Annotated in this window: 52 protein-coding genes and 1 pseudogene (2 of these 53 cut by a window edge); 34 read left to right on the top strand and 19 right to left on the bottom strand. The window is 74.0% G+C overall.

Translation table 11 applies throughout. The annotated features are described in order from the left end of the window. The 8 genes from ACPPVO_RS54965 to ACPPVO_RS54930 form a co-directional block, all read left to right on the top strand. Positions 1–1,356 carry the 3' portion of a TIGR03960 family B12-binding radical SAM protein gene (locus ACPPVO_RS54965; RefSeq protein ID WP_360385044.1) on the top strand. The gene continues 606 nt to the left of window position 1, outside the view, so the window shows 1,356 of its 1,962 coding nt (coding positions 607–1,962); its start codon lies beyond the left edge, outside the window; its stop codon occupies positions 1,354–1,356. A gap of 70 nt (positions 1,357–1,426) precedes the next feature. After that, positions 1,427–2,173 (top strand): TIGR03936 family radical SAM-associated protein, encoded by a 747-nt coding sequence (locus tag ACPPVO_RS54960; RefSeq protein WP_426514877.1) that lies wholly within the window; start codon positions 1,427–1,429, stop codon positions 2,171–2,173. 147 nt (positions 2,174–2,320) lie between these two features. Next, the gene (locus ACPPVO_RS54955; RefSeq protein ID WP_426507553.1) at positions 2,321–5,308 is read left to right on the top strand and encodes an Rne/Rng family ribonuclease; all 2,988 of its coding nucleotides are present in this window, start codon (positions 2,321–2,323) and stop codon (positions 5,306–5,308) included. A 128-nt stretch (positions 5,309–5,436) separates the two neighbouring features. Further along, positions 5,437–5,751, top strand: a complete 315-nt coding sequence (rplU, locus tag ACPPVO_RS54950) for a 50S ribosomal protein L21 (RefSeq protein ID WP_345136130.1) — start codon at positions 5,437–5,439, stop codon at positions 5,749–5,751. A gap of 10 nt (positions 5,752–5,761) precedes the next feature. Further along, a complete protein-coding gene (rpmA, locus tag ACPPVO_RS54945) occupies positions 5,762–6,019 on the top strand; it encodes a 50S ribosomal protein L27 (protein WP_360385040.1) in 258 nt (85 codons plus the stop codon). A 135-nt stretch (positions 6,020–6,154) separates the two neighbouring features. Next, positions 6,155–7,609: a GTPase ObgE gene (gene obgE, locus ACPPVO_RS54940; RefSeq protein WP_426507550.1), complete on the top strand. Its 1,455-nt coding sequence runs from the start codon at positions 6,155–6,157 to the stop codon at positions 7,607–7,609. 69 nt (positions 7,610–7,678) lie between these two features. Next, on the top strand, positions 7,679–8,140 hold the full coding sequence (locus ACPPVO_RS54935) for a GNAT family N-acetyltransferase (protein ID WP_426507548.1): 462 nt from the start codon (positions 7,679–7,681) through the stop codon (positions 8,138–8,140). A gap of 28 nt (positions 8,141–8,168) precedes the next feature. Next, a complete protein-coding gene (locus ACPPVO_RS54930) occupies positions 8,169–9,317 on the top strand; it encodes a hypothetical protein (RefSeq protein WP_426507546.1) in 1,149 nt (382 codons plus the stop codon). Here the strand turns inward: ACPPVO_RS54930 and trpS are convergent. Continuing rightward, on the bottom strand, positions 9,250–10,275 hold the full coding sequence (gene trpS, locus ACPPVO_RS54925) for a tryptophan--tRNA ligase (protein ID WP_426507544.1): 1,026 nt from the start codon (positions 10,273–10,275) through the stop codon (positions 9,250–9,252). The two genes, ACPPVO_RS54930 and trpS, sit on opposite strands and share 68 nt — an antisense overlap. A gap of 475 nt (positions 10,276–10,750) precedes the next feature. Here trpS and ACPPVO_RS54920 point away from each other — a divergent pair, with 475 nt between their 5' ends. After that, positions 10,751–11,305 carry a hypothetical protein gene (locus tag ACPPVO_RS54920; RefSeq protein ID WP_426507543.1) on the top strand — a complete coding sequence of 185 codons (555 nt, stop codon included), beginning with the start codon at positions 10,751–10,753 and terminating at the stop codon, positions 11,303–11,305. 148 nt (positions 11,306–11,453) lie between these two features. Here ACPPVO_RS54920 and ACPPVO_RS54915 read toward each other — a convergent pair whose 3' ends face one another. Continuing rightward, on the bottom strand, positions 11,454–11,666 hold the full coding sequence (locus ACPPVO_RS54915) for a DUF397 domain-containing protein (RefSeq protein ID WP_426514876.1): 213 nt from the start codon (positions 11,664–11,666) through the stop codon (positions 11,454–11,456). A gap of 100 nt (positions 11,667–11,766) precedes the next feature. On the opposite strand from ACPPVO_RS54915, the gene nadD reads away from it, so the two are divergent. The 10 genes from nadD (at position 11,767) to ACPPVO_RS54865 (ending at position 19,579) form a co-directional block, all read left to right on the top strand. Next, positions 11,767–12,345, top strand: a complete 579-nt coding sequence (nadD, locus tag ACPPVO_RS54910; protein ID WP_426514875.1) for a nicotinate-nucleotide adenylyltransferase — start codon at positions 11,767–11,769, stop codon at positions 12,343–12,345. An 80-nt stretch (positions 12,346–12,425) separates the two neighbouring features. Further along, complete coding sequence (rsfS, locus tag ACPPVO_RS54905) at positions 12,426–12,809, top strand: ribosome silencing factor (protein ID WP_426507542.1); 384 nt, start codon at positions 12,426–12,428, stop codon at positions 12,807–12,809. Continuing rightward, positions 12,806–13,405, top strand: coding sequence for a histidine phosphatase family protein (locus ACPPVO_RS54900; RefSeq protein ID WP_426507540.1), 600 nt, complete (start codon positions 12,806–12,808; stop codon positions 13,403–13,405). The genes rsfS and ACPPVO_RS54900 overlap by 4 nt, the downstream gene beginning before the upstream one ends. Positions 13,406–13,525: 120 nt before the next feature. Next, on the top strand, positions 13,526–13,906 hold the full coding sequence (locus ACPPVO_RS54895; RefSeq protein WP_426507538.1) for a hypothetical protein: 381 nt from the start codon (positions 13,526–13,528) through the stop codon (positions 13,904–13,906). Positions 13,907–13,946: 40 nt separating this feature from the next. Then, on the top strand, positions 13,947–14,816 hold the full coding sequence (locus tag ACPPVO_RS54890) for a DegV family protein (RefSeq protein WP_426507536.1): 870 nt from the start codon (positions 13,947–13,949) through the stop codon (positions 14,814–14,816). A gap of 52 nt (positions 14,817–14,868) precedes the next feature. Beyond that, positions 14,869–15,495: a helix-hairpin-helix domain-containing protein gene (locus ACPPVO_RS54885; RefSeq protein ID WP_426507534.1), complete on the top strand. Its 627-nt coding sequence runs from the start codon at positions 14,869–14,871 to the stop codon at positions 15,493–15,495. After that, positions 15,492–17,747, top strand: coding sequence for a ComEC/Rec2 family competence protein (locus tag ACPPVO_RS54880; RefSeq protein ID WP_426507532.1), 2,256 nt, complete (start codon positions 15,492–15,494; stop codon positions 17,745–17,747). Before ACPPVO_RS54885 ends, ACPPVO_RS54880 begins: the two co-directional genes overlap by 4 nt. Positions 17,748–17,898: 151 nt before the next feature. Further along, positions 17,899–18,876 (top strand): DNA polymerase III subunit delta, encoded by a 978-nt coding sequence (holA, locus tag ACPPVO_RS54875; RefSeq protein WP_426514874.1) that lies wholly within the window; start codon positions 17,899–17,901, stop codon positions 18,874–18,876. 150 nt (positions 18,877–19,026) lie between these two features. Beyond that, entirely contained in the window at positions 19,027–19,317 is a 291-nt protein-coding gene (locus tag ACPPVO_RS54870; protein ID WP_426507531.1) for a hypothetical protein, read from the top strand. A 121-nt stretch (positions 19,318–19,438) separates the two neighbouring features. Then, positions 19,439–19,579: a hypothetical protein gene (locus ACPPVO_RS54865; protein WP_426507529.1), complete on the top strand. Its 141-nt coding sequence runs from the start codon at positions 19,439–19,441 to the stop codon at positions 19,577–19,579. 557 nt (positions 19,580–20,136) lie between these two features. On the opposite strand, the gene rpsT is transcribed toward ACPPVO_RS54865, so the two are convergent. The 5 genes from rpsT to ACPPVO_RS54840 form a co-directional block, all read right to left on the bottom strand. After that, complete coding sequence (gene rpsT, locus ACPPVO_RS54860) at positions 20,137–20,406, bottom strand: 30S ribosomal protein S20 (protein ID WP_426507528.1); 270 nt, start codon at positions 20,404–20,406, stop codon at positions 20,137–20,139. 119 nt (positions 20,407–20,525) lie between these two features. Continuing rightward, the gene (locus ACPPVO_RS54855; RefSeq protein ID WP_426514951.1) at positions 20,526–20,651 is read right to left on the bottom strand and encodes a hypothetical protein; all 126 of its coding nucleotides are present in this window, start codon (positions 20,649–20,651) and stop codon (positions 20,526–20,528) included. Next, a complete protein-coding gene (locus tag ACPPVO_RS54850; protein ID WP_426507526.1) occupies positions 20,652–20,921 on the bottom strand; it encodes a sensor histidine kinase in 270 nt (89 codons plus the stop codon). Between the two features lie 357 nt (positions 20,922–21,278). After that, positions 21,279–22,043: an ABC transporter ATP-binding protein gene (locus ACPPVO_RS54845; RefSeq protein WP_426507524.1), complete on the bottom strand. Its 765-nt coding sequence runs from the start codon at positions 22,041–22,043 to the stop codon at positions 21,279–21,281. Between the two features lie 5 nt (positions 22,044–22,048). Then, a complete protein-coding gene (locus ACPPVO_RS54840; protein WP_426507522.1) occupies positions 22,049–24,796 on the bottom strand; it encodes an FtsX-like permease family protein in 2,748 nt (915 codons plus the stop codon). Positions 24,797–24,852: 56 nt separating this feature from the next. Here ACPPVO_RS54840 and ACPPVO_RS54835 point away from each other — a divergent pair, with 56 nt between their 5' ends. Continuing rightward, positions 24,853–25,440 carry a PadR family transcriptional regulator gene (locus ACPPVO_RS54835; protein ID WP_426507520.1) on the top strand — a complete coding sequence of 196 codons (588 nt, stop codon included), beginning with the start codon at positions 24,853–24,855 and terminating at the stop codon, positions 25,438–25,440. On the opposite strand, the gene ACPPVO_RS54830 is transcribed toward ACPPVO_RS54835, so the two are convergent. Then, on the bottom strand, positions 25,429–26,544 hold the full coding sequence (locus tag ACPPVO_RS54830; protein WP_426507518.1) for an NAD(P)/FAD-dependent oxidoreductase: 1,116 nt from the start codon (positions 26,542–26,544) through the stop codon (positions 25,429–25,431). The genes ACPPVO_RS54835 and ACPPVO_RS54830 overlap by 12 nt on opposite strands. Before the next feature lie 86 nt (positions 26,545–26,630). On the opposite strand from ACPPVO_RS54830, the gene ACPPVO_RS54825 reads away from it, so the two are divergent. Beyond that, the gene (locus tag ACPPVO_RS54825; protein WP_426507517.1) at positions 26,631–27,611 is read left to right on the top strand and encodes a bifunctional heptose 7-phosphate kinase/heptose 1-phosphate adenyltransferase; all 981 of its coding nucleotides are present in this window, start codon (positions 26,631–26,633) and stop codon (positions 27,609–27,611) included. A gap of 41 nt (positions 27,612–27,652) precedes the next feature. Here the strand turns inward: ACPPVO_RS54825 and ACPPVO_RS54820 are convergent, their stop codons facing one another. Further along, on the bottom strand, positions 27,653–28,042 hold the full coding sequence (locus tag ACPPVO_RS54820; RefSeq protein WP_426507515.1) for a hypothetical protein: 390 nt from the start codon (positions 28,040–28,042) through the stop codon (positions 27,653–27,655). A gap of 170 nt (positions 28,043–28,212) precedes the next feature. Between ACPPVO_RS54820 and ACPPVO_RS54815 the strand changes: the two genes are divergently transcribed. From ACPPVO_RS54815 to ACPPVO_RS54800, 4 genes are read left to right on the top strand one after another with little or no spacing between them, the layout of a single operon-like run. Continuing rightward, on the top strand, positions 28,213–30,726 hold the full coding sequence (locus ACPPVO_RS54815) for a sensor histidine kinase (RefSeq protein ID WP_426507513.1): 2,514 nt from the start codon (positions 28,213–28,215) through the stop codon (positions 30,724–30,726). Then, positions 30,727–31,149, top strand: coding sequence for a roadblock/LC7 domain-containing protein (locus tag ACPPVO_RS54810; RefSeq protein ID WP_426507511.1), 423 nt, complete (start codon positions 30,727–30,729; stop codon positions 31,147–31,149). Then, complete coding sequence (locus tag ACPPVO_RS54805; protein WP_426507509.1) at positions 31,136–31,531, top strand: DUF742 domain-containing protein; 396 nt, start codon at positions 31,136–31,138, stop codon at positions 31,529–31,531. Before ACPPVO_RS54810 ends, ACPPVO_RS54805 begins: the two co-directional genes overlap by 14 nt. Next, positions 31,512–32,090, top strand: a complete 579-nt coding sequence (locus ACPPVO_RS54800) for a GTP-binding protein (RefSeq protein WP_360385083.1) — start codon at positions 31,512–31,514, stop codon at positions 32,088–32,090. The genes ACPPVO_RS54805 and ACPPVO_RS54800 overlap by 20 nt, the downstream gene beginning before the upstream one ends. A gap of 648 nt (positions 32,091–32,738) precedes the next feature. On the opposite strand, the pseudogene ACPPVO_RS54795 reads toward ACPPVO_RS54800, so the two are convergent. Further along, a pseudogene (locus ACPPVO_RS54795) lies at positions 32,739–33,278 on the bottom strand (FAD/NAD(P)-binding protein); the annotation flags it as partial. A gap of 98 nt (positions 33,279–33,376) precedes the next feature. On the opposite strand from ACPPVO_RS54795, the gene ACPPVO_RS54790 reads away from it, so the two are divergent. Both ACPPVO_RS54790 and ACPPVO_RS54785 read left to right on the top strand, forming a co-directional pair. Continuing rightward, complete coding sequence (locus tag ACPPVO_RS54790) at positions 33,377–34,849, top strand: amino acid permease (protein ID WP_426507507.1); 1,473 nt, start codon at positions 33,377–33,379, stop codon at positions 34,847–34,849. Between the two features lie 9 nt (positions 34,850–34,858). Then, positions 34,859–35,305, top strand: coding sequence for a hypothetical protein (locus ACPPVO_RS54785; RefSeq protein ID WP_426507505.1), 447 nt, complete (start codon positions 34,859–34,861; stop codon positions 35,303–35,305). Here ACPPVO_RS54785 and ACPPVO_RS54780 read toward each other — a convergent pair. Beyond that, positions 35,302–35,967: a hemerythrin domain-containing protein gene (locus ACPPVO_RS54780; RefSeq protein ID WP_426507503.1), complete on the bottom strand. Its 666-nt coding sequence runs from the start codon at positions 35,965–35,967 to the stop codon at positions 35,302–35,304. The two genes, ACPPVO_RS54785 and ACPPVO_RS54780, sit on opposite strands and share 4 nt — an antisense overlap. A gap of 143 nt (positions 35,968–36,110) precedes the next feature. Here ACPPVO_RS54780 and ACPPVO_RS54775 point away from each other — a divergent pair, with 143 nt between their 5' ends. Then, entirely contained in the window at positions 36,111–39,404 is a 3,294-nt protein-coding gene (locus tag ACPPVO_RS54775) for a BTAD domain-containing putative transcriptional regulator (protein ID WP_426507502.1), read from the top strand. On the opposite strand, the gene ACPPVO_RS54770 is transcribed toward ACPPVO_RS54775, so the two are convergent. Further along, positions 39,343–40,299: a hypothetical protein gene (locus ACPPVO_RS54770; RefSeq protein WP_426507500.1), complete on the bottom strand. Its 957-nt coding sequence runs from the start codon at positions 40,297–40,299 to the stop codon at positions 39,343–39,345. The two genes, ACPPVO_RS54775 and ACPPVO_RS54770, sit on opposite strands and share 62 nt — an antisense overlap. A 129-nt stretch (positions 40,300–40,428) precedes the next feature. On the opposite strand from ACPPVO_RS54770, the gene ACPPVO_RS54765 reads away from it, so the two are divergent. Continuing rightward, positions 40,429–42,537, top strand: coding sequence for an MMPL family transporter (locus tag ACPPVO_RS54765; protein ID WP_426507499.1), 2,109 nt, complete (start codon positions 40,429–40,431; stop codon positions 42,535–42,537). On the opposite strand, the gene ACPPVO_RS54760 is transcribed toward ACPPVO_RS54765, so the two are convergent. From ACPPVO_RS54760 to ACPPVO_RS54745, 4 genes are all read right to left on the bottom strand, one after another. Next, on the bottom strand, positions 42,505–43,242 hold the full coding sequence (locus ACPPVO_RS54760; protein ID WP_426507498.1) for a hypothetical protein: 738 nt from the start codon (positions 43,240–43,242) through the stop codon (positions 42,505–42,507). The genes ACPPVO_RS54765 and ACPPVO_RS54760 overlap by 33 nt on opposite strands. 85 nt (positions 43,243–43,327) lie before the next feature. After that, on the bottom strand, positions 43,328–43,891 hold the full coding sequence (locus ACPPVO_RS54755; RefSeq protein WP_426507496.1) for an NADAR family protein: 564 nt from the start codon (positions 43,889–43,891) through the stop codon (positions 43,328–43,330). Positions 43,892–43,922: 31 nt separating this feature from the next. Beyond that, a complete protein-coding gene (locus ACPPVO_RS54750) occupies positions 43,923–45,056 on the bottom strand; it encodes a sensor histidine kinase (protein WP_426507494.1) in 1,134 nt (377 codons plus the stop codon). Continuing rightward, on the bottom strand, positions 45,053–45,709 hold the full coding sequence (locus tag ACPPVO_RS54745) for a response regulator transcription factor (RefSeq protein ID WP_426507493.1): 657 nt from the start codon (positions 45,707–45,709) through the stop codon (positions 45,053–45,055). The genes ACPPVO_RS54750 and ACPPVO_RS54745 overlap by 4 nt, the downstream gene beginning before the upstream one ends. Positions 45,710–45,828: 119 nt before the next feature. Here ACPPVO_RS54745 and ACPPVO_RS54740 point away from each other — a divergent pair, with 119 nt between their 5' ends. From ACPPVO_RS54740 to ACPPVO_RS54725, 4 genes are read left to right on the top strand one after another with little or no spacing between them, the layout of a single operon-like run. Then, positions 45,829–46,449, top strand: coding sequence for a hypothetical protein (locus ACPPVO_RS54740; protein WP_426507491.1), 621 nt, complete (start codon positions 45,829–45,831; stop codon positions 46,447–46,449). Further along, complete coding sequence (locus tag ACPPVO_RS54735; RefSeq protein WP_426507489.1) at positions 46,446–47,516, top strand: peptidoglycan-binding protein; 1,071 nt, start codon at positions 46,446–46,448, stop codon at positions 47,514–47,516. Before ACPPVO_RS54740 ends, ACPPVO_RS54735 begins: the two co-directional genes overlap by 4 nt. Further along, complete coding sequence (locus tag ACPPVO_RS54730; protein ID WP_360384973.1) at positions 47,513–48,214, top strand: ABC transporter ATP-binding protein; 702 nt, start codon at positions 47,513–47,515, stop codon at positions 48,212–48,214. Before ACPPVO_RS54735 ends, ACPPVO_RS54730 begins: the two co-directional genes overlap by 4 nt. Next, the gene (locus ACPPVO_RS54725; protein WP_426507486.1) at positions 48,174–49,376 is read left to right on the top strand and encodes an ABC transporter permease; all 1,203 of its coding nucleotides are present in this window, start codon (positions 48,174–48,176) and stop codon (positions 49,374–49,376) included. The genes ACPPVO_RS54730 and ACPPVO_RS54725 overlap by 41 nt, the downstream gene beginning before the upstream one ends. Positions 49,377–49,387: 11 nt before the next feature. On the opposite strand, the gene ACPPVO_RS54720 is transcribed toward ACPPVO_RS54725, so the two are convergent. Next, on the bottom strand, positions 49,388–50,623 hold the full coding sequence (locus ACPPVO_RS54720; protein WP_426507484.1) for a glycosyltransferase: 1,236 nt from the start codon (positions 50,621–50,623) through the stop codon (positions 49,388–49,390). Between the two features lie 145 nt (positions 50,624–50,768). Between ACPPVO_RS54720 and ACPPVO_RS54715 the strand changes: the two genes are divergently transcribed. Continuing rightward, a complete protein-coding gene (locus ACPPVO_RS54715) occupies positions 50,769–52,007 on the top strand; it encodes an MFS transporter (RefSeq protein WP_426507482.1) in 1,239 nt (412 codons plus the stop codon). Here the strand turns inward: ACPPVO_RS54715 and ACPPVO_RS54710 are convergent. Both ACPPVO_RS54710 and hrpB read right to left on the bottom strand, forming a co-directional pair. Then, positions 51,994–53,190: a DUF1254 domain-containing protein gene (locus ACPPVO_RS54710; RefSeq protein WP_426507481.1), complete on the bottom strand. Its 1,197-nt coding sequence runs from the start codon at positions 53,188–53,190 to the stop codon at positions 51,994–51,996. The genes ACPPVO_RS54715 and ACPPVO_RS54710 overlap by 14 nt on opposite strands. A 341-nt stretch (positions 53,191–53,531) precedes the next feature. Beyond that, on the bottom strand, positions 53,532–55,439 hold the 3' portion of the coding sequence (hrpB, locus tag ACPPVO_RS54705) for an ATP-dependent helicase HrpB (RefSeq protein ID WP_426507479.1). Its footprint extends 372 nt past the window's final position; 1,908 of the gene's 2,280 nt are visible here — the last part of the coding sequence; its start codon lies off the right edge, out of view; the stop codon is at positions 53,532–53,534.

The raw sequence follows: 55,439 nt of genomic DNA, 5'->3' as shown, positions 1-55,439 counted from the left end.
CGCACCGAGTCGGTGTACGTGCCGCGCTTCTACGACGTGGACTACCTGCCCGACGGGCGCATCCAGCGGGTCGTGCCCAACCGCGCCGACGTGCCCTTCCGGGTGCACAAGCGCACCACCATGGACCTCGACGCCTGGCCGTACCCGAAGAAGCCCCTGGTCCCGCTGGCCGAGACGGTGCACGAGCGCTACGCGGTGGAGATCTTCCGCGGCTGCACGCGCGGGTGCCGCTTCTGCCAGGCCGGCATGATCACGCGGCCGGTGCGCGAGCGCAGCATCACCACCGTGGGGCAGATGGTCAAGGAGGGGCTGGAGTTCTCCGGCTTCCACGAGGTCGGCCTGCTCTCGCTCTCCTCGGCCGACCACTCCGAGATCGGCGACATGTGCTCGGGGCTCGCGCAGCAGTACGAGGGCACCAACGTGTCGCTGTCGCTGCCCTCCACGCGTGTGGACGCGTTCAACGTGACGCTCGCCCAGGAGCTCTCCCGCAACGGGCGGCGCACCGGGCTCACCTTCGCCCCCGAGGGTGGCTCGGAGCGGATCCGCCAGGTGATCAACAAGATGGTCACCGAGGAGGACCTGATCCGGACCGTCGTCACCGCGTACACCAACGGGTGGCGGCAGGTGAAGCTGTACTTCATGTGCGGTCTGCCCACCGAGACCGACGACGACGTGCTGCAGATCGCCAAGCTCGCGCACGAGGTCATCCGGGCCGGGCGCGCGGCGACCGGCTCGCGGGACATCCGCTGCACGGTGTCGATCGGCGGGTTCGTGCCCAAGGCGCACACGCCGTTCCAGTGGGCGTCGATGGCGGAGCCGGAGGTCATCGACCGGCGGCTGAAGGCGCTCAAGGAGGCCATCAACTCGGACCGCTCGCTCGGCCGGGCGATCGGCTACCGGTACCACGACGGCGAGCCGTCGCAGGTCGAGGGGCTGCTCAGCCGGGGCGACCGGCGCGTCGGGGCGGTCATCCGGCGGGTCTGGGAGTCCGGCGGGCGCTTCGACGGCTGGTCGGAGCACTTCTCCTACCAGCGCTGGGTCGACGCGGCGGCCGAGGTCCTGCCCGGGTACGGCGTGGACCTGGGCTGGTACACCACCCGCGAGCGCGAGCAGCACGAGGTCCTGCCCTGGGACCACCTCGACTCCGGCCTGGACAAGGACTGGCTCTGGCAGGACTGGCAGGACGCCATGACCGGCTACGAGCAGGACGACTGCCGCTGGACCCCGTGCTTCGACTGCGGCGTGTGCCCCAGCCAGGACACCGAGATCCAGATCGGCCCGACGGGTCGCAAGCTGCTGCCGCTCACGCCGGTCGGCGGGCTGCGGGTGCCCGGTTCGGGGGTCGGGCATGGCTAAGCGTCAGCCGGAGTCCAACCAGGACCCCGTCGTGCAGCGCATCCGGCTCCGGTACGCCAAGCGGGGCCCGCTGCGCTTCACCTCGCACCGCGACTTCGCCCGCGCCTTCGAGCGGGCGCTGCTGCGGGCCAACGTGCCCATCGCGTACTCCCAGGGCTTCACCCCGCACCCGAAGGTCTCCTACGCCTCCGCGGCGCCCACCGGGGTGGCCAGCGAGGCGGAGTACCTCGAGATCGGCCTGCGGGCCGTGGTCGACCCGGAGGAGCTGCGCCGGGCCCTCGACGCGGCCCTCTCGCCCGGCCTCGACGTGCTGGCGGCGGTCGAGTCGCAACTCAACGGCGGGGGCAGCCTCGCCGACCGCATCGACGCGTCGAGCTGGCGCATCGAGCTGCCGGGGATCTCGGGCCACGACGTCGCGCCGGCCGTGCGCGCCTTCCTCGACGCGCCCGAGGTGCTGGTGGATCGCCTCACCAAGCAGGGCCGCCGGACCTTCGACACGCGCTCCGCGGTGGTCCGGCTCGACGCTTCTGATCTTGAAATTCTGTCCGATTCCACCAACGGTGACCTACCTTCCGAGGTCACCGACATACCGTGTGCGATACTCGACCTTGTCGTGCGGCAGGTGACCCCGACCGTGCGACCCGACGATGTGCTGTCCGGTCTGCGCGTTGTGGCCGACCTGGAGCCGCCGGTTCCGCCCCGTGCGACCCGACTGGCTCAGGGAGTGCTGACCGAGCAGGGTGAGCTCGTCGATCCGCTCGCCCTCTCGGGCGACGTGGATCGGCCGGCGGCCTTCGTTGGGACTTCGTCGCAGTAGACGACGGGTGAACCGCCAGGTGGCGGGCCGCCGGTCGCCGTGCGCGAGGTTGGCAGACTTTCGGCGGATCGTCCGTGTGAGCGGATACCTCCGCCGGCACAACATATATTCGGCGCCCCCGTGTGGCTGCGTGCTACGCGCCCGGGTGTGCCAGAACTGGAGAACGTCCGCATGTTCGACAACGAGTCGGCGAGCGGCGAGACCACCGGCGATGAGCCGGTGGCTGCTGCCGCAGCCAGCGAAGACGAGACCACCGCCCCGGTCCGGCGCACGCGTCGCCGGACCACCAAGGCGGCCGCCGAACCGGCGGCCGACACCCCGGCCGTGGAGCCGGAACCCTCCGCCGAGCCCTCCGCTGCGGCCGAGGAGGAGCCCGCGCCCCGGACCACGCGCCGGCGGCGCAAGGTCGCCCCGGCCGCCGAGGCCGACGAAACGGGCGAATCCGGCGAGTCCGGACAGCAGGCGCTGCCGCTGGACGAACCGCCCGCGCCGGTGAAGGCGACGCGGGCCCGGCGCACCCGGGCCAAGGTCGTCGAGCCGGAACCCGAGCCCGAGCCCGAGCCCGAGCCGCTGCCCGTCGTCGAGGCGATCTCGGCCGAGGACGACAACGAGCCGCTCGGCGACGAGTTCGCGGCCGAGGAGGCCGAGCAGGACGCCGACACGCCCGAGGAGCTCGAGCCCCTGCTCGTGGAGGAGCCGCCGGCCCGCCGCGGGCGCCGCGCCGCCCCGCCGGTCCAGCTGCTGTTCATGCCGCCCAGTGAGCAGGCCGTGCCGGCCCATGGCTTCGCCGAGGAGGCCGCCGACGAGGAGCCGGTCACCCGGGGCCGCCGGCGCACGCCGGCCCGCGCCGCCGCCGTCGAGGAGCCGGTGGACGACGTCGCCGACGAGGAGCCCGTCACGCGGGGCCGCCGGCGCACGCCCGCGCGGGCCGCCGCCGTGGCCGAGGACGTGGTCGAGGACATCGCCGACGAGGAGCCGGTCGGCCGGGGGCGCCGGCGCCGCCGGGGCCGGGCCGCCGACGAGGCGCCGGTCGAGGCGGTCGAGGCGCCGATCGAGACCGACGAGGTCGAGGGCGACGAGGACGAGGACGAGGACGAAGAGGGCTTCGAGGGCAGCGGCCGGCGCCGGCGCCGGCGGGGCCGCCGCGGGCGCGGCCGGGGCCGCGGCAACGGCGGCGACGAGTTCGACGAGGGCGAAGAGGGCGCCGAGGCGGAAGCCGAGGAGGGCGCCGGCGAGGAAGAGGCGGAGGTGTCCGCCGACGACGAGGGCGACGACGACGGCGAGGGCCTGACCCGGCGCCGGCGCCGCCGCCGGCGCAAGGGCGCCGCCGACACCGAGGCCGCCGACGATCCGCACGTGGTCGTCAAGATCCGCGAGCCGCGCACCGCCGTCCGCGACGAGGTGCAGGGCGTCTCCGGCTCGACCCGGCTGGAGGCCAAGCGCCAGCGCCGCCGGGACGGCCGCGAGCAGCGCCGCACCCGCCCGCCGATCCTCAGCGAGTCGGAGTTCCTGGCCCGCCGCGAGGCCGTCGACCGCACCATGGTCATCCGGCAGAAGAACGACCGCACGCAGATCGCGGTGCTCGAGGACAAGGTGCTCGTCGAGCACTACGTCACGCGGGCCTCGTCGAGCTCGATGGTCGGCAACGTGTACCTCGGCCGCGTGCAGAACGTGCTGCCCAGCATGGAGGCGGCGTTCGTCGACATCGGCCGGGGCCGCAACGCGGTGCTCTACGCCGGCGAGGTCAACTGGGACGCCACCGGCCTCGAGGGCCGCACCCGCACCATCGAGCAGGCGCTGAAGTCCGGCGACTCGGTGCTCGTGCAGGTCACCAAGGACCCCATCGGCACCAAGGGCGCCCGCCTCACCAGCCACATCGCGCTGTCCGGCCGGCACCTGGTCTACGTGCCGCACGGCAACGCCTCCGGCATCAGCCGCAAGCTCTCCGACGTGGAGCGCAAGCGGCTGCGCGACGTGCTCAAGAACCTCGTGCCCGACGGCGCCGGCGTGATCGTGCGCACCGCGGCCGAGGGCGCCTCCGAGGACGACCTCGAGCGCGACGTGAAGCGGCTGCAGGCGCAGTGGGAGGCCATCCAGGAGAAGTCCACCGGCAGCAGCGCGCCGGCCCTGCTGTACGAGGAGCCCGAGCTCGTCGTGCGGGTCGTGCGCGACCTGTTCAACGAGGACTTCCGCGAGCTCGTCATCCAGGGCACCGACGCCTACGAGTCGGTCGCGCCCTACCTGTCGCACGTCTCGCCCGACCTCGTCGACCGGGTGCGCCGCTACACCGGCACCAACGACGTCTTCGCCGACCTGCGCATCGACGAGCAGCTGATCAAGGCGCTGGACCGGCGGGTGTTCCTGCCCTCCGGCGGCAGCCTGGTCATCGACCGCACCGAGGCGATGACCGTCATCGACGTCAACACCGGCAAGTACACCGGCGCCGGGGGCAACCTCGAGGAGACGGTCACCCGCAACAACCTGGAGGCGGCCGAGGAGATCGTGCACCAGCTGCGGCTGCGCGACCTCGGCGGCATCATCGTCATCGACTTCATCGACATGGTCCTGGAGTCCAACCGCGAGCTGGTGCTGCGCCGGCTGACCGAGTGCCTGGGCCGGGACCGGACCAAGCACCAGGTCACCGAGATCACCTCGCTCGGCCTGGTGCAGATGACCCGCAAGCGGGTCGGGCAGGGCCTGCTGGAGGCCTTCAGCGAGACCTGTGAGGTCTGCAAGGGCCGGGGCCTGATCATCCACACCGAGCCGATCCCGGAGAAGCGCAGCGGCGGCCAGGGCGGCGGCGGTGGTGGTGGCAACGGCCACGGCCACGCGGTGTCCAAGGTCGCCTCGGCCGCCGCCTCGCCCGGCGTGACCACCGGGGTCGAGGAGGCCGACGCGCCCGCGCCGCGCAGCCGCCGCCGGGGCCGCCGCGGGTCCACCGCCGTCGCCGAGGAGGCGCCGGCGGAGGAGGAGACCGCGCAGGCCGTGGTGGACGCGCCGGAGGATGCGGAGTACACGCCGATCGCCTCCGACGACGATCCCGACAACGTGGACGAGGACGAGGACGAGGCGTCGGGCAACGGCGCCCGCCGTCGCACTCGCCGGGGTGGCGTCCGGCGCCGGACCCGCCCCTGATTTGGGGAGTACGCCCTGAGTGGCGTACTCTCTCCAAAGCGCACTTTCGTGCGCGGGGTCTTTTGCGTGCCTGTTGCGGCACACACCCGACCAGCCCGCCAGAGCTCTACGACAGGAGTCCGCGTCCCATGTACGCGATCGTCAAGACCGGCGGCAAGCAGTACAAGGTCGCCGAGGGCGATGTGATCGAGGTCGAGAAGCTCGCGGGCGAGCCGGGCGATGCGCTGACGCTCTCCGCTGTCCTGCTTGTCGATGGGGAAGATCTCATCACCGATGCGGCCAAGCTTGCCAGCGCGGCGGTTACCGCCGAGGTCGTTGCGCACACCAAGGGTCCGAAGATCCGGATCCACAAGTTCAAGAACAAGACCGGCTACCACAAGCGCCAGGGTCACCGTCAGCCGCTGACCCAGGTGAAGGTCACCGGCATCTCCACCGGGAAGTAGGGCAAGCGCGATGGCACACAAAAAGGGTGCGTCCAGCTCGCGGAACGGGCGCGACTCCGCCGCCCAGCGGCTCGGCGTGAAGCGGTTCGGTGGCCAGCTGGTCAACGCGGGTGAGATCATCATCCGCCAGCGCGGCACCAAGTTCCACCCGGGCGACCTCGTCGGCCGCGGTGGCGACGACACGCTGTTCGCGCTCGCCCCGGGTCACGTGACCTTCGGCACCAAGCGCGGCCGCAAGACGGTCAGCATCACTCCGGCTGCGGTCTGATTTCGTCGTTTGTCGGGCCCGGTCCGATTCGTCCGCGCGAAGCGGCACTGAATCGGACTGGGTGACCCCACGGCGGGCAGGGGCATATTTGTCCCTTGCCCGCCGTTGTTGCTTCTTCGTGAAAGGTGTTCCGCGGTGACCTCGTTCGTTGACCGGGCCGTGCTGCACGTGAAGGCCGGCGACGGCGGTCACGGCTGCGTGTCCATCCACCGGGAGAAGTTCAAGCCGTTCGGCGGCCCCGACGGCGGTGACGGCGGCCACGGCGGCAGCGTCACGCTGATCGTCGACCCCGGCGTGCACACCCTGCTCGACTTCCACTTCCACCCGCACCAGAAGGCCCGCAACGGCAACGGCGGGGCCGGCAACGACCGCGACGGGGCCAACGGCGAGACGCTCGAGCTGCGGGTGCCCGACGGCACCGTCGTGCAGAGCCTCGACGGCGAGGTGATCGCCGACCTCGTGGGCGTCGGCACCAAGTTCGAGCTGGCCCGGGGCGGCCGGGGCGGGCGCGGCAACGCCTCGCTGGCCAGCACCCGGCGCAAGGCCCCCGGCTTCGCCGAGCTCGGCGAGCCCGGCGAGCAGCTCGACGTCGTGCTCGAGCTCAAGAGCGTCGCCGACGTCGGGCTCGTCGGGTTCCCCTCGGCCGGCAAGTCGTCGCTCATCGCGGCGATGTCCGCGGCCCGGCCCAAGATCGCCGACTACCCGTTCACGACGCTCGTGCCCAACCTCGGCGTCGTGCAGGCCGGCGAGCAGACCTACACCGTCGCCGACGTCCCCGGGCTCATCCCCGGCGCGGCCACCGGCAAGGGGCTGGGCCTGGAGTTCCTGCGGCACATCGAGCGCACCGCGGTCCTCGTGCACGTGGTCGACACCGCGGCGCTGGAGACCGAGCGCGACCCGGTGTCGGACATCGACGCGATCGAGGCCGAGCTGACCGCGTACGGCGGCCTGGAGGACCGGCCCCGGCTCGTCGTGCTCAACAAGATCGACGTGCCCGACGGGCGGGACCTCGCCGACATCGTGCGGCCCGAGCTGGAGGAGCGCGGGTTCGCCGTGCACGCGATCAGCGCCGTCACCCACGAGGGGCTGCGGGAGCTGACGTTCGCCGTGGCCGAGCTGGTCAAGCAGCACCGGCTGGCCGCGCCGCCCCCGGAGCGCACGCGGATCGTGCTGCGCCCGGTCGCCGTCGACGACACCGGGTTCACCATCGACCGCGACGCCGAGGGCGTGTACGTGGTCCAGGGCGGCGCGCCCGAGCGCTGGGTGCGCCAGACCAACTTCGACAACGACGAGGCCGTCGGATACCTCGCCGACCGCCTCGCCCGGCTCGGGGTCGAGGCCGCGCTCAAAAAGGCGGGCGCGGTGCCGGGAGACCCGGTTCGAATTGGCGTCCGTGAATTCGATTGGCAGCCGAACCTGTTCGGCGAGGAGGAGTTCGTGCCCGGCAACCGGGGCACCGACTACCGGGTCGAGGACCCGAACAAGCGAATCGGGGCGGCCGAGCGCAAGGCGTTGCGGGCCGCGCGGCGCAAGCGGTACGAGGATTCGCCGGGGGCGACCGTCGTCGAGGATGACGACGACGATTTTTGACGTCGCCCGCAACGCGAATTGCCCGTTGAGTGAAACATCGGGGAAATCGGGGTTGCGTACCGTCGGTACATGTTGATCGAGCAACGTCCATCCGACGACTCGGAGGTGAGCGCGCTCGTCGTCGACCACCAGGTCGAGCTGCAGGCGCGCGACGGTGGCCCCGAGGGTCAGGCGATCATGGTCGATCCGGCCGCCCGCTACCTGGTGGTGGTCACCGGCGGCAGCGCGGTGGCCTGCGGTGCGCTGCTCCCGGTCGACGTCGACGCGGCCGAGGTGACCGGGCTGTACGTCCGGCCGGCGTACCGGGGCCGCGGCCTCGGGCGCCGGATGCTCGCCGCGCTCGAGGACCTCGCCGCCGCGCGGGGGCACCGGGTGGTGCGGTTCCGGGAAACATCTGGACGGTGGCAGGAGTCGAGCCGATTGTACGAATCGGCCGGTTACCGACCGATTCCGTCGTATGGGCCGTCCGTACACACCCAGCTCAGCCTGTGTTACGAAAAACTCGTGATTGACCCCGAGGCCATCGCGTAGGGGCTCGGCTGGGGCTAGTGTCGCTTCGGTGGGCATCCTCGAGCGGCTGACCCGACCGGCCCGATCACCACGGGAGCGCTTCGCCGGCCAGGTGCTGGCCGAGCTGCGCAGACTCGGGTTCACCGACGCAGAATTCCGCCCGACCCAGTTCGCCATCGTCTGCGAATGCGGCCAGGACGCGTACAGCACACTTTTCCTGTCGAAGGCCTTCTCGCAGTACCAGCGCAGTCACGGGGACCGGAAACAGTTCGTGCGGGAGTTCGTGGCGCACAGCCTCGCCCCGCCCGTGCAGCCGGCGAGCTTCGCCGACGCCCTGCCCGAGCTGCGGCTCGCCCTGCGCCACGCCGCCCGCGGCACCCGCACGCTGCGCCGCCCCGCCCTGCCGCACCTCGACGAGGTCGTGCTGGCCGGGGACGTGCCGCTGGACATCGAGAGCCCGGCGCGCTGGGGGGTGAGCGCGGAGGAGATCTTCGCCGCGGCCCACCACCGCACCCTCGCGCGCGCGGACCTGCCCGCGTCGGCGGGGTTCTTCGGGCCGTCGGTACTGCACGTGCCCGACTACGGCGGCGAGCAGCTGGTCTCGTGGGTGCTGCTGGAGGGCTGGCTGGCCGAGCTCGACGAGCAGGTCGGGGGCCGGGCCGTGGCGTTCCTGCCGAGCACGCTGATGCTGCTCGTGTGCGCCGACGAGCCGCGCCTGGTCGAGCAGCTGTACGAGCTCGCCGCCGACGAGTACGTGCGCACGCCGCGGCCGCTCTCGCCGATGGCGTACACGACCGACGACGACGGGCGCGTGGTGCCGTTCCTGCCCGATCGCGGGCACCCGGCGTACCCGGCCGCTGCCCGGTCGGCCCGGCGGCTCGCCGTGGACGTCGCCGAGCACCAGCGGCGCACCCTGGGCGATCCGCGGCTGGCCGAGGCCACCCTCGCCGCCCGGCCGGACGGGTCGGCGTTCACGTCCGCCCAGTGGGCGGTCGGGACGCCGGCGCTGCTGCCCGCCGTGGATCTGGTGGGCGTGTCCGTGCCGGGCGAGAAGGTGTTCCACGTGCCGTGGGCGCTGCTGGTCGAGGCCGACCTGGTGCTCGAGGAGATCGACTACCGGCCCTCGCGCTTCAGCGTGGTGCCGGCGCCGTCTCCGGCGTCGCTCGGGTACCTGCGGGAGCGCGCCGTCCGCTGGTGAGTCCCATGGCCTCGCGGACCCGCCGTACCGTCGCGTCCGCACGCTCGGCGGCCCGCTCGGCCCCCAGGGCCAGCGCCTCCTCGATGTCGTCCTCGGTGAGCGCGTAGTAGCGCCGCTGGAGGGGCTCCAGCAGGGCGATCACGGCGTCGGCGACGCCGCTCTTGAGGGTGCCGTAGTTGGGGTAGTCCCGCGCGATCCGGACCGGATCGCCGCCGGTGGCCACGGCGAGAATCTCCAGCAGGTTGGACACGCCCGGCTTCGTGTCCGGGTCGTAGGCGACCTCGCCGCCCATGTCGGTGACCGCGCGCATGACCTTGCGGCGGAGCACGTCCGGCGGGTCGAGCAGGAACAGCACCCCGTTGGCGGAGGTGTTGGTCTTGCCCATCTTGGCCGTCGGGTCGGCCAGGTCCGCCAGGCGCGCGGCCACGGCCGGGTGCGTGGCCCGCGGCACGGTGAAGACGGGGCCGTGGCGCTCGTTGAAGCGCAGGGCGAGGTCGCGGGTGAGCTCGACGTGCTGGCGCTGGTCGCGGCCGACCGGCACCTCGGCGATGTCGTGCAGGAGGATGTCCGCGGCCATGAGCACCGGATAGGTCAGCAGCGACAGACGGGTACCGCTGCCGCCGCCCTTCTCCTTGAACTGGATCATCCGGTGCGCCTCGCCGTAGCTCGCGACGCACTCGAGCAGATAGTGCAGCTCCGCGTGCGCGGGCAGATCGGACTGGCGGTAGAGGACCGCGCGCGCCGGGTCCACCCCGGCGGCCAGCAGCAGGCCGGCGACCTGCAGCGAGAGCTCGCGCAGGCGCCGCGGATCGTGCGGGACGGTCAGGGCGTGCAGGTCGGCCACGAAGACGGTCGTGGGCCGGTCCTGGCCCTCGACGACCGGGCGGATCGCCCCGACGTAGTTGCCGAGCTGGAGCGGGCCGGTGGGCTTGAAGCCGGAGATGCGGCGATCGGACATGGGACTCGTTCCTCCTGGGCTGGGGAGCCGCCGGGTCCCGGGCGGTGTCGATGCACCAAAGAGGCCGCCCGGATTCCGGGCGGCCCTGGTGGTCTGTTCGGGGTTGTCGCGATGCGCGAGTCCTGGCCGCCCCTAGGGGGCGCGCCAGCTGTTCGTGCGGACGGTGCGCTGCGACATGCCGACGAGCATAGCAGGCCTTTGGGTGGCCGTTAACACGCGGCGGGGGCGGGTGTCAAGGGGGCGCTGCTGGCCCCTCCCAAGCGGCGTTTTCTGGTGTTCGCTGAGGGGTGGCGGGGATGGCGTCAGCGGGGGAGGTACCAATGCGGAGTTTTGAATTTTCTGAGGATCGGGCCTGGCTGCGGCTGGAGTGCCCGGGATGCCGGGGGTGGCTCGGCGTTCCGGCGGCCGTGCCGCGAGGACCGGCGGCCGAACGGGTGGCGCGGCGGATCGACGCGTTCACCCACCGGCACCGCGCATGCGGGCGGCGGCCGTGATGCGGGTGCGGCAGTTCCGGCTGCTCGTGGCCGGGGAGATGGCCGAGGCGGCGGCGGACGCGCTGTTCGGGCGGGCGGACGACCTGTGCGTGGAGACGCTGCCGGTGGGCGGGTCGCTGCCGGTCGTGCCGAGCCTGCCGCCCGGCGACGGGTCGGTGGCGGCCTGGGTTTCGTGGGTGGCGTTCGACCGGGCCGCGCCCACGTTCATCGACGCGGTGGTGTCCGGGGTGCGCGACCTGGACGCGGCGGGGCTGGGGATCGCGGCGGCTCTTCCCGACGACTCGCTGGTCACCGCGGAGGTCGTGGCGGAGCGGGTCGGGTGGGCCGTGGAGGCGGTGCGCGACCGGTTGCCGGCGCCGGTGGGGGCGCATCCGCGGCGGCCGGTGTTCGACTGGGGGGAGGTGCTGGAGTCCGGGTCCGGCTTCGCGTCATTGGTTGATGAGGAGGCGGCGCTGGAGGCCGTGTCGCTCGCGCTGCGGCTGCGGGGGCTCGCGCCGCGGCTGGAGCGGATGGCGGCGATTCGGTCGTTGCTCTGATTTGCTTGACGTGGCGGGCTGTCTAGACGTCGAACTCGCCGTCTTTGGCGCCCGCCACGAAGGCGTCCCACTCGTCGCGGGCTGCCTAGACGTCGAACTCGCCGTCTTTGGCGCCCGCCACGAAGGCGTCCCACTCGTCGCGGGCTGCCTAGACGTCGAACTCGCCGTCTTTGGCGCCCGCCACGAAGGCGTCCCACTCGTCCTGGGTGAAGACCAGGATCGGGCTGGCGGGGTCGGCGCCGTTGCGCAGGCCGATCAGGTCGTCGACGAACGCCACCTCGACGCGGCTGCCGTGGCTGTCGCCGGGGGCCGAGCGCCACACGGCGCGGCTGTTGTCGAAGTCGCCCTTGGGGTGGGACATCGTCATGCGCGTCACCGTACCGCTTCGTCCCGGGGTGACGCTGCGCACGTCCCCCGTTCGCGCTTTCGATCATTACGATGCGGTGATGCGTGTTGGCATCATGGGCGGCACCTTCGATCCGATCCACCACGGTCACCTGGTGGCGGCCAGCGAGGTGGCCGACCGGTTCGGGCTCGACGAGGTGGTGTTCGTACCGACCGGGCAGCCCTGGCAGAAGAGCGAGTTCGCGGTCAGCCCGGCCGAGGACCGGTACCTCATGACCGTCATCGCCACCGCCTCCAACCCGCGGTTCATGGTCAGCCGCGTGGACATCGACCGGGCCGGCCCGACCTACACCGTGGACACGCTGCGTGACCTGAGCGCGGCGTACGGTGCCGAGGCCGAGCTGTTCTTCATCACCGGCGCGGACGCGCTCGGCAAGATCCTTTCGTGGAAGGACGCCGCCGACCTGTTCGAGCTGGCGCACTTCGTGGGGGTGACCCGGCCCGGGTTCGAGCTGAACGCCGCCCACCTGCCGGCCGACCGGGTCAGCCTGGTGCAGGTACCGGCGATGGCGATCTCCTCCACGGACTGCCGCCGGCGGGTCGAGGACGGCAAGCCCGTCTGGTATCTGGTGCCCGACGGGGTGGTGCAGTACATCGCAAAGCGGGGTTTGTACCGAAAAGTCGGAAACATCTGAGGGGCAGAATGTCATACCCGCGTGAGAGGCTGGAACAAGCCCGGTGAAACTGGCCGGGACGGTTCTACGAAGGGAGACCGGTGCCCGCCACTGACCGTGCCCGCGAGCTGGCGCTCACCGCCGCGCAGGCGGCGGCCGACAAGAAGGCCGAGGACATCGTGATCCTCGACGTGGCCGACCAGCTGGTGATCACCGACGCGTTCCTGCTGGCCTCCGCGCCGAACGAGCGACAGGTCCTGTCGATCGTCGACGCCATCGAGGAGCAGCTCGCGCTGCTGCCGGAGAAGGCCAAGCCGGTGCGGCGCGAAGGGGAGCGCGGAGGGCGGTGGGTGCTGCTGGACTACGTCGACATCGTGGTGCACGTGCAGCACACCGAGGAGCGCGAGTTCTACTCCCTGGACCGGCTGTGGAAGGACTGCCCGCAGATCGAGTTCGTCGATCGCGATCTTCCCGCGACCGCATGACGCTGCTCGTCCTGTGGCGGCACGGCCAGACGGAGTGGAACGCGGCCCGGCGGATTCAGGGCCAGACCGACACGCCGCTGTCCGCGGTCGGGGTCGAGCAGGCCGCCGAGAGCGCGCCGCGGCTGGCCGCGCTGCGGCCGACCGTGCTCGTCTCCAGTGACCTGCAGCGGGCCTCGACCACGGCCGGCGCGCTGGCCGCGATCACCGGGCTCACCCCCGCCTACGACCCGCGGCTGCGCGAGCGCGGGTTCGGGGAGTGGGAGGGGCTCACGCACCCCGAGGCGACCACGCGGTGGCCGGAGGCGTTCGCCCGGTGGCGGCGCGGCGAGGAGGTCGACGACGCCGGCGTCGAGGAGATCGACGCGGTGGCGAAGCGGATGGCCGCCGCGATCCAGGAGACGGCCGACGCGGCCGGGCCCGGCGCGGTGATCGTGGTCGCGACGCACGGGGCGGCGGCGCGGTTCGCGACCGTGGCGCTGCTGGGCTGGCCGCTGCTGTACGCGCCGATGCTCGGGGCGCTGCACAACTGCCACCGCACCCACCTGCGGCACGATCCGGTGCGTGGCTGGATGCTGGACGCCCACAACCTGCCGTAGACGCCCACAACCTGCCGTAACCGGCTCGGAACCGTCGGGCTGGGTCTCGCGTTGCCGGATGCCCACAACCTGCCGTAACCGGTCCGGAACCGTCGGGCTGGGTCTAGCGTCGAAGGTGTCATGAGGTTCGTAACGCTGATCGTCGGGGCGGGGCTGGCCGTGGCCGGGCTCGCCGGATGTGCTTCGACGGCGGAGCCGGTCACGGCGCCGCCGCCGTCCATCGTGCCGCCGGCGCCCTCGGCCGTCGTCCCGTCCGCGCACCCGTCGCTGACCCTGGGCTCTCCCCAGCCGCTCATCTCGGTGCGCGGCACCGTCAAGGACGGCGTCGAGCCCGGGTGCATGCTGCTGACCACCGACAAGCAGACCTACCTGCTCGTCGGCGGCGACCGGGCGGCGCTGAAGAGCGGGGCGACGCTTACCGTCTACGGCACGCCCGAGCCCGAGCTCATGAGCACCTGCCAGCAGGGCACGCCGTTCCGCGTGAGCAGGGTGGAGAACTGACGGATTCCAGGCCGGCGGGGCGATCCGCTACCGTGCGGTCATGACCCGCCCGCACCCCGCCGTCGCCGTGGTCACCGACTCGACCGCATATCTGCCGCCGCTGCCGGCCACCACCGCCGGCGGCGGGCTCACCGTCGTGCCGCTCGCCGTGGTCGTCAACGGCGTGCCGGGCCTCGAGACCGTCGACATCGACTCCGCCACGGTCGCCGAGGCGCTGAGCGCCCGGCGGGTCGCAGTCACCACGTCACGGCCGTCGCCGGAGGCATTTGCCCAGGTGTACCGCAAGCTGTTCGACGACGGCGCCCAGGCCGTGCTGTCCGTGCACCTGTCGGCGCGGCTCTCGGGCACGTACGACGCCGCGACCCTGGCCGCCGCGGACTTCGACGGCCGGGTCGAGGTCATCGACACCGAGTCGACCGGGATGGGCCTCGGCTTCCCCGCGCTCGCCGCCGCCGACGCGGCCGCGGCCGGGGGCACGCTCGCCGAGGTGCGCGCGGCGACGGAGGCGGCGGCGGCGCGTACTACCACCCTCTTCTACGTCGACACGCTGGAGTTCCTGCGCCGCGGCGGCAGGATCGGCGCGGCGGCGGCGCTGCTGGGCACCGCGCTGTCGGTGAAGCCGATCCTGCACACCACCGACCAGGGCGTCGTGGTGCGCGAGAAGGTACGCACGGCGAGCCGCGCCCTGGCCCGGCTGGCCGACATCGCCGTGGAGTCGGCCGGCACGTCCGACGTCGACGTCGCGGTGCACCACCTCGCCGCCCCGGACCGGGCCGACGCGCTGCTCACGACGCTCAAGGAGCGCCTCGGGGAGCGGCTGCGCGGGGCGTACCTCACCGAGGTCGGCGCCGTCGTCGGGGCCCACGTCGGGCCGGGCATGGTCGCGGCGGTTATCCACAGGGTTTCCTGAGTTATCCACAGGGGGTCCGCGGGCCTCTCCGGGTCGGCCTAGCCTCCCTGGCATGGTTACCGAGCTCCCTCCAGACGACGAATATCCCTGGGACGAAACCTTCCGGGAGCGCCGAAGACCCATCGCCGCCTTCGATCCGGGGCGGCGCGGGGTGCGGGTGCTGCTGGTCGTGGCCGGGGTCGTGGTGTGCATCTCGGCCGGGCTGGTCTGGTTCTCGCGGCCGCACGTGACCGCGGCGCCTTCCGCCGCCGTCGAGGTCTCCGGCCCGCCCTCGGCGCCGGCCCTGCTCGTCGTGTCCGTCGCCGGGAAGGTCCAGCGCCCCGGGCTCGTGCGGCTGCCCGCGGGGTCGCGGGTCGCGGATGCCGTGGAGGCGGCGGGCGGGATCCTGCCGGGGACGGACATCACGGGCCTCAACCTGGCGCGCAAGGTCGTCGACGGGGAGATGATCGCCGTCGGGGTGCCGGCCGTTGCCGCCGGCCCCGGGTCCGGCCTGGTGAACCTCAACAACGCCTCGGTCGCCGACCTGCAGAAGCTGCCCGGGATCGGGGAGGTGCTGGCGGAGCGGATCGTGGAGTACCGGGAGGCGCACGGCGGCTTCCGGGCGATCACCGACCTGCGGCAGGTCGAGGGCATCGGCGACGCCAAGTTCGCGCAGCTCAAGGACAAGGTCACGGTATGAGCGCCGACCTGCGCCTGGTCGGGGCGGCGCTGGGGTGCTGGTGCGCGGCGATCGGCTCGCTGTTCCTGCCCGCGCGGGGCGGCTGGGCGCTGGCTCTGGTCGCGCTGCTGGTGGTGGCCGCGATGTTTCGCGGCTCGCGGTGGATCGTCGCCGCCGTGGCGGCCGGGGTGGCGTGCGGTGCGGCGGCCACCGCGGCCCGGGTGGGGGAGCGCGACGCCGAGCCGCTGCGGGGGCTCGCCGCGCGGCACGCGACCGTGCGGGTCGGACTGGAGATCACCGACGACCCGCGGCTCGGGCGGAGGTCCACGGTCGTGGTGCCCGCGCGGCTCGACTGGGTCGCCGTCGACGACCGGCGGATCGCGATCTCGGCCCGGGTGCTGGTGCTCGCCCGCGATCGGGGGTGGCTCGGGCTCCTGCCGGGGCAGCACGCCGTCGCGCCGGCCCGGCTGTCGCCGCCCGACGGCGGAGACCTGCGGGCCGCGCTGCTGTCCGTGGACTCCGGGCCGCAGCTGGTCGGGGCCGCGCCGTGGGTGCAGCGGGGGGCCGGCGTCCTGCGGGCGGGGCTGCAGCGGGCCTGCCGGGGGCTGCCGGCCGAGCCGGGCGGGCTGCTGCCCGGACTCGTGGTCGGCGACACCAGCCGGCTCGATCCGGCGCTGGCCGACGACTTCAAGACGACCGGGCTCACCCACCTGACCGCCGTGTCCGGGGCCAACCTCGCGATCGTCGTCGGGCTGGTGCTCGCCCTCGTGCGGTGGTGCCGGGCCGGACCGCGGGTGGCGGCGCTCGTGTGCGTGCTGGCGCTGGCCGGGTTCGTGGTGCTCGTGCGGCCCTCGCCCAGCGTGCTGCGGGCCGCGGCCATGGGCGGGCTGGCGCTCGTCGCGCTCGCGCTGGGCCGGCCGCGGGCGGCGGTGCCGGCCCTCGCGGCCGGGGTGCTCGGGCTGGTCGTGTTCGACCCGGAGCTGGCCGTGGACGCCGGGTTCGCGCTGTCGGTGCTGGCCACCGGCGGCCTGGTGCTCATCGCGCCCCGCTGGACCGAGGCGCTGCGGCGGCGGGGATGGCCGCGGGTGGCGGCCGAGGCGCTCGCCGTGCCGGCCGCGGCCCAGGCGGCGTGCGCACCCGTGATCGCGGCGATCTCGGCGAGCGTCAGCCTGACCGCGATCCCGGCCAACCTGCTCGCGGCGCCCGCGGTCGCGCCGGCCACCATCGCCGGGATTCTGGCCGCGGTACTGTCGCCCGTCCTGCCGTCCGTGGCGGCCTTCGCGGCCTGGGTCGCCTCCTGGCCGGCCCGCTGGCTCGTGGCGGTCGCCCATCGCGGCGCCGGCGTGCCCGACGGGCTGCTGCCGTGGCCCGGCGGGGCGGCCGGCGGGCTGCTGCTCGGGGCGCTGCTCGCCGCCCTGCTCGTCGGGTTCCGGTGGCCCGTCGTGCGGCGCTGGGTGCTCGTCGCGGCGGTCGCCGCCGTGCTCGGGGCCGTGCCCGTGCGCTTCCTCGCCGCCGCCTGGCCGCCGCGCGGGTGGCTCGTCGTGGCCTGCGACGTCGGGCAGGGCGACGCGCTCGCGGTGGCGGCCGGGCCCGGCGCGGCCGTGGTCGTCGACGCCGGCCCGGAGCCCGACCCGGTCGACGCGTGCCTGCGGCGGCTGGGCGTGCGGCGGGTACCGCTGCTCGTCATCAGCCACTTCCACGCCGACCACGTCGGCGGCCTCGACGGGGTGCTGCGCGGCCGGGTGGTCGACGGCCTGCTGGCGCCGGCCTTCGCGGAGCCGGCCGCGGCCCGCTCGGCGGTGCTGGCGCGCGGCATCCGGGCGACGGCGGCGGCGCCCGGGTCGGCGCTGGTCGTGGGTTCGCTGCGGATCGAGGTGCTCGGGCCGGTGCGGCCGCTGACCGGCACCCGGTCGGACCCGAACAACAACTCGCTCGTGCTGGCGGTGACGTCCGCCGGGTTCCGCATCCTGCTGACCGGGGACGCGGAGACGGAGGAGCAGCTCAGCCTGCTGCCGTCGGACCTGCGGGCCGACGTGCTCAAGGTCGCGCACCACGGGTCTGCGTACCAGTCCGAGGAGTTCCTGGCGGCGGTGCGGCCGCGGGTCGCGCTGGTCAGCGTCGGGGTCGGCAACGACTACGGGCATCCGAGCCCGGTCGTGCTGGCGCGGCTGGCGCGCGGCGGGGCGCGAGTCATGCGTACCGATCAGCAGGGCGACCTGGCCGTGGTGCGCGACGGCTCGGGGCGGCTCGCCGTGACGGCCCGCCGTGGGTGACTCGGTGGCGGTCGCGACTGTCGCCGGGCGGCTCGCCGTGCGTGACGCGGTGGCTGTAGGCGGGTCGCCGTGGTGGGCCGCCGTGCGTGACGCGGTCGCCGTCGCGACGGCTCCGGGCGGCTCGCCGTGGTGGGCCGCCGTGCGTGACACGATGGGCCGCGTGTCGAATCTTCCGCACCTTCGCCTGGTGATCGGCGACGAGGAGCTGCTCGTCTCCCGCGCCGTTGCCGAGACCATCGCCGCCGCCAAGGCCGAGGAGCCCGACACCGAGGTGCGGCAACGGCCCGGCGGGGAGCTCGTCGCCGGGGAGCTGGCCGAGATGCTGAGCCCGTCGCTGTTCGGCGGGCGGCGGGTCATCGTCGTGGTCGACGGGCAGGACGCGAAGAAGGACGTGGTGGCGGCGCTGACGGCGTACGCGAAGGCGCCCGAGGACGACGTGGTGCTCGTGGTCACCCACGCCGGCGGGGCCAAGGGCAAGGCGCTCGCCGACGCGATGAAGGCGGCCGGCGCCGACGTCGTGCCCGCTCCGAAGATCGGCAAGCACCGCGAGCGGGTCGACTTCGTGCGCAACGAGATCCGGCGGCAGGGCGGCAAGATCGGCGACGACGTGGCCGAGGCGCTGCTCGCGGCGGTCGGCAACGACCTGCGTGAGATCGTCGCGGCCTGCTCGCAGCTCGTCGCCGACACCGGCGGGCGCATCGACGTGAAGACCGTCGCGCAGTACTACAAGGGCCGCGCCGAGGTGTCCGGCTTCACCGTCGCCGACGCCGTGATGGTCGGCGACACGGCCGCGGCGCTGGAGGCGCTGCGGTGGGCGCTGCACATCGGCGTCGACCCCGTGCCGATCGCCGACGCCATCGCCGACGGGGTCCGGACCGTCGCCCGGGTGGCCGCCGCCGGCAAGGGCAACGCATATCAACTCGCCGGAAGTTTGGGAATGCCTCCGTGGAAGGTCGAACGCGCGCAGCGCCAAGCCCGTGGCTGGACGGCCGAGGCGCTCGTTGATGCCATGCGAGCGGCTGCAGAGTGCAACGCCGCCGTGAAGGGTGGATCTGATGACCGCGGCTATGCGCTCGAGCGGGCGGTGTTCGCAGTGGTCGCTGCGCGCGGTGGAGGTATAGGACGATGACGACGAGCAACGGGTTCGCGCAACAGGCACCGCTCTACGTACGTGCGCTGCGGCTTCGGCACCTGCACGTGGGCGGGTTCGTGAGTTTCCTGCTGCTCGAGTGCATGATCGCCGCCGGGGTGCTGCTGGCGCTGGCGGAACAAGATCTCCGTGCCGCCCAAGGACGCCGCGCGGCATGCGGTGGACGACGAGGTCGTCGACGCCCGGTACGGGATCTCGCCCGCCTCGGACGAGCAGCCGGCGCCCGTTCCGGCCGCGGCGCTGGAGGCGTCCGCGGAGCAATGGACCGACACGGACTCGCACGGCTTCCAGCGCTCGCGGCCACTGCACCCCTCGGGATCGAGTGACCGGGCGGTGCAGGATGCCTCCGCGCGGGGCGGCGGACGGGAGCAGGCGGCTCGCGACCTGGCGGCGCGCGGGGAGGCCTACCGCGCCGGGTAGGACAACGGCGCCGGGTACGACAGCGGCTCTGGGGAGCACCGGCGGTACGACGAGGAGCCGGAGACCGGGGCGCACACGCGGGACGACACGCGGCCGCTGAACCGGGAGACGACCGGGCGGCATGCGCGCCAGCAGCCACCGGGACGGCAACGTCACGTCGGGGCACTTCACGACCGGGCGGCATGCGGACCGGGGCTGGCGGTCGGAGGACGAGATGGCGCGGCAGCGTACCGGCGGGATCAACCAGGGGCGGTTCGCCTGAGTTCGGAGTTTTGTGACGCCGGCCCGTCTTGAGGGTCGGCAGGTAACCGGTAAATCCGATTTATCCGGCGCGTGAGTGCCGGTGGATGTGGCCTTGGAGGGCCGGCGAGATTCGTCTCCCCGGTGTTCCAAGGCCACTTTTTTGCTGCCGCGATCGAGGCCGCCGGGGGAGTGCCGCGGAGGGGGCCGCGGCGTGCGCGGTGGGGGCCGTGGCCATCGGGGTCGCTGGGCGAGTGCCGCGGAGGGAGGCCGGCGTGCGCGGTTGGGGCCGTGGCCGTCGGGGCCGGCGGGGGAGCGCCGCGGAGGGGGCCGTGGCCATGCAGCAGGGTCGTCTGCCCGGCGAACACGTCAGGCCGTCCCCCGGGCCGGAGGTGGGGAATCCGGAGGCCGATCGCACCCGCATGGGCCCTTGAACAGACGGACGGCGGACGCCTTGTCGCCGATTGACGTGCCGGGCTGACGACCGAGCCGGGCATCCGCATCAGGGCACGGCGAAAGCGCCGCCCCACGGCTGTGGGCGGCGCTTTTCGCAGGGCTGAAACTGCGGTCCGCGAAAAGTCAGGCGGACGTCAGGTCGTGCAGCTTCTTGGTGATCGCCGACTTGCGGTTGGCGGCCTGGTTCTTGTGGATCACGCCCTTGCTGGCGGCCTTGTCCAGCTTGCGGGAAGCGTCACGCAGCAGCGTGGCGGCGGTCTCGTTGTCGCCCGCGGCGCTCGCCTCGTGGAACTTGCGGATGGCCGTCTTCAGCGACGACTTCACCGACTTGTTGCGCAGGCGGCGCTTCTCGTTCTGCCGGTTGCGCTTGATCTGGGACTTGATGTTCGCCACGCGACAGCCTCGTCTTGATAGCTCGGGTTGGATTCCTTGAGCGCACGGCACGACGGCGCGTCACCTAGCGCGATGAATCAGGCTACCAGGTCACCCCGCAGCCAGCCAAAACGGGCCGCTCAGAGGGCGCTGCCCTTGAGGTACTGCAACTGCTCCCAGGGTAGTTCCCAGTCCGTCCAGCCGTCGCCGTACTTCACGCGCTCCTCGGTGCCCTTCACGATCACCGGGTCGCCGATGTGGGTCACTCAGGGGCAGTAGGCCGGCAGGCGGACGACGAAGGTGGTGCCCGGCTTCCCGCCGTGGTCCGTGACCGTGATCGTGCCGCCGTGGCGTTCGACCACGGTGCGGCTGATCGCCAGGCCCAGGCCGGTGCCCGGCACGCCCTGGTTGCGGATGTTCGAGCCCCGGAAGAAGCGCTCGAAGAGCCGCGACCGCTCCTCCTCCGGAATTCCGACCCCGGTGTCCACGACGTGCAGAATGACGCCCGCGACGTCGCTGTCCAGGCGGATCTCCACGCGGCCGCCCGCCGGCGTCGAGGTTCGTTGCCGCTGACCACGAACTGGCAGAAGGAGCTCGTGGCCGGCTCGGCGTGCACGCGCTCGAGGTCCGGCGGGAGGCCGTGCCGGCCGACGACGTGCATGCGCTCGTCGTCGACCAGCGTGAGCAGGCCGACCGGGGCCACGACGGGAGCGGGCGGCGAGCCGCACGAGGCCGTCGACCGGGGCCGACGAGGAGCTCAGCAGAAGGCGGGCGCGGGGCAGGGCACGCAGGCGTTCGGGCTGCGTGAGCACGCCGGTATCAAGCTGCGGCATACCACCCTCAACCCGCAGGCACGTAAATCCGATCGTACCGCGAAAAGGGGTAAAACCCGGCTAAAGCCGCAGCTGGGTGGCGCGCGCCAGGGTCGACTCCGGGGGCTCGCCCGACGTCAGGTCGATGTCCTCCTCGATCCGGCCGTCGCCGAGGCGGATCAGCCGGTCGCAGCGGGCCGCGATGTGCTGCTCGTGGGTGGCCAGCAGGACGGTCATGCCGCGCTCGTCGCGCAGGTCCAGCAGCAGGTCGAGGATCTGCGTGCCGTTGGCCGAGTCGAGGTTGCCCGTCGGCTCGTCGGCCAGCAGCAGCCGGGGCGAGCCGATGAGCGCCCGGGCGATCGCCACCCGCTGCTGCTGGCCGCCGGAGAGCTGGGCCGGCAGCGACCGTTCCCGGCCGGCGAGCCCGACCGCGTCGAGCAGTTCCCGGGCGCGGGCGCGTTTGTCGAACCCGACCTTGAACGGCAGGACCGGGGCGATCACGTTGTCCAGGGCGGTCAGGGCGGGCAACAGGTGGTACCGCTGAAACACGAAGCCGACCGTCCGGCGGTACTCGCTCAGACGGCGCCGCCGCAGCGCCGTCACGTCCACCCCGTCCACGACGATCGTCCCCGCGTCGGCCGACTCGATCGCCCCGACCAGGTGCAGCAGGGTCGACTTGCCCGAGCCGCTCGGCCCGGTGACGGCGGTGAAGCTGCCCGCGGCCACCTCCAGCGTCAGCTCGTCGGCGGCGACGATGTCCGGCCCGCCGGTCGGGAAGCGCTTGGTGAGCCCGGTGACGGCGAGCGCGGCCCCGGCGGCGGGCCGTTCAACAACAGGGGCAGACATGCGCGTCACTCCTCGGCGAGCAGGCGGGCGGTGGGCAGGCGCTGGAGCAGCAGCGCGGGGACGATCGCGGCCGCGGTGGCCACCAGCGCGCCGGCCGCGAGCGCGGCGAGCGCGGTCCAGACCAGGCCGGCGGTCACGGTGCCGACCAGCCAGGCCGCGCCGCCGAGGCCGAGCCCGGCCCCGAGCAGGCCGCCGAGCACGCCGATGCCGAGGCCCTCGGCGGCGACCAGGCGGCCCAGGGCGCCGGAGGTCCAGCCGGTGGCGCGCAGCGTCGCGAGCTCGGCCGAGCGGTCGCGGACGTTGAGGTACAGCACGTCGGCGACGGCGAGGGCGCCCAGCAGTACCGTGGCCGCCACCGCGACCGCGTCGACCGAGCGCACCTGCAGCGACACCGCGTCGCCCAGCAGCGTGCCGACGATGGCGCCGTGGAAGGCGAAGGTGATCGCGCCCAGCACCGTGGCCGCGGTGATCCCGATCGCCAGCGCGCACGCGCCGAGCAGGGTCCGCCCGGGCACCCGCAGCAGGTTGCGCAGGCCCAGCCCGATCGGCCCGCGCGGACGCCCGGCCCGCCGCGGCCGGGACGCGACGGGTCGCAGCCCCTTCGCCGGACGCGCCCGGGCGGCGGAAAGCGCCGGCAGCAGCCCGGCCAGAAGAGCCAGAAGCAGCGCTATCGGTACCGCCAGCAGCGCCCGCCCCCACGGCACGCGCACGTCGAGCAGGTACCCGAGCGGCGCCGCGAGCAGCATCGTCCCGGCCCCCGCGACCAGCCCGATCGCGGCGACCTCGCCGAGCACGGCGCCGAACACGCGCCGGGCCGGCCAGCCGAGCGCGGTGAGCGTCGCCAGCTCGGTGCGCCGGTCGCGGACCCCGGCCGCGACCGCGTTGGTGAGGAACAGCGCGCAGACCACGAGTACCAGGACGAACAGCACGACGCTCTTGCGGTCCACGGCGCTGACGATCGCCGCGGCGACCCCCTTGCGGGTCCACAGCTCCGACAGCCGCAGCGCCGGGCGGCCGAACTTGCCCGCCGAGATGTCCACGGCCTGCGGCTGGGGCGACGAGCCGTACGTGATGTCGACGTCGAGCCCGGTCGCGGCGGCGATGCGCTCGGCGACGACCCGCACCCGCTCCCGCGCGGCCGCGTCGAAGCCGTGCACCCCGGCCACCCGCACGCGCACCGCGGAGACCGGGGCCTTGCGCGCGGTGCTCAGCCCGAGCGTCTCGTAGAGCTGGTCGAGCAGGGCGAGGCTGGTCAGCAGGGCCGGCGGGGTGGCCAGGTAGCCGGCCGGGTTGCCGTTGGGCCGCAGCGCGCCGCCGCCGAGCAGGTCGCGGGTGCGCTGGTCGCCGCCGGTGGCCTCGGGGGCCTGGTAGGTCTCCATCGGTACCTTGCTCAGCGGGTCGAACGTCTGCACCCGGCCCGGGTCGTACACGCCGGTGATCTTGGCGTAGCCGAGCTTGCTGGACTGCGCGACGGTGCGGTACGAGGTGTCGTAGAGCTGCCACGGCAGGTGGACGCCCTCGATGTCCTTCACCCGCCACGCCTCCGGGTTGCTCGCGACGGGCACCGCGCTCAGCGAGCCGTCCGGGGCCTCGACGTAGTCGACGCCTCCGACGCGCATGAACGGGCTGAGGAAGGTCAGGTCCCCGACGGCCTGCGGGCGTGACTGCACCGTCCGGGTCTCCAGGTTCGGGCCCGTCATCGCGTCGAGCGTGGCCAGGGCGTGCGGGGGCGTGTCACCGGGCGGCGCGGCGCTCAGGGGCACCCGGCTCAGGCCGATGCGCAGGCTGTTGTCCGGGTAGGGCCGCTCGACCGAGAGCACCGGCACGATGGGCTCGTCGACCGGTGCGGGCGCCCGGCCGAGGGAGTCGGCGGGGCCGAGGTACTGCCCGGCCGTGAGCGTCCGGTCCAGGCCGACCAGCCGCGCCTCGGCCGCGGGGTCGATGGCGGCGAGCAGCATCGGCGTCTTCCAGGTCAGCGTCACCGAGGCCGTGTCCGTGGTCACGACCTGGTCGGCGTGGTCGCCCATCGAGCCCTCCTGGAACCGGCCGTCCGGCAGGAGCTGCAGGATGGTGAGCTGGGCGCCCTGCAGGTCGCTCATCAGGTTGCTCATCTCGCCCATGTCGATCCACTGGCAGACCGGCGCGCCGTCCTCGAGCACGGCGAGCGAGTCGTCGCAGAGCTCCGCGCCCGGGCGGACCGAGCCGTCGCTGAACTGGATGCCCGACGAGCTGGCCCCGTCGATCTTCGGCCAGGCGAGCCGGTGCTTGGTGACGTACAGGAACTCGGCCCGGCCCTGCGCGCTGCTCAGCCCGCGGTCGGCCAGGAACGTGCGGTCGACGCGGATGAGCTGGCGGTCCAGCGTGCGGTCGACCAGGGCGGTGACGTCCACGGAGGCGAAGCGGGTCTGGTTGGCGTAGCCGACCATGGCGATCGGCGCGGCCACATCGACGCCGTCGAGGGCGGCGATGCGGGCCGCCTCGTCGGTGGTGATCCCGCCGTAGATGCCGCTGAGGGAGTTCGGGCGCACCTTCTGCCGGTCGTCCTCCAGGTGCGTGCGGGTGCCCTTGGGGCGCACCAGCACCTGGTACGCGGCGTCGGCGCTGCGGTCGACCTCGCCGGTGACCTGCAGCCGGGCGGTGTCGGTGGCGCCGGTGAGCACGGTGAAGCCGGTGGTGGCCACGAGCACGCCGAGCAGGAGCGCCACCGACCGGCCGCCGCGTCCCCGTAGATGCGCCCAGATGAATGGGATCACGTGCCCTACTCTGGACTACTGCATTGTGACAATGCAAGGGGGTAGAGTCTCGGGGCATGCCGATCCATCACGCGGTGCTGTCGCTGCTGTCGCACGGGCCGAGTTACGGCTACGAGCTCAAGGGCGCCTTCGAGACGGCGGTCGGCCCGCAGTGGGGCCCGCTGAACATCGGCCACCTGTACCAGATCCTGGACCGGCTCTCCCGCGACGGGATGGTGGTGTCGCAGCGGCACGCCCAGGCGATCAAGCCGGACCGCGTGGTCTACGAGATCACCGACGCCGGCCGCGGCGAGCTGCGGCGCTGGCTGGGCGAGGCGTCCCCGCGCAGCGGCGGGTTCCGTGACGACTTCTTCCTCAAGGTGACGGCGGCGGCCCGCTCCGGCGACGCCGACACGGTGAAGACGGTGCTGACCCAGCAGCGCACCTATCTCATGCGCGAGCTGCGCAACCTCGACGGCCTGCGGCGCAAGGCGGAGGACCCGGTGGTGGCGCTGCTGCTCTCGGCGGCCACCCGCCACGTGGAGGCGGACCTGTCCTTCGTCGAGGACGCCGACCGCGCCCTGCTGCGCACCCCGGGCGCCCTCCCCGCCGCCCCGCCGGTCCCCGATGCCGACGCGGCCGAGCGCCTGCGGTCAGCGGGGTAGCAGCGCCTCGGCGCGCAGGCCGGGGATCTCGAACGGCTCGCCCAGCAGCTGGGCCGCGGCCAGGCGCGCGAGGGCCGGGGCGGTCTGGATGCCGGTGCCGCCGAGGCCCGCGAACCAGTAGAAGCCGTCCTGCTTCGGGTCGGGGCCCAGGATCGGGTTGCGGTCGGGGGTGAACGTGCGCAGCCCCGCCCAGCTCGTGCGCACCCGCTCGAGCCGCAGCGTCGTCGCGGCCGTCACGCGCTCCAGGGCCACGCTCACGTCCTGGGGCGCGGCGACCGCGTCGGTGGGCGGGCTCGGGGTCTCGTCGGCCGCGCAGATCAGCAGGCCGCCGCGCTCCGGGCGGAAGTAGTAGCGGTTCGCCACGTCCACGACCAGGGGCCAGCCCGGGCCGATGCCGTCCGCGGCCGCGATCGCGACCGTGCGGCGGTAGCTGGTCAGGCCGGCGACGGGCACCTCCAGGCGGGCCGCGACGGCGTCGGCCCAGGCGCCGGCGGCGTTGACGATCCGCGCGACGGTCAGCTCGCCGCGGTCGGTGGTGACCGTCCACTCCGCGCGGGCCGGGTTCCAGACGCCGGACTCCAGGCCGACCGCGGTGCGCAGGACGGCGCCGGCGGCGGTCGCGCGGTCGCGGTACTGCTGCTGCAGCGCGTCCACGTCGACGTCCTGGGCGGTGCGCTCCACCGCGGCGCGGGCCGTGGCCTCGGGGCGCAGCGCGGGGCAGAGGGTCTGGGCGGCCGCCGGGTCGACGGCGCGCAGGGAGGGGTTCGCGGTCAGCAGGTCGTTGAGCGCGCCGAGGTGGTCGGGGCCGGCGACCCAGACGAGCGGCCGGGCCCGCAGCAGCGGCGTGCCGGACTCGGCCCCGAGCGCGTCGAGAATGGTGCGCGCGGCCCGGGCGAGGGCGCGCTGCTCCGGGGAGCCGAGGCTCTCCGAGAACGCCGCGACCGAGCGTCCGGTCGAGTGGTACGCGAACTGGTTCTCCCGTTCGAGCAGCACGATCCGCAGCTCCGGGCGCAGGCCGCCCGAGCGCTCCACCATCCGGCCATCCAGCTCGGCGAGCTCGGCGGCGAGGGACAGGCCGGCGACGCCCCCGCCGATGATCGCCACGTCTGCGCGTTCGATTGTCCAATCATTGCAGGGCCGGGCCCGATATCGCAGGGAATGAAGCGCGCTCAGCCGGGTAGCGGCCGCCGGTGCAGACCTCAGGCAATTTTGCGGCGCTGGCCGAAGGCTGGCGCGACGCCGCGGTGCTGGTCGTGGGCGACGCGCTGCTCGACGGCTGGCTGTGCGGCACCCCGGCCCGGCTGAGCCGGGAGGCCCCCGTGCCCGTGATCGCCCTGGACGCCACCCGCGAGGTGTGTGGCGGCGCGGCCAACACCGCGGCCAACTTCGCCGCGCTCGGCGCGCGGACCACGCTCGTCGGCGCCGTGGGCGACGACGACGCCGGGGCCCGGCTGCGCACGTGCGTGTGGGACGCCGGCGTGGCCGACCGGCTGGTGACCGCGGTCGGCCGCCGTACGGTCACCAAGCGGCGGGTGGTCGCCGACGGGTACATCCTCGTCCGTTTCGACGACGGCGACACCGGCGCGCTCAGCCCGGTCGCGATCGAGACGCTCCTGCGCCGGCTGGACGAGACCCTGAGCGCCGAGCCGCGCCAGGACGCGGTCGTCGTCTGCGACCACGGCGCCGGCACGCTCGGGCCCGAGGTCCGGGCGCTGCTCGCGGCCCGCCGCCTCGACCTGCCGCTCTTCGCCGTCGACGCGCACGACCTGGCGGTGTGGGCGCCGACCGGGCCCGACCTGGTCACCCCGAACCGGGGCGAGGCCGCCCGCGTGCTCGGCCGGGAGGCGGGGGAGTTCGACCGGGAGCGCGACCGGGGCCAGCTGCTGCGCCGTACCGGGGCCGCCGTCGTCGCGGTGACGCTGGACGCCGAGGGCTCGGCGGTGCTCAGCCTCGACGGGGAGACGGTCGGGACCGCCGCGCCCCCGGCGCCCGTCGCCCACGCGGCCGGGGCGGGCGGGGCCTACCTGGCCGGGTTCGTGCTCGGGCGGCTGGCGGGAGCGGGGCTGGCCGAGGCCGCGGATGTCGCACAGCGTTGCGCCTCGATGGCGATCCGTGGCGTCGGTACCGCGGTGGTGCCGGACCGGCTCGGCCTGCTGGAACGGGCGATATGACCTTTCGGTCCGGATGAGATAAATTGTGGTCGATGTGCGACCTAACCCTCGACGTCCGCGTGCGGGCCGTCCCCGGCGCAGCGCACGACCACCCGGACCTCGCGGCCGTCGGACTTGAACGTGACGCGGGACTGCGGCCCCGGCGCACGGTCGGCGCTCACGATGTGGAATCCGGCGGCGGGGCTGAGGTAACGAACCCGCACCTGACTTCCGTCGCAGCCGGCGACGATGTTCCCGCCCGGCGTGCGCAGGATCTGTGGCGCGTCCGGCGAGGGGGAGGGCGACGGCGTCGCGGGCGCGCCCGGGGCCGGTCGGGCCGCCTTGAGCAGGGCCTTTCGCCCCTGGACGCTCGCGTTGAGCGCCAGGGCGGTCAGCCCGCCCGCGCACAGCACCCAGGCCAGGATGGCCACCACCCAGCGTCCACGTCGCATGTCGCCGGGCTGCCCCGCGGCGCCCGCCGTACACCGGTCGAAGGGCGGGAAAAGGGGCTAGACCGCTTCGTACCCCTGACGACCTTGCTGGTGACTTCCGGCCCAACCTGTCCGTATCATGCCCGAGGCGCCACCCCTCTGCCCCGCGACCCCAGCGAGGAACCGACCGCATGAGAAGCCCTTCGTGGAGAATCCGTACCTGGTCGATCCGCGCCAAGATCATCACGCTGCTGCTGCCCCCGCTGGCATCGCTCGTGGTGATGTGGGTGTTCGCGACGTCGCTCACCACCGGGGCCGCGGCCGAGCTGTTCAACAGCAAGACGTACTCCGATCTGTCGAGCAAGCCGTCCGAGAACGTGATCGTCGCGCTGCAGCGTGAGCGGATGCTCACCCAGGTGTTCCTGGCCACCGGGCGCCAGGAGGGCCGGCCCGAGACCAAGGCGCTCAACGAGCAGCGCGCCAAGGTCGACGAGGTGCTCACCGACTTCCGCCGCCGGGCCGACGACGGCAACCTCCAGGACGCGATCCCCGAGGTGTCCCGGGCCCGCCTGCGCGAGGTCATCAACCAGTTCGACCAGCTCCCGGCCGACCGGGCCCGGATCACCTCGGGCCAGATCGCGCGGGCCGAGGCGATGGACGTCTACAACTGGCCGATCGACGCGATCTACCACTGGTACGACTCGCTGCCGGGCGTCAGCGACGCCCAGCTCACCCGCAACGCCCGCATCGTCATCGCCACCAGCCGCGGCCGCGAGCAGCTCGCCCGCGAGGACGCGATGATCAACGGGGTGGCCGCGGCCGGGCGGTTCCAGAACACCGAGAGCTCCGACCTGATCGCGACCATCGGGGCCAAGCGCAACGTCTACGCCGACGCGACCTACGACCTGCCCAGCAGCGGCCAGGAGATCTGGGACCCGATCGTCACCAGCGACTCGTACAAGCGTGTCCAGGACCTGGAGAACAAGATCCTGTCCGACGCGCGGCCGGGCGCGGGGCTGCCGATCGACATCGCCGCCTGGCGGGACGCCTACGACAAGCTCTTCGCCCAGCTGCGCAACTTCGACCTGCGCTTCGGCGACGTCATCGTGGCCGACGCCGGCCCGGTCGCGACAGGCATCCTGCTGCGCGTCGTCGGCGCCGGCGTGCTCGGACTCCTCGCCGTCGTCCTGTCGATCCTGCTGTCGATCCGCATCGGTCGCTCGATCATCCGCCGCCTGGTCGGCCTGCGCCAGGACGCCCAGGACCTCGCCGACGTGCGCCTGCCGGCGCTGGTGGCCCAGCTGCGCCGCGGGGAGAAGATCGACGTGGTGACGGCGGCGCCGCCGCTGGAGTACGGCGCCGACGAGATCGGCAAGGTGGGCAACGCGTTCAGCGCCGTGCAGCGCACCGCCGTGCAGTCCGCGGTGCAGGAGGCCCAGGTGCGGCAGGGCCTCAACGAGGTCTTCCTCAACATCGCCCGGCGCAGCCAGACCCTGCTGCACCGCCAGCTCGGCCTGCTCGACCGCATGGAGCGGCGCACGACCGACCCCGAGGAGCTCGAGGACCTCTTCCGCGTCGACCACCTCGCCACCCGCATGCGCCGCCACGCCGAGGACCTGGTCATCCTGGCCGGCGCCGCGCCCGGCCGCGGCTGGCGCAACCCGGTGCCGATGGTCGACGTGATCCGCGGCGCGGTCTCCGAGGTCGAGGACTACGCGCGGGTCGGGTTCCTGGCCCTGCCGGAGGCGTCGCTGGTCGGCCGGGCCGTCGCCGACGTCATCCACCTGCTCGCGGAGGTGATCGAGAACGCCACCGCGTACTCGCCGCCGCACACCCGGGTGCAGATCAGCGGGCAGCTGGTGCCGAACGGGTACGCCATCGAGGTCGAGGACCGCGGCCTGGGCATGGCGCCGGAGGCGATCGAGGAGGCCAACCACCGGCTGGCCCAGCCGCCGGAGTTCGACCCGGGCAACTCGGCCCGGCTCGGCCTGTTCGTGGTGGCGCTGCTCGCCGCGCGGCACGGGGTGCGGGTCACCCTGCGCGCCTCGGCGTACGGGGGCATCACCGCGGTCGTGCTGATCCCGCCGCACCTGATCACCGGGGCCACGCACGAGCTGACCGCGCCGACGCCGGCCGAGGAGCGCCAGGCGGCCGAGGAGGCGGTGCTGGAGCTGGAGGCCGCCGACGTGGTGCGCCCGACGATCGAGCTGGTCCCGCCGCTGGCCTCCACACCGTCCGCCTCCGCGTCGCCGGCCGCCACGCCGTCGGCCTCTGCGCCGTCGGCCTCCGCGTCGGCGGCCGAGCAGCCGGTCGAGTACTTCGTGCCCCAGCCGGGCGCGCCGACGCCGGCGGTACCGGCCCCGGCAGTACCGGCCCCGGCAGTACCGCTCCCGCGGGTGTCCCCCGAGAACCGCCGACCCGAACCCGAATCCGAGCCCGAGGACGCCGAGCTCACCGACGACGGACTGCCGCGCCGCCGGCGGCAGGCCAGCCTCGCGCCGCAGCTGCGCGAGCGGACGGAGGAGGAGCGCACCGTCGACGGCATCCCCGCGGCCCAGTTCGCGACCACCTCGGTCGGCGGGCGCTCGCCCGAGCAGACCCGCGCGATGATGACGTCGCTGCAGGCCGGCTTCACCAAGGGCCGCCGCGACGCCGGGCAGATCCCGCCCGGCGACGACCCGAACGCACCGGAAAGGGACGCATAAGTGACGCACTCGACGAGCCGCACCGGCAAGCTCGACTGGCTCCTCGACGATCTCGTCGAGCGGGTCGAGTCGGCGCAGCACGCCGTGGTGCTCTCCGCCGACGGGCTGCTCATGGGCGCGTCCAGCGGACTCGGGCGCGACGACGCCGAGCACCTCTCGGCCGTCGCGTCCGGTTTTCAGAGCCTCGCCCGCAGCGCCGGGCGGCAGTTCAACGGCGGCTCGGTCCGCCAGACCATCGTGGAGATGGACAACTCGTTCCTGTTCGTCACCGCCGCCGGGCAGGGGGCCTGCCTGGCGGTGCTCAGCGCCGCCGACTCGGACATCGGCGTGATCGCCTACGAGATGGCGATGCTGGTGACCAGGGTCGGGCAGTACCTCACCGCACCGTCACGACCGGGCCTCTCGCACGATGCCACGGGGTGAGCCGGAGCGTGATCACGCCTGGATGGACTCCGACGCCGGCCCCGTAGTCCGGCCGTACGCCGTGACGGGCGGTCGCGCCCGTCCGGCGGTCGGCGCCTTCGACCTGGTCGCCTTCGTGGTGAACCGGGCCGACGGCTCGGGCGAGCTGAACCTCCTGCCCGAGCAGCGCGCGATACTGGCGCGCACCAGTGAGCCGGTGTCGGTCGCCGAGCTCGCCTCCCACCTCGACCTCGCGCTCGGCGTTGTGCGCGTCCTGCTCGGCGATCTGCTGCAGCAGGAGCTGATCGAGATGTACGAACCGGAGTACGACCAGTCCGTCGGGCCGCAGCGGCCCGACGATCGCATCCTCAAGGCGGTTGTCAATGGCCTCCGAGCGCTCTGACGGTCACGTTCCCCTCGCGGTGAAGATCCTCATCGCGGGTGGGTTCGGCGTCGGCAAGACCACGCTCGTCAGCGCGGTGAGCGAGATCCGCCCCCTCCAGACAGAGGAGGTGCTCACCAACGCCGGCGTCGGCATCGACGACGTGCACGGCGTCGAGGGCAAGCGCACGACGACCGTGGCCATGGACTTCGGCCGGATCAGCATCAACCAGGACATCGTGCTGTACCTGTTCGGCACGCCGGGACAGGACCGGTTCTGGTTCCTGTGGGACGAGCTGGCGCTGGGCGCGCTCGGGGCGGTGGTGCTGGCCGACACCCGCCGGCTGACCGACTGCTTCCCGTCGGTGGACTACTTCGAGCGCCGCTCCACCCCGTTCCTGGTCGCGGTGAACTGCTTCGACGGCGTGCAGAAGCACAGTGCGGCGCAGATCGCCAAGGCGCTGGACCTCGACCCGGACGTGCCGGTCGTGCTCTGCGACGCGCGGGACCGGCGCTCGGTCAAGGACGTGCTGATCGCGCTGGTCGAGCACGTCATGACGCTCAAGCAGGTCGCGGCTTAGGTCCTGTCCTGCTAGCCGCTCGGCCTGCCGGCGGATCTCCGGCACGGCGGTCGTCTCCCACCAGGCGCCCCGGCGGGCCGGGCCGATCGTGAACAGCCGCTCCGACGGTCCGACGAGCCGGCCGCACTCGTCGACGTCGAGGCCGCGGCCGGTGTCGTCGCGCCGGGCCAGGCCGTCGCGCAGCAGCGCGCGGCCGACCTCGGTGGCGGCGATGCCCTGGGGGCCGGTGCAGTTGACCACGGCCGTCCACTCGCCCTCGACCGGACCGCGGACCACGCGCAGGGTCCGGTCGACGCGCGCGGCCGACGCGGGGGGCATCCGGTGGCGGTGCACCTCCCACCACACGGCGACGTGGCGCAGGAACCGCTGCCGGGCGTCGGGGGAGAGCCGCCGCCACAGCTCGTCGGTCCGGGGCCGGAGGGCGTCGACGGCGCTGCGCCAGTCCGGCTGGGTCGCGGCGAACTTCCGCACCGCGCGCATCAGGCCGGCCAGGTCGCTTCCCTCGTACTCGAACGAGCGATCGGCCGGCAGTACGTCCGCGTGCGTGCGGGGGAGCAGGCCGCGGCGCGAGACCGCCACGACGGGCGCGCGCCCCTCGAGCGCCACGGCCACGTCCACGGCGGTCAGCCCGGTGCCGATCAGCAGGACCGGCCGATCGCCCGCGATCCCGTCCAGGACCCCCGAATCCCACGGATTGGCCACGTACCGCGGGTGCTCCCGCAGCCGCGCCAGCCCGGGCGGAGCGGCCGGCGCGCCGTGCCCGAGCGCGAGGAGCACCCGGTCGCCGCGCAGGGTGCCGCCGCCGCGCAGCTCGACCGTGCCGTCGCCGCGCACCCGGGTCGCCGTGGCGCGCACGTGCGTGAAGGTGGCGGCGCGCAGCCGGTCGTGCAGGTAGTCGCCGAACACCCCCCGCGGGGCGAAGTCGGCCGGGCCGATGCCCAGGTCCTGGTCGCGGCACCAGCGCACGAAGTCGTCGGGCTGGTCGGCGAGGGCGCTCATCGCGGCCGCGCGCGAGTTGAGCAGGTGAGCCGGGTGGCGGGTGCGGTACGCCACCCCGCGCCCGAGCTCGGCCGGCGGCGCCGGATCGACGATCACGACCTGCTGGAACGGGTCCCGGCTCAGGTGGATCGCCGCCAGCGCGCCGCTACAGCCGCCGCCCACGATGACCGTGGTCCCCGTGCGCCCCATCGCGCCTCCTCGTGAATTCCTATTCAACCGATAGACTTTATGGTACTCCCCGAAGGCCGGACGTGTAGAGATGTCGCCAATCGGGCATGTCGTGTCCCATGTCGTCCCTCTTTCGCACCAAGTCGATCGAGCAGTCGATGCGGGACACCGACGAGCCCGGCCACAAGCTGCGCAAGAATCTCTCCGCCTTCGACCTGACCGTCTTCGGCGTGGGGGTCATCATCGGCACGGGCATCTTCGTGCTGACCGGACAGCAGGCGGCCCGCAACGCCGGGCCCGCGATCGTGCTGTCGTTCGCCCTGGCCGGCATCGTGTGCGCGCTGGCCGCCCTCTGCTACGCGGAGTTCGCCTCCACGGTGCCGGTCGCCGGGTCGGCGTACACCTTCTCCTACGCCACCCTGGGCCAGTTCGTCGCCTGGGTGATCGGCTGGGACCTGTGCCTGGAGCTGGCGCTGGGCGCCGCCGTGGTGTCGCGGGGCTGGTCGGCGTACCTCCAGGAGCTCTTCGACCTGCCCTCGTGGCTCGCCGGCGACAAGGCCCGACCCGACTTCGGCGCCGCGTTCATCGTGCTGGTGCTCTCGATCGTGGCGATCGTCGGCGCCAAGCTCTCCGGGCGCGTCACCGGCGTCCTGGTGATCATCAAGCTGGCCGTCGTCATGTTCGTCATCGGCCTGGGCCTGTTCTTCATCAAGGCGGCCAACTACAAGCCGTTCATCCCCGCCGCCGAGCCCTCCGCCAAGTCCTCCGGCGGCGACGCGCCGCTGCTGCAGGTGCTCGCCGGGATCACGCCCCAGCACTTCGGCTGGTTCGGCATCGTGGCCGCGGCGTCGATCGTGTTCTTCGCGTACATCGGCTTCGACGTGGTGGCGACGACCGCCGAGGAGACCGCCCGCCCGCAGCGCGACGTGCCCCGCGGCATCATCGGCTCGCTGATCATCTGCGGGGTGCTCTACATGGCGGTGTCGTTCGTGGTCACCGGCATGGCGCACTACAGCGACCTGAACACGGCGGCCCCGCTGGCCAAGGCGTTCGACCTGGCCGGGCAGGGCTGGGCGGCCAACCTGATCTCCCTCGGCGCGGTCTGCGGCATCACCTCGGTGATCCTGGTCCTGCTGGTGGGCCAGGCTCGGGTCTCCTTCGCGATGGCCCGCGACGGCCTGCTGCCGCCGGTGCTGGCCAAGGTCCACCCGCGCTTCGGCACCCCGTGGGTCATGTCGGCGATCACCGGCGTGGTCGTGCTCGTGCTGGCCGCGTTCGTGCCGCTGTCCGAACTGTCCGAGCTGACCAGCATCGGCACCCTGTTCGCGTTCATCGTGGTGTCGATCGGCGTGGTCGTGCTGCGCCGCACCCGGCCCGACCTGCCGCGCGGCTTCAAGGCGCCGCTGGTGCCGGTGCTGCCCATCGTCAGCGTGCTGGCGAGCCTGTGGCTGATGCTGAACCTGCCCGTGGTCACCTGGGTGCGGTTCCTCATCTGGATGGCGGTCGGGCTGGTCGTGTACTTCGGCTACGGCATGCGCCGGGCCAAGCTGTCGGCGGAGCGCGACGAGGCGGCCCCGGTCAAATCGACCTAATGTGGGGGCATGACCGATTGGGGCCTGTCGTCCGATGACTACCACCTGGACCTCAGCCCGGACGACGTGGCCGACCCCGAGGCGGTGTTCGGCCACGGTCCGCTGACGGCCGAGTCCTACGGCACGGCCGGGCTCTCCTCGGCCGACCCCGGGGCCGGCGCCGGCGACCCCGGGCTGTCGGCCGGGGAGATGGGCGGGGACGCGGAGACGGTCGGCTACGACTCCGACGGCGACGGCCGGGTCGACATGCTCCTGGCCGACACCGACGGCGACGGCCGGACCGACGTGGCGATGTGGGACACCAACCACGACGGCCTGGTCGACCAGGTGGCGTACGACCAGGACCACGACGGCAAGATCGACCTGATCTACCACGACGACGACTTCGACGGTCACGTCGACCGGGTGGAGTCGGCCGACGGGACCGGCGAGCTGCCCGGGTACGCCTCGAACTAGGGGTTGCGGATCTCGCGCATCTGCTTGTCGTAGGAGCGCTTGCCGACCAGCTTCCACAGCACCCGCGCCGGGAGGGGCAGCAGCGCCAGGAACCGGGTGCGCTCCTCCGGCGTGGCGTCCTCCAGCAGCGCGCCCAGCATGAACAGCAGCTTGTCCTTCGGCGTCTTCGTGCGCGCGTGCTCGCCCAGCTCGGCCCACTCCGCCGCCGTGATGTGCTCGTGGATGAGCGGCAGGACCTGCCGCTCCTCCTCGTCGAGGTGCAGGAGCAGGTCGCGGCGGTGCCGGGCGAGCGCGGCCACGAGGGCGTCGCGCTCCGGCTCGGCGGGGCTGCGCTCCCAGGCGTCGAGCCCGCGCTGGACCTCCTGCAGCCCGGCGTCAACGGTCTGGTGCTGCTGCTCCATGCGCAGCACGAGCTCGGCGTCGAGGTCGACGCGGGCCAGCAGCTTGGGCCAGAGCAGCTCGTCCTCGCTGGTGTGGTGGCCGTGCAGGCCCTCGATGTACTCCCGGGCGAGCCCGGCCAGCCGCGCGGCCCTCGCGGTGTCGCCCGGGCGGACGGCGCCGATCAGGTCGTGCAGGTTCTGCGACTCCCGGCGGAAGACGCGGTGGACGACGATCATCTCCTGGACCCAGGGACGCTCGGCCGTGGCGATGGTGGCGCTCATTATGGGTGACTCCTCACGTTTGCGGTTCGCCCGCTCGACGGCCCGGCGCCGCGATCGGTTCAGATTTCGTGGCCATAACCGTCGCCGTAGTGTCTTGTAGCGGTCTTGGAGGTCGCTTGGCGGCGATTACGATGGCGGCCGTCATGCTGCTGCGGGTACTGGGACCCTTCGAGGTCGAGACGGAAGCGGGCGGTACCGCCGACCTCGGCGGCCCCCGCCAGCGCGCCGTGCTCGCGTTGCTGCTCTCCGCCCGCGGCGACGTCGTCTCGGTCGACCGGATGATCGAGGACCTCTGGCGCGGCGAGGCCCCGCCCCGGGCCATCGCGTCGCTGCAGGCGTACGTCTCCAACCTCCGCCGCCTTCTCGAGCCCGACCGCGAGCGCCGCGCCGCGGCCCGTCTGCTGGTCAGCGCCCCGCCCGGCTACGCCATCCGGCTCCCGGTGGAGGCCGTCGACGCCTGGCGGTTCGAGCGCCTGCTCGCCGACGCCCGCGCCGCCCTGCCGGCGGAGCCGGACCGGGCCCGGCTGCTGCTGCGTGCGTCCCTGCAGCTGTGGCGCGGCGACGCCTACGCCGAGTTCGCCGCGGAGGCCTGGGCCCAGCCGGAGGCGGTGCGCCTGGAGGAGCTGCGCCTCGCCGCCCAGGAGCTGCTGCTCGACGCGACCCTGCGGGCCGGCGGGGCGGCCGAGGCGGTCGCCGAGGCCGAGCTGCTCACCCGGCAGGCGCCGCTGCGCGAGGAGCGCTGGCGGCTGCTGGCCCTGGCGCTGTGGGGCAGCGGCCGGCAGGCCGACGCGCTGGCCGCCCTGCGCCGGGCGCGCGCGATCCTCGCCGAGGAGCTGGGCCTGGACCCCGGCCGGGCGCTGCTCGACCTGGAGGCGGCGATCCTGGCCGGCGGCATGTACGAGAACGCCGGGCCGTCCGCGCCGCCGGCGCCCGACCGCGCCGCCGCGGACACCGATGACCTGTTCGTGGGCCGCGCCGGCGAGCTCGCCGCGCTCCGGGCGGTCGCCGCCCCGGGCGTCGTCCTGATCAGCGGGGAGGCGGGGGTCGGCAAGAGCAGCCTGCTGGCCCGGTACCGCCAGGAGCTGGCCCGGCAGGGCTGGCTCGTGGTCGTCGGGCGCTGCCCCGAGGTCGAGGGCGCGCCGCCGGCCTGGGCCTGGGTGGAGGCGTTGCGCGGGCTGGCCGGCACCGCGCCGCCCGGGGACCTCGCGCCCGAGCTGCGCCCGCTGCTCGACGAGGACGGCGGGGCCGGGCCGGGCGAGGACGTCGCGGCCGGGCGGTTCCGGCTGCACCGGGCGGTCACGCGCTGGCTCGGCGCGGTCGCGGCCGGGCGGCCCCTCGCCGTGGTCCTCGACGACCTGCACGCGGCCGACGGCGAGACCCTCATGCTGCTCGAGAGCGCGGCCGAGCTGGTCGCGCCGGGCGGGCCGGCGCTGCTGCTCGTCGCCGCGCTGCGCCCGAACGACAACCGGGAACGGCTGGCCGCGACCATGGCGGCGCTCGCGCGGCGCTCGCCCGTGCGGGTACCGCTGCCGGGTCTCGGCCAGGACGACGTCGCACGGCTGGTCGAGGCGTTCGCGGGCACGGCCGTGGACGCCGGCACCGTCGCCGCGCTCGCCGAGCGGACCGGCGGCAACCCCTTCTACGTGCGCGAGTCCGCGCGGCTGCTCGCCTCCGAGGGGGCGCTGGTGGCCACGTCCGAGGTGCCCGAGGGGGTGCGCGACGTGCTGCGGCGGCGGCTGTCGCGGCTGCCCCCGGCGGCGGTCGCGGTGCTGCGCCTCGCGGCCGTGGTCGGGCGGGAGGCCGACGTCGAGACGCTCGTGGAGGCGGCCGACGCCGAGGAGGGCACGGTGCTCGACGCGCTCGAGGCCGGGCTCATCGCCGGCCTGCTCACCGAGCCGGCGCCCGGGCGCGTGCGGTTCGTGCACGGGCTGGTCCGCGACACCATGTACACCGACCTGTCCCGCCTGCGCCGCGCCCGCATGCACGGGCGGGTCGCGGCCAGCACCCGGCGGCTGCGGCCCGACGACTACCCGGCGCTGGCCCACCACTACGCGCGCGCCGCGTCCTCCGAGACCGCGGCCGCGGCCGTCGACTACGCGGTGCGGGCGGCGGAGCTGGCTGAGCGGCGCTACGCGTACGACGCCGCGGCCGAGGTGCTCGGCGCCGCGGTGGCCGCGCTCGAGGCGGCCGGCACCGTGGCCGGGGACCGCGACGCGCTGCTCGTCGACCTGCTCGGGCGGCTGCTGCGGGCCCAGGCCAGCGCGGGCGCGGTGGCGGCGGCGCGGCGGACCCGCCAGCGGGCGGTCGACGTCGCCACCGCCGCGAACCGGGACGACCTGCTCGTCGCGGCCTTCACCGCGTGGACGGTGGCGACGCCGTGGCAGATCCACGAGTACGGCGTGATCGACGAGCGGATCGTCGACGTGCTCAGCGGCCTGCTGCGCCGCGGCGACTTCGCCCCGGCCGACCGCTGCCGGCTGCTCGACGCGCTCAGCAACGAGCTCGACGGCGAGATCGACGAGCGCGGCGCCGCGGCCGGGCGGGCGGCGCTGGAGATCGCCCGCGGCCTCGGCGACCCGGGGCTGCTCGCGCTCGGGCTGGCCGCGCGGGGCCGGACCATGGCCTTCGACCGGGACGTGGCGGCCCGCCGCGCCGTGGCGCTGGAGCTGCGGGCGCTCGCCGCCGAGCACGGGCTGGTGACCTACGAGTGGCTCGCCGAGCTGCAGCTGGGCAACTGCGCCGCGGCGGCGAACGAGCCGGACGAGGTGCGCGCGGCGGTGGCCCGGCAGGGCACGCTCGCCGAGGCTTACCACCTCGCCGAGCCGCTCGCGATCAACCTGGCCGCCCGGGCCACCCTCGCCCACATCGAGGGCGACCTGGCCGGCGCGCACGCCCTCTACGACGAGGCCCGCGAGCACATGCGCCGCCAGGGCTCGCTGCACGGCGAGGGCTTCCACTTCATCGGCACGTTCAGCGTCATGGCGAGCGAGGGGCGGCTCGCCGAGCTCGTCGACGCGACCCGGCTGATCTGCCAGGAGCTCGGGGCGGTCGGCTTCGACGCCTACGCGCTCGTCCTGGCCGCGGCCGGGCGGACCGACGAGGCGCGGGCGGTGCGCATCGCCGAGTACCCGATCCGCCCCGACTACTTCGGCTCCGCCTTCTACACCGTGCGCGCCCAGGCGATCGTCGCGCTGGGCCGCGCCGACCTCGCCCCGCCGGTCATCGAGGCCCTGCTGCCGGTGCGCGACCAGCTGGGCGGGGTGGCGAGCACCTCGCTCGCGATGCAGCCGGTCGCGCTGAGCCTCGGCGAGCTGTACCGCCTGCAGGACCGCCCGGAGGAGGCGACCGCCGCCTTCCAGCTCGCCGCGGACGTGGCTAGCCGCTGGAACTCCCCGCACTGGCTGGCGCGGGCGAAGGCGCTGCTCTCGGACTCCTGACCGCGCCGGCGACCACGAGCGCGACCGCCCCGGCGGCGAAGCCCGCGTTGCCCCACCAGCGCACCGGGTCGCCCGGCTCCAGCAGCGCGGTGAGGGCGAAGCCGCCCCAGGCGTACGTCAGCAGCGCCCCGGCCGCGAGCGCCATCACGTGCCTGTCGCTCCAGCGGGTCCGGGCCAGCCACACGCTCCCGGCCGCGAGCCAGGCGACGCCGAAGGCGAACCCGGCCCACGACTCCGGCCGCGCGAAGAACACCGTGGCGGCGACGAACGCGAGGACCCCGGCGAGCCCGACCCGCGGCGCCGGCCAGGCCGGCCGGAAGGTGCCCCGCGCGAGGAACGCGAGCCCGACGAGCGCCAGGGCCGCCGCGGCGGCCCCGATCCGCTGGCCCGGGCTCGCGAGGAAGCCCTCGCTGTCGCGGATCTCCGTGTAGATGATCCGGCACCCGAGGAGGTAGACGAGCGCGGTGACGACGAGCCCGGGCCGGCCGAGCCAGGGCCCGCGCCGGGTCGTCAGGTGCTCCACCAGGGCGACCGGCACGGCGATGCTCCAGATCGCGTGGCCGGCCACGAACGCCAGGGTGCTCGCGGCGGACAGGCCCAGGGCCGGGATCGGGGTGACGGCCTGGAAGTCGTGGCCCTCGAATGACGGGTTGAACAGGGACTGGTCGACCAGGCCGGCCTCGATCACCCCGTACGCGGCGCCGAGCAGCAGGATCGTGGGGAAGCCGCGGCCCGTGCGCCGGGCCGCCTCGCGGATCAGCAGGGCCCCGCCGCCGTACATCGGGACGAGGAAGAGCAGCGCGGGCAGGACCCGCACGGAGAGGTTGCCCAGCAGGTACTCGCCGACCAGCGGGGCCAGGAGCAGCAGGGCGATGACGGGCCGGAAGCGACGCATGACATCCAGTGCAGCCGGGCCCGGGGGTGGCTCCTAGCTGCGAAAGTCGACGGCCCGGCCCTCATTAGTGGGCTCCAAGTGGGCTGAAAGCGAGGTGCGGCAGGGTGATCCCATACCCGAGGAGGAATCATGTTGTCCCGTTCTCTCGGCCGGCTCGGTGGTGCGGCCGCCGCGCACCCCTGGCGCACGATCGGCGCGTGGCTGATCGCGCTCGTCGCCCTCACCGCCCTGTCGGCCGGGTTCGGCGGCACCCCGCACGACGACTACAACGTGCCCGGCACCCAGTCCCAGGCCGGCACCGAGTTCCTGCGCACCCACTTCCCGCAGATGTCCGGCGCCGACGCGCGCGTCGTGGTGCACGGCGACCACGAGCTCGACCCGGCCGCGCTCGAGGCGCTGCGCGGGCGGCTCGCCAAGATGCCCTCGGCCGGGGTCGTCGCGCCGGTCCGGCGCTCGTCCGACGGGGACACGGCGCTCATCGGGGTGCAGTACGACATCCCGGTCACCGACTTCCAGGGCACCTCGGCGATGGACGCCCTGCGCGCCGCGGCCGAGCCGCTGCAGCGCGAGGGTGTGCAGGTCGAGTTCGGCGGCCAGGTCGCCGAGAACATCTCGGCGCCGAGCGGCACCGCGGAGGCGGTAGGCATCGTCGCCGCGCTGCTGATCCTGGTGTTCGCGCTCGCCTCGGTCGTCGCCGCCGGGCTCCCGCTCGTCGTGGCCGTCGCCGGGCTGGGCGTCGCGACCGCGGTCATCGCCCTACTGGAGCGGGCCACCGACATCAGCAACACCGCGCCGACGGTCGCCACCATGGTCGGGCTCGGCGTCGGCATCGACTACGCGCTGCTGCTCGTGGCCCGGCACGTCGAGGGCCTCCGGCGCGGCCTCACCCCGCGCGCGGCGGCCGCCGAGGCCAACGCCACCGCGGGCGCCTCGGTCGTCGTGGCCGGGCTCACCGTCCTCGTGTCGCTGTTCGGGCTCAAGCTCGCCACGCTGCCGGTGTACTCCTCCTTCGGCTACGCCACCTTCGCCGCCGTCGTCGCCGTGATGGCCGCGGCGCTCACGCTCGTCCCCGCGCTCTGCGGGCTGGCCGGGCACCGCGTCCTGCCCCGGAAGGCCCGCAAGGGCCGGCCCGAGCGGACCCCGGGCACGAGCCTCACCGCGCGCTGGGCCGCCGCCGTCGGGCGCCGCCCGGTCATCGCCGCGCTCGCGTCGCTTGTCGTGCTCGCCGGGCTGGCCGCGCCCATGCTCGGCATGCGCACCTGGCCCCAGGACGCCGGCAGCCAGCCGACGTCGAACACCACCCGGCTCGCCTACGACCTGGTCTCGGCCGAGTTCGGCCCGGGCGCGAACGGCCCGCTGCTGCTGGCCGTCGACACCACCGCGGTGCCCGACGTCGACGGCCTGGTGGCGCGGCTGCGCGCCGAGCCCGGCGTCGCCGCCGTCGCGCCGCCCGCGGTCAACGGCACCGCGGCCGTCATCGTGGTCGAGCCCACGACCGGCCCGCAGGACGAGGCGACGACCCGGCTGCTCGACCGCCTGCGCGGCGGGGTCCTGCCGGCCGGGGTGCTGGTGACCGGGCTCGTGGCGGTGTTCGCCGACATCTCCGAGCGGCTCGCCGACCGGCTGTGGATCGTCGTCGCGTTCGTGGTGGCGCTGTCGCTGCTGCTGCTCACCGTGCTGTTCCGGGCGCCGGTGGTGGCCGTGAAGGCGGCGGTCATGAACCTGCTGTCGGTCGCCGCGGCCTACGGCGTGATGACCGCCGTCTTCCAGACCGACGCCGGCGCGCGGCTGGTCGGCCTGCCGCACGCGGTGCCGGTCTCCAGCTGGGTGCCGATCCTGCTGTTCACCGTCCTCTTCGGACTGTCCATGGACTACGAGGTGTTCCTGCTCGGCCGGGTCCGCGAGGACTGGCTCGCGACCGGCGACGCCAAGGGCAGCGTGGTCCGCGGCCTGTCCGCGACCGGGCGGGTGATCAGCAGCGCGGCCGCCATCATGGTCGCGGTGTTCGTCGGCTTCGCGCTGGACCCCGACGTGACGGTGAAGATGATCGGCGTCGGCATGGCGGTGGCCGTGTTCGTCGACGCCACGCTGGTGCGGCTGGTGCTGGTGCCGGCGACGATGGCGCTGCTCGGCCGGGCGAACTGGTGGCTGCCGCGCTGGCTGGACCGGCTGCTGCCGCACGTGGACGTGGAGCGGCCCGCCGCCTCACCGGCCCCGGAGCCGGCGCCGGTCGGCTGAGCCCCGCCTGGTTACCCTCGGCGCTTCCCGCAGGCCGAGGGTCACCAGCACGCGGCGGGTGGTGTCGGCGAACGGGCGCAGCACCCAGGTGTGCACCCAGCGGGCCGGCGGGACCACGACGTACCGCCAGACGAACCGGAGCGGGATGACGACCAGGTAGCGCCAGAGCAGGACCACCGAGTGGTTCCAGGCCCAGGCGATCGCCATCCCGATCGGGACGACCACCCAGCGCCACACGAACGCGATCGCCTTGCCGATCGGGACGACCACCGAGCGCCACACGAACGCGATCGCCTTGCCGATCGGGGTGAGCAGGTAGCGGTAGACGAGGCCCATGGCCCAGCCGACCGCCCGGCCCACCTCCAGCAGGACCCGGCCGAGCAGGTTCCAGAAGGGGGCCGTGGCCTTGAGCAGCCACCAGATCCCCTGGGCCACGGGCACCAGCACGTACTTGGCGAACCAGACCAGCGGGGTCCACAGGATGTGCACCGTGATCCAGCGCAGCGGGATCCAGATGACATAGTGCAGGAACGGGATCAGGACGTACTCGGCGATCGGCGCCCCGACGTACTTCCACAGGACCCGCATCACCCAGGCGAAGGCGTCCCAGGCCAGCTTGAACGGCACCACGAAGATGACCGCCAGGACGCGGATCGGCCAGGCCAGCCACCCCGGCAGCGGCTGCACCTCGTCGCGCGCGGTCATGCTGCCCCCTCGCTTCGCTCGTCCGCGGCCTGACCGTCGAACTGTGCCAGCCGATGACCGGTCCCTCCGCTGCGCTCCGGACCGGTCATGAGCGCCCCGCCAGCTCGTGCCGGGCGTGCATGAGGGCGTAGCCGAGCAGGTTGAGCCCCCGCCACCGCTCCGGGTTCGCCGCGGCCTCGTCGTCGGCGGCCAGGCCGATGCCCCACACGCGGTCCAGCGGGCTCGCCTCCACCAGCACGCGGTCGCCGGTGCCCAGCAGGTAGGCGCGCAGGCCGTCGTCGGCGTCGAACTTGGCCCGGCTGGCCGCCACGACGATCGCGAACCGCTCGCGCTCCCAGGTCGGCTCGTCGAAGCCCTTCACGGTGCGGCCGAGGCTCTTGGCCTGGTTCGGGTGCGACACGCCCAGCACCCGGGCCGCGGTGTGCTCGTCGCCGAAGAGCCGGGCCTTGCGCCACATCATGTAGTGCTCGGCCGACGGGAACCCGACACCGTCCACCTCGAAGCGCGCCGGCCACCACTGGCTCAGGCAGCTCGGGCCGAGCCCGCCGCCGGGGCGGGGCGTGTGGCCCCAGAAGTACAGGTACTTGACGCGGGCCCCGGACCTGATCAGGCCGAGCAGCTCTTCGTTGGAGGAGGGCGGTGCGGACATGACCCCGAGTGTGCCCGATCACCGCGAATTGTCATGTCGGATATTCGCTGCTCTCGGCGGTGGGAAGGATCACCGTCACCGTCATGCCGCCGCCGTCGCGGGGGTCGGCGAAGACCCGGCCGCCGTGCGCCGTCGCGACCGCGCGGACGATCGACAGCCCGAGGCCCGCGCCGGAGCTCGCCGCCCGGTCGGGGCCGAGGCGGCGGAACGGTTCGAAGAGGTTCGGAATCTCGTACCGCGGCACGACCGGCCCGGTGTTGCTCACGGTCACGTAGGCCCCGTCGGGCCGCGTCCCGCTCTCCACCCGCACCCAGCCGCCGGCGGGCACATTGTGCCGGACCCCGTTCTCGACGAGGTTGTGCACCAGCCGCTCCAGCAGCACCGCGTTGCCGGTCGTCGGCGCCTCGTCGGCGACCGCCGTCACCTTCACGTCCGCGTCCTGCTGCAGGGCGGCCACGTGGGCGACGACGTCGGCGAGGTCCACATAGGACCGCTCGGCGACCGCGCGCTCGGAGCGGGCGAGCAGCAGCAGCCCGTCGATGAGCCGCTCGTGCCGGTCGTTTACGGCCAGTAGCGTGCGGCCCAGCTGGCGCAGCTCCGTCGGGGCGTCCGGGTGGTCGGTGGAGACCTCCAGCAGCGTGCGGTTGAGGGTGAGCGGGGTGCGCAGCTCGTGCGAGGCGTTGGCGATGAAGCGCCGCTGGACGTCGAAGGACTTGTCGAGCCGGGCGATCATCAGGTCGAACGTGTCGGCCAGCTCCTTGACCTCGTCGTAGGGCCCGGTGAGCGCGATCCGCTCGTGCAGGCCGCGGTCCGGGGCGCCCGCGATGCGCCGCGCCGTCTCGGTGACCCGGTGCAGCGGCTGCAGCAGCCGGCCGGCGACGAGCCAGCTGAACGCGAGCCCGATCACCACCACCACGGCGAGGGCGATGGAGCCCTGGGTGAGCACCGCCTGGGTCGCATCGGAGCGGAACTCGCCCTGGATGTTCGTGATCAGGTTCCCGGCGACGCCGGCCGGGGGGCCGTCGATGCTCTTGGAGATGTACGCCTTGTCGCCCAGCTGCTGGAACACGAGCAGGTAGGTGATGCCGAGCAGCACCAGGCCACCCACCAGCAGCATCCCGCCGACGACCAGGGTCAGCCGGGTCCGGATGGTCATCTTCTTCATGGAATGCGGTACCCCACTCCCGGCTCGGTCAGCACCACGGCGGGCTCGCCCAGCTTCCGCCGCAGCTTCAGGATCGTCATCCGCACGGTGTGCGTGAACGGGTCGGCGTGCTCGTCCCAGGCCTTCTCCAGCAGCTGCTCGGCCGAGACCGCGGCGCCCGCGGCCCGCAGCAGCTCGGCGAGGACCGCGAACTCCTTGCGCGACAGCGGGACGTAGCGGCCGTCGCGGTACACCTCCCGGCGGTGCGGGTCGAGGCGGATCCCGGCGCGCTCCAGCACCGGCGGCGCGGCCGGGCGGGCCCGCCGCCCGAGCGCCGCCACACGGGCAGCCAGCTCGCGGAACGCGAACGGCTTCGGCAGGTAGTCGTCGGCCCCCAGGGCGAGCCCGGCGACCCGGTCGTCGACGTCGGCGGCCGCGGTCAGCATGAGCACCCGCGCCGCCGACTCGCGCCGGGCCAGCTCGCGGCAGACCTCGTCGCCGTGCAGCACCGGCAGGTCGCGGTCGAGCACCACGACGTCGTAGTCGTTCACGTCGAGCCGCTCCAGCGCGGACGCGCCGTCGTGGACCACGTCGACGGCGTGGGTCTCCCGCCGCAGGCCCTGCGCGACCGTCTCGGCCAGCAGCGCCTCGTCCTCGACCACCAATATCCGCATGACCCCATCGTCCTCCGCCCCGGTGTCACCGCGGTGTCAACGTTTGCGGTTACGGCCGGTTGACGCGCGCGGGCCTTGACTGCTGGTGCACCTACACCCTTTTCGACGGAGGAGGCATCATGCGCATCAGGACCGGCCTCGCGCTCGGCCTGCTGCTCCTGCTCACCGCGGCCGGCTGCGGCAAGGCCACCGGCGGCGACAACGGCGTGGCGACCGCGGGCGACGGCAAGGCGAGCCCGACCGCGACCGCCAGCAGCGGGACGGGCAACCGGGATCCGAAAGCCGACCAGGAGGCGTTCCTCAAGTTCGCGCAGTGCATGCGCGACCACGGCGTGCCGATGGACGACCCGCAGTTCGACGGCGGCGGCATCAGCCTGATGATCCCGGAGGGCACCGACAAGTCCAAGGTCGACGCGGCCCAGGCGGAGTGCAAGCAGTACATGCCCAACGGCGGCGAGCCGCCCAAGCTCAGCCCGGAGCAGCAGGAGCGGATGCGCAAGTACGCCCAGTGCATGCGCGACCAGGGGATCACCAACTTCCCGGACCCGAGCGAGGACGGCGGGTTCCAGATCGACGGCAACAAGCTCGGCGTCGACCCCCGGGGCGAGCAGATGAAGGCGGCCGAGAAGGCCTGTGAGCAGTACGACATGGGCCCCAGGACCGGCGCGGGCGGCGGCGGTGACGGCGGCGACGGCGGCGAGAAGTCGACCGAGAACCACGAGTCGGGGAGCGGGGCATGAGCAACCGCCGCAGGCGCGCACGCGCGGGACGGGTGATCTTCGGGGTGGCGGCGGTGGCCGCGGTCGGCGCCGCGGCGGCGGCCGGGCTGGGGCTGCCCGAGCGCGGCAGCGACGCCGGCACCCCGACGAGCACCCTGCCGGCCAAGACCGCGCAGGTCAGCAAGCAGACGCTTGTCGACACCGAGAACCACGACGGCAAGCTCGGCCACGGCGACAGCCGGACCCTCAGCGGCCGCGGCGCGGGCACGCTGACCGAGGTGCCCGCCGTCGGCGCGGTCGTGCAGCGCGGCCAGGCCCTCTACCGGGCTGACAACACCCCGGTCGTCCTGCTGTACGGCTCGATGCCGTCGTACCGCAACCTCACCGTCGGCGACGAGGGGGCCGACGTCAAGCAGCTCGAGGAGAACCTCGCCGAGCTCGGGTACACCGGCTTCACCGTCGACGACAAGTACTCCTCGTCGACGGCGAGCGCGGTGAAGAAGTGGCAGGGCGACCTCGGCATCACCAAGACGGGCACGGTGGAGGCGGCGCGGATCGTGTACGCCACCGGCGCCGTCCGCGTCGACGAGCACAAGGCCGAGGCGGGCGACCCGGCCGGGGGCGCGATCCTGGCGTACACCTCCACGGTCCCGGTCGTGTCCGTCGACCTCGACCCCGAGGACCACCGGCTGGCCAAGTCGGGCACCGCGGTCACGGTCAAGCTGCCCGACGGCAAGAGCGTCGCCGGGAAGATCGCGGTGGTGCAGACGGTCATCCAGCCGGCCCAGGGCAACACGCCGGCGGAGACGAAGTACCGGCTCTCGATCACCCCGGACGACACGAAGGCCTTCGACGGGCTGGACCAGATGACGGTCACCGTCACCTTCACCGCCGGCAAGCGCGAGAACGTGCTCGCCGTGCCGGTACAGGCACTGCTCGCGCTCGCCGAGGGCGGCTACGGGGTGCAGGTCGTGGAGAACGGCGCCGCGAAGGTCGTGGCGGTCAAGGTCGGCCTGTTCGCCGCGGGCAAGGTCGAGGTGACCGGCGACGGGATCTCGGCCGGCACGGTCGTCGGGATGCCGGGATGACCCCGGTCGTCGAGCTCGAAGCGGTGCGCAAGGAGTACCCGGGCGGGGTGGTCGCCGTCCGCGACGTCAGTCTCACCGTCGTCGCGGGGGAGTTCGTGGCCATCGTGGGCCCCTCCGGTTCGGGCAAGAGCACCATGCTGCACCTCATCGGTACCCTCGACCGCCCGTCGGCCGGCTCGGTGCGCATCGACGGCCACGAGGTCGCGCGGCTGCGCGACCGCCAGCTGTCCGCACTGCGGGCGCGGCGCATCGGCTTCGTGTTCCAGCAGTTCCACCTGGCCCCGGGCCAGCCCGCACTGGACAACGTCGCCGACGGGCTGCTCTACGCGGGCCCGTCGCGGGCCGAGCGGCGCCACCGGGCCGAGGAGGCGCTCGTGCGGGTCGGGCTGGGCGACCGGCTCGACCACCTGCCGCACGAGCTCTCCGGCGGCGAGAAACAGCGGGTCGCGATCGCCCGGGCGGTCGTCGGCGAGCCGGCCATCCTGCTCGCCGACGAGCCGACCGGCAACCTCGACTCCGCGTCCGGGGCCGGCGTGATGCAGCTGCTCGGGGAGCTGCATCACGCCGGCACCACGATCCTCGTGATCACGCACGACCAGCAGATCGCGGCGAGCCTGCCGCGCCAGGTGAGCATGCGCGACGGGGAGGTGGTCTCGGATGACGACGTCGTTGGCGCCGGCGCGGCTGGCGCCCGCTGACGTGGTCCGGGTCGGCGGGGCCGGCCTGCGGACCCGGCCGATGCGGGCGTTCCTGTCGGCCCTGGGCATCGCGATCGGCATCGCCGCGATGGTCTCCGTCGTCGGCATCTCCTCGTCCAGCCGGGCCGAGCTCGACCGGCAGCTCGCCGCGCTCGGGACCAACCTGCTCACCGTCGCGCCCGGCAACGACATCTTCGGCGACAACGCCACGCTGCCGGACGAGGCGGTGGAGATGATCGGGCGGATCGGGCCGGTGACCGAGGTGTCGGCGGTCGGGAAGGTGGCGGACGTGCACGTGTACCGCACCGACCAGATCCCCGCCGGGCAGACCAACGCGATCACGCTGCGGGCGGCCCAGCTGGAGCTGCCCCGGACCGTCGGCGCCAGGCTGGCCTCCGGGACGTGGCTGAACGCGGCCACCGCGCAGTTCCCGACGGTCGTCCTCGGCTCGGCGGCGGCCCGGCGGCTGGGCGTCTACGACGTCGGGGACGGCGTCCAGATCTACATCCACGCCCGGTGGTTCACCGTGGTCGGGATTCTGGCGGCGGTACCGCTGGCGCCCGAGCTGGACTCGTCGGCGCTCATCGGCTGGGAGGCGGCCAAGACGTACGCCGGCTTCGACGGGCACGCGACGACCGTCTACACCCGCGCGCAGGACGACCAGGTCGAGGCGGTCCAGGGCGTGCTCGCCCGCACCGCCAACCCCTCGGCGCCCAACCAGGTGAAGGTGTCGCGCCCCTCCGACGCGCTCGCCGCCCGGCAGGCCACCGACAAGACCTTCACCGGCCTGCTGCTCGGCCTGGGCGCGGTCGCGCTGCTCGTCGGCGGCGTCGGGGTGGCCAACACGATGGTCATCTCGGTGCTGGAGCGCCGCGCGGAGATCGGGCTGCGGCGCGCACTGGGCGCCACCCGCGGGCAGGTCCTCGTGCAGTTCCTCGCCGAGTCGCTGCTGCTGTCCGCGCTCGGGGGCGTCGGCGGGGTCACCACCGGGATCGCGGTGACGGCCCTGTACGCCACCACCCGCGACTGGCCGGCGGTGGTGCCGGCGTGGGCGACGGCCGGTGGGGTCGCCGCCACGCTCGTCATCGGGGCGATCGCGGGGCTCTACCCGGCGATCCGGGCCGCCCGGCTGGCCCCGACGGAGGCCCTGGCCGCGCCCTGAGGGCCGGGTGGCTATCCCGCCGCGCGGCCCGCCCGGGCCGCCCCGGACGAGGCGGCCGTGCCCTGGGCGTGGGCGTACTCGTAGGCGGCCATGAGGTGGCCGAGGTAGCGCTCCGCGGAGTAGGCCTCCGCGGCGGCGCGGCCGGCCTCGGCCACCTCGCGGTGCAGGCCCGGGTCGGTGAGGATCTTCGTGAGCGCGGCCGCGAACGAGTCCGCGTCCGGCGCCGTCGACAGCCGGCCCGAGGCGCCGCCGGGGCGCTCGGCCAGGGCGGCGTCGGCGAGGACGACCGGCAGCCCGGCCGTCTCCGCCTCGATCATGACGAGGCCCTGGGTGTCGGTGGTGGAGGCGAACGCGAGGACGTCGGCCATGCGGTAGTACGCGGCCATGCGGTTGTGCGGCACGGGCCGGACCAGGCGCAGGGCGTGGGCGAGGCCGGCCTGGCGGGCGAGGCGGAGCACGTTGAGGCGGTTTTGCTTCACGCCCACCATCACGAGCCTGGCGGTGGGCACCTGGCGGAGCAGTCGCGCGAACGAGGCCAGCAGGAGCGCCGGGTCCTTCTCCTTCGTCGCCCGGCCTACCGCGAGTACCACCGGCGCGGTTTCGGGGATCCGCAGCGACCGCCGGAGCTCGGCCCGGCCCAGCGGGCAGTCGGCGAGCTGGATCGACGTCGGGACCGTCCACACCGGGGGGAGCCGCTCGAACTCGGCCAGCCCCGCCGCCGTCTTGGCCGAGGGCGCGATGACCACCGACGTGCGGTCCATGAACTCCTGCCCGAGCCGCACGAGCTGCGCGCGCCGCTCGGTGCCGGAGCGCGCGAGGCGCAGGTAGTCGCGCATGGTCCAGCCGAGCTCGAGCCGCTGCGCCGCGTGCGCCGCGCCGAACTGGATCTCCATGAAGTGGGCCGAGTACGCGAGCAGGTCCGTGTGCCACGTCATGACCACGGGCAGGTCGTGCGCCCGGGCGTACCGCAGCCCGCCGATGCCCACCGGCCCCAGGGTGTGCACGTGCACGATGCGCGGGACGGGCCGCATGCCGTCGAAGTGCGGCAGGCCGACCCGGATGTTGCGCAGCGGCACCGGGACCGACCGCACCCCGCACGGCTCCGGCCGGGAGCGCAGCAGCGGGGCGGGCTGGTACACCTGGACCTCGTGGCCGGCGGTGCGCAGCAGGGACACCGTGGCGGCCACCGAGGTCGCGACGCCGTCGGAGCGGCCCGGGTGGCTGTCGCAGAAGTGCGCGATTCTCACGCCGCACATGGTGCGGTACCGCGCCGCACCGGACGAGAATGCATGTCTTTTGTACGCCATCTGTTCATCGACCGGCTTGATCCTTTTTCCGGGCCCTCCAGCCGGGGCCTTCGTCCGGGGCCGGCCATTGGGTAAAGGGGTTCACATGAGCGCGAAGACGGGCGGCCTCCTCCGGACGCGGAACTTCGCCCTGTTGTGGATCGGGGAGTCCGCGAGCGCGGTCGGTTCGGCCGTCACTTCGGTGGCGTTTCCGCTGGTGGCGGTCTCGGTGCTGCACGCCGGCCCGGGGGCGGTCGCGCTGCTGACCGTCTTCACCTGGCTGCCCTGGCTGCTGCTCGGGCTCGTGGTCGGCGTGTGGGTGGACCGTTGGCCGCGCCGGCCCACCCTGCTGGTCGCCGATCTGGTGTCGGCGACGGTCCTGATCGGGGTCCCGGTCGCGGCCTGGACCGGCGTGCTGACCATGCCGATCCTGCTGGCCGCCGCGCTGCTCGCCGGCGTCTCCGGCATCTTCTTCAGCGTGGCGTTCAACGCGTTCCTGCCGCACCTCGTCCCCGCGGGCGACCTGATGGAGGGCATCGCCAAGCTCCAGACCAGCGCCTCGGTCGCCCTGGTCGCCGGGCCGGCCCTGGGCGGACTGCTGGCCCAGGCCGCCGGCGCGGTGAGCGGTGTCCTCATCGATGCGTTCACCTTCCTGCTCTCGGCGGCCTGCCTGCTCGGCCTGCGGCCCGCCCCCGAACCGCGCCGGGAGCGGGCCGCCGCCGGCCTGCTGGGCCAGATCGCCGAGGGGATCAGGTTCATCGTGCGCGGACGCCTGCTCCAGGCCATGCTGGTGGTCGCCACGGCGGCGAACTTCGCGATGCTGGGCATCACCGCGCTGCGCGTCGTCTTCCTCGTCCGGACCGGTGGCCTTGCCCCGGGTACCGCCGGCATCGCGATCGGCCTGGGCAGTCTCGGCGGCATCCTCGGCGCCGCGCTCGCCACCCGCGTCGCCACCCGCTTCGGCAGCGCCCGCACCTACGTCGTGGCCAGCGTCGCTACCGCGCCGTTCGCGCTCCTGCTCCCGTTCGGCGGGCCGGGCTGGGGGCTGGTGCTCTTCACCGCGGGCTCGTTCGTGATGCTCGGCGGAGGCACCATGGCCAGCGTGATGACCATGACCTTCCGGGGCACGTTCGTCCCGGCCCACCTGCTCGGCCGGGTCACCGCGGCCTCCCGGATCTTCGTGTTCGGCAGCGTCCCGCTCGGCGCGGCGACCGCCGGCTTCCTCGCGACCACCCTCGGCACCCGCACCGCCCTGTGGGTGCTCGCCGCGCTGTACGCCGTCACACCGCTGCCCCTGCTCGCCACCTCGGCCGGGAAGGTGCGCGACTTTCCTACGCCGGAATGACCGGCGGCAGCTCGAACTCGTCGCGCAGCAGGGTCTCCGGGGGGTTGTAGACGCGCAGGATCAGGTGGTACTCGCCCCGCGGGGTGGGCAGCCACGGCGCGCCGTCGGCGGGCGGGTCGGGCTGGACGCGCACCGCGTCGCCGGCGGTCGGGATCGAGTGGAACAGGCGCGCGTCGGCCGCGTCGTACGAGGCCAGGGTCCCGGCCGGCGGGCTCAGGGCGTAGGCCCGGGCGCCCGTCAGCCGCGCGCCCTCGCGGTCCTTGTGCACCGCGGGGGCGACGGCCTCGTACGCGTGGCTGCCCCACAGCCGGGTGCGGGCCGCGACCGCGCGCGCGAGGTGGGCCGCCTCGCGATCCTGGAGCGTCCATTGTGGAGTGTCGACGGTGCCCACCTCGAAGTAGTCGAGGTTGTAGTCGAAGGCGTGCCGGTCGTTCGTCCAGCCGTTGACCGGCGCGGCGTGCGCGGTCGTGGCCGCCTCCTCCAGGGCCTCGCGCCCGCGGTCGAGCCCCTCCCGCAGGGCGAGACGGTGATCCCGCGGGATGGTCGGGTACGGCGAGTTGCCGTCCTCGAACAGCCCGAGCGGGGCGAAGCGCCGCTGGTAGCGCCGCTCGGCCGGGGACGGCGGGAACGCGGCCAGGCCCCGGCGTAGCGCCTCGAGGAAGAGGAGGTCGCCGGGCACCCCGGGCTGGGGGGAGGGCAGGCCGTCGAGGGGCACCTGCGGGTACATCCGCTGGATCGAGAGCCCGTCCTGCAGCTCGTGGACGCCCGGCCCCGCGGCGAACCGGGCGATGAGCGTCGCGATCATCGTGGGCACCCGGATCACCTCGGCCGCGGGCGCCTCCCGGCCGGCCCAGCCGGGCGGCACGAGCAGGTACTCGCGCGGCTCGTCGGGGGTGGTGCGGCTGCCGACGTACGCGAAGTTGTCGGTCCACGCGTCGACGAACTGCACCACGTGGTAGCGGCCGCCGGTCGCCGGCACGCGCAGCCACAGGGGGCCGCCGGACAGGTCGAGCTGGGCTGTGGAGCTGAGCAGGTCGGGATTGGCGTTGGGTTCGGCGGGCACGGTGCGCTGGTGTTCGAACGCGTTGAAGGTGGTCGCGGCGCCGACGGCGCGCAGGTCCTGGAGCAGGGGGTAGCCGTAGCCGTACGCCTCGGCGGCCAGCGTGGGCAGGTCGTCTCTCATACGCAGCCTCCCTCGTCCTGCATCCAGCGTCCGGTGCCCGGGCGCCCGCGCCGGGTGAGGGCGGGGGTGAGTCAGCGACGGGGGTTCGCCCGGCGCGCCCGGGCGCCGCGCGTCCGCGCGGGGTGAGTCAGCGGCAGGGGTTCGCCCGGCGCGCCCGGGCGCCGCGCGTCCGCGCGGGGTGAGTCAGCGGCAGGGGTTCGCCCGGCGCGCCCGGGCGCCGCGCGTCCGCGCGGGGTGAGTCAGCGGCAGGGGTTCGCCCGGCGCGCCCGGGCGCCGCGCGTCCGCGCGGGGTGAGTCAGCGACGGAGGTTCGCCCGGCGCGCCCGGGCGCCGCGGGGTGGGTCAACGGCGCGGGTTCGCCCGGCGCGTCGGCGGGGCGGTTGTCGGGTCCTCGGGCCAGGGGTGGCGCGGATACCGGCCGCGCATTTCGCCGCGCACCTGGGGGTAGGCGTTGCGCCAGAACGAGGCGAGGTCGCGGGTCACGGCCAGCGGGCGCCCCGCGGGCGAGAGCAGGTGCAGCAGCACGGGCCGGTGCTGCACCTCCGGGGTCGTTTCGAGCCCGAACATCTCCTGTACCTTGACCGCCAGCACCGGCCCCTCGGGGTCGCCGTAGTCCAGCCGCACCGCCGACCCGCTCGGCACCGTGAGCCGCTCGGGCGCGAGCCGGTCGAGGTCCTTCGCCTGCGGCCACGGCAGCCGGGCCTGCAGCGCCGTGTGCACGTCGGTGCCGTCCGCCATCGCCTCGATGAGCGCCTCGTCGCTCACGTCGGGCCATGGCGCCCCGGCCGCGCGGTGCAGGAACGCGAGCCGGTGCCGCAGCGGCGTCCACGGCACGCCCTCGCGCCGGAGCCGCTCCCGCCGCGCGGCCGCGGCCAGCTCGGCCGGGGCCGCGCCGATCGTCTTCTCCGACAGCACGATCGCGCCGAGCCGCTCGACCCGCTTCACGCCCGTCGCGCTCGCCTCGTCCGCGGTGACCAGCAGCGCGGCCGCGACCTCGCGGGCGATGTTCTCGTCGATCGCGGCGGCGAGCCGGATGCGCGCGTTGACCCGTCCGGACGGGCGGTCGGCGGCGGCGATAGCGAGCCACGGGTGGCCCTGCAGCGGCGACCCGGGCGCGAGCTCGGCCTCGGTCCCGCTCGCCATGAGGTAGGCGTCGCGGCGGCGCCGGGCGATGCGCTCCGGGTACGCCAGGCCCGCGATGACGCCCGCGGCGCGGTCGGCGGCCGTGGTGCGCTCGACCGGGTTCTCGATCATGCGGTACAGCAGCGAGGCCTCGTGCCGCCAGCGGTCCGTCGTCCGCCGTACCGCCGCCACGTCATCGGACGGGTTGGAGTCCTCGGCGAGCACCGCCACCACCTCGGCCGCGTTGCGGGCGCCCACGATCGGCGCCCCGTCCAGCAGCGCCCGGGCCAGCCGCGGGTGCGCGCCCACCCGCGCGATGCGCCGCCCGCGCCCGGTCGCGCGCCCGTCCCCGTCGATCGCCCCGAGGGCGTGCAGCGTCTGGGTCGCGACGCTCATCGCGGCCGCGGGCGGCTCGTCGGGCAGCGCCAGCCCGCGCCCGCCGGGGCTGCCCCAGCACGCGAGCGCGAGGGCGAAGCCGGTGAGCTCGGCGGTGCGCACCTCCGGCTCGGGGTGGGCCGGGAGCCGCTCGTCGTCGGCCTCGGACCAGCACTTGTACACCACGCCGGCCCCCTCCCGCGCGGCGCGCCCGGCCCGCTGGACGGTGCTGGCCTTGGCGGCCCGGACGGTGACGAGCGCGCCCAGCCCGCGGGCCAGGTCGATCCGCGGCACGCGCGCGAGCCCCGCGTCGACGACGACCCGCACGCCGGGCACGGTCAGGCTGCTCTCGGCCACCGCGGTCGCCACGATCACGCGCCGCTCCGCGCGCCGCAGCGCCCGGTCCTGCTCGGCCGCGGGCAGCCGGCCGTGCAGGGGCACGCTCGGGATCCCGGCCAGCCCCCGGCGCACCCGCTCGATCTCGGCGACCCCGGGGACGAACACGAGGATGTCGTGCCCGGTCTCGTGCCAGGCCTGCCGCACCACCTGCGCGACGTGGTCCATCGTGAGGGGCTGGCGCTTCGGCGGTACCCACCGGATCTCGATCGGGAAGAGCGGGCTCTCGACGTCGATGACCCCGGCGCCGGGTAGCGTCTTGCCGGGGGTCGCGGTCGCGGCGAGCAGCCCGAGGTCGGGCCGGATCGCGTCGCGCGCCTCGATCAGGAACGCGGTCGCGAGGTCGGTGTCCAGGTG

This window comes from Dactylosporangium sp. McL0621, assembly GCF_049995355.1.
GTDB lineage: Bacteria > Actinomycetota > Actinomycetes > Mycobacteriales > Micromonosporaceae > Dactylosporangium.
The sequence above is the reverse complement of the archived record's forward strand: the minus strand, read 5'-3'. Positions and strand labels throughout refer to the sequence as shown.

Excerpts from the sequence above, each read along its gene's own strand:
- ACPPVO_RS54790 (WP_426507507.1), top strand. The coding sequence starts at position 33,377 with ATGTCGTCCCTCTTTCGCACCAAGTCGATCGAGCAGTCGATGCGGGAC.
- ACPPVO_RS54820 (WP_426507515.1), bottom strand. The coding sequence starts at position 28,042 with ATGCGACGTGGACGCTGGGTGGTGGCCATCCTGGCCTGGGTGCTGTGC.
- ACPPVO_RS54915 (WP_426514876.1), bottom strand. The coding sequence starts at position 11,666 with ATGTCCCACCCCAAGGGCGACTTCGACAACAGCCGCGCCGTGTGGCGC.
- ACPPVO_RS54765 (WP_426507499.1), top strand. The coding sequence starts at position 40,429 with ATGTTGTCCCGTTCTCTCGGCCGGCTCGGTGGTGCGGCCGCCGCGCAC.
- trpS (WP_426507544.1), bottom strand. The coding sequence starts at position 10,275 with ATGTCCGATCGCCGCATCTCCGGCTTCAAGCCCACCGGCCCGCTCCAG.
- ACPPVO_RS54935 (WP_426507548.1), top strand. The coding sequence starts at position 7,679 with ATGTTGATCGAGCAACGTCCATCCGACGACTCGGAGGTGAGCGCGCTC.
- ACPPVO_RS54805 (WP_426507509.1), top strand. The coding sequence starts at position 31,136 with ATGCCACGGGGTGAGCCGGAGCGTGATCACGCCTGGATGGACTCCGAC.
- ACPPVO_RS54710 (WP_426507481.1), bottom strand. The coding sequence starts at position 53,190 with ATGAGAGACGACCTGCCCACGCTGGCCGCCGAGGCGTACGGCTACGGC.
- ACPPVO_RS54760 (WP_426507498.1), bottom strand. The coding sequence starts at position 43,242 with ATGACCGCGCGCGACGAGGTGCAGCCGCTGCCGGGGTGGCTGGCCTGG.
- ACPPVO_RS54745 (WP_426507493.1), bottom strand. The coding sequence starts at position 45,709 with ATGCGGATATTGGTGGTCGAGGACGAGGCGCTGCTGGCCGAGACGGTC.
- ACPPVO_RS54880 (WP_426507532.1), top strand. The coding sequence starts at position 15,492 with ATGAGCGCCGACCTGCGCCTGGTCGGGGCGGCGCTGGGGTGCTGGTGC.
- ACPPVO_RS54920 (WP_426507543.1), top strand. The coding sequence starts at position 10,751 with ATGCGGGCGGCGGCCGTGATGCGGGTGCGGCAGTTCCGGCTGCTCGTG.
- ACPPVO_RS54835 (WP_426507520.1), top strand. The coding sequence starts at position 24,853 with ATGCCGATCCATCACGCGGTGCTGTCGCTGCTGTCGCACGGGCCGAGT.
- ACPPVO_RS54800 (WP_360385083.1), top strand. The coding sequence starts at position 31,512 with ATGGCCTCCGAGCGCTCTGACGGTCACGTTCCCCTCGCGGTGAAGATC.
- ACPPVO_RS54755 (WP_426507496.1), bottom strand. The coding sequence starts at position 43,891 with ATGTCCGCACCGCCCTCCTCCAACGAAGAGCTGCTCGGCCTGATCAGG.
- ACPPVO_RS54775 (WP_426507502.1), top strand. The coding sequence starts at position 36,111 with ATGCTGCTGCGGGTACTGGGACCCTTCGAGGTCGAGACGGAAGCGGGC.
- rplU (WP_345136130.1), top strand. The coding sequence starts at position 5,437 with ATGTACGCGATCGTCAAGACCGGCGGCAAGCAGTACAAGGTCGCCGAG.
- ACPPVO_RS54730 (WP_360384973.1), top strand. The coding sequence starts at position 47,513 with ATGACCCCGGTCGTCGAGCTCGAAGCGGTGCGCAAGGAGTACCCGGGC.
- ACPPVO_RS54890 (WP_426507536.1), top strand. The coding sequence starts at position 13,947 with ATGACCCGCCCGCACCCCGCCGTCGCCGTGGTCACCGACTCGACCGCA.
- ACPPVO_RS54785 (WP_426507505.1), top strand. The coding sequence starts at position 34,859 with ATGACCGATTGGGGCCTGTCGTCCGATGACTACCACCTGGACCTCAGC.
- ACPPVO_RS54750 (WP_426507494.1), bottom strand. The coding sequence starts at position 45,056 with ATGAAGAAGATGACCATCCGGACCCGGCTGACCCTGGTCGTCGGCGGG.
- ACPPVO_RS54740 (WP_426507491.1), top strand. The coding sequence starts at position 45,829 with ATGCGCATCAGGACCGGCCTCGCGCTCGGCCTGCTGCTCCTGCTCACC.
- rpmA (WP_360385040.1), top strand. The coding sequence starts at position 5,762 with ATGGCACACAAAAAGGGTGCGTCCAGCTCGCGGAACGGGCGCGACTCC.
- ACPPVO_RS54865 (WP_426507529.1), top strand. The coding sequence starts at position 19,439 with ATGCGCGCCAGCAGCCACCGGGACGGCAACGTCACGTCGGGGCACTTC.
- ACPPVO_RS54885 (WP_426507534.1), top strand. The coding sequence starts at position 14,869 with ATGGTTACCGAGCTCCCTCCAGACGACGAATATCCCTGGGACGAAACC.
- ACPPVO_RS54845 (WP_426507524.1), bottom strand. The coding sequence starts at position 22,043 with ATGTCTGCCCCTGTTGTTGAACGGCCCGCCGCCGGGGCCGCGCTCGCC.
- ACPPVO_RS54735 (WP_426507489.1), top strand. The coding sequence starts at position 46,446 with ATGAGCAACCGCCGCAGGCGCGCACGCGCGGGACGGGTGATCTTCGGG.
- holA (WP_426514874.1), top strand. The coding sequence starts at position 17,899 with ATGGGCCGCGTGTCGAATCTTCCGCACCTTCGCCTGGTGATCGGCGAC.
- ACPPVO_RS54900 (WP_426507540.1), top strand. The coding sequence starts at position 12,806 with ATGACGCTGCTCGTCCTGTGGCGGCACGGCCAGACGGAGTGGAACGCG.
- ACPPVO_RS54725 (WP_426507486.1), top strand. The coding sequence starts at position 48,174 with ATGACGACGTCGTTGGCGCCGGCGCGGCTGGCGCCCGCTGACGTGGTC.
- ACPPVO_RS54770 (WP_426507500.1), bottom strand. The coding sequence starts at position 40,299 with ATGCGTCGCTTCCGGCCCGTCATCGCCCTGCTGCTCCTGGCCCCGCTG.
- ACPPVO_RS54780 (WP_426507503.1), bottom strand. The coding sequence starts at position 35,967 with ATGAGCGCCACCATCGCCACGGCCGAGCGTCCCTGGGTCCAGGAGATG.
- ACPPVO_RS54715 (WP_426507482.1), top strand. The coding sequence starts at position 50,769 with ATGAGCGCGAAGACGGGCGGCCTCCTCCGGACGCGGAACTTCGCCCTG.
- nadD (WP_426514875.1), top strand. The coding sequence starts at position 11,767 with ATGGGCGGCACCTTCGATCCGATCCACCACGGTCACCTGGTGGCGGCC.
- ACPPVO_RS54815 (WP_426507513.1), top strand. The coding sequence starts at position 28,213 with ATGAGAAGCCCTTCGTGGAGAATCCGTACCTGGTCGATCCGCGCCAAG.
- ACPPVO_RS54895 (WP_426507538.1), top strand. The coding sequence starts at position 13,526 with ATGAGGTTCGTAACGCTGATCGTCGGGGCGGGGCTGGCCGTGGCCGGG.